This is a genomic window from Nitrospirillum pindoramense (genome assembly GCF_007827955.1).
Lineage (GTDB): Bacteria > Pseudomonadota > Alphaproteobacteria > Azospirillales > Azospirillaceae > Nitrospirillum > Nitrospirillum amazonense_B.
In genome coordinates, this window is sequence record NZ_VITR01000013.1 from 1 (window position 1) to 55,819 (window position 55,819).

Below are 55,819 nucleotides of genomic sequence, written 5' to 3' on the forward strand. Positions count from 1 at the left end.
TCCTTGACCTTGGAAATGCAGCCGCCGAAGCTGGGCTTTGTCGGTAAGCTGACCGTGGAGCGGACGGCTTTCCTGCCCTACTGGCCGCAGAAGACCCTCATTATCGACCTGGCGGACCGCGCGGAACTTTGGCGCACGTGGTCAGATGGCGGCCGTGCGCGTGCGGAAGCCGCTCGCCGTGAAGCTGCGGCTGAACAGCAGATGTACGGCCTGATGACGCAGGCCGCCGTGCCGGCGGCGATGAGGACGAACCTGCGGCGCCTCCTGCAAGCCCGGGAGCGGCCGTGCGATGATCGCGTGCTGGACCTGACATACGAGATGGGACAGCGGTTGGGGCCCATGGCCAGGGGCATCTTCGCCCGCCGGATGGCAAGGGAATGCGGGCTGACGGACATGGCGACGGTCGAAAACTCCATCGATACTCTGTTAGCCACTAACTGGCTGCGCTGCCTTGATCTTTCGGTTCCCCTGGGGCCGAGTTCCCTGTTGGTGGCGTGGGGGTGCCCGTTTCCGGGTGAACCGGACCCCTCTCCATTTGCCAAACGTCCACCAAGGTTGCGATCACGCGCTCGCGGTAATTCGATGCCGTGGTTAGGTTGTGGGCGAAGGAAGTGAACACCGGCAACGGCCCGACCAACGCGTCCATCGCGTCCTGGATCTTTTCCACGACGGTATCGCTCGACCACAGGCGATTAAATTTGCGCGCCACGCGCGCTACATCCGCAAGGTACGCGGACTCGATGCGTTGACCGTCGGGCAAATGGATCAGGACCATGGCCGTGGATTTCGTCTCTCTTTCACGTGGCTCGATATCCATGATGTAGGCGGTCTGCCCACTCCGCATGACGACTTCGGCGCAAAACAGGAGGCGCGAGCGCTTCGCGTTATACAGGTGCCAAGTTGCATTGGGCGGGTCGCGTGGAAGCGGGGGAACCAGCCCATAAGGGCGGAACTCCGTGAAGCCGACGCCCCAGTCCCCCACCACCAGGCTCTCCGCCTGCGCCACCAGCGGCTCCACCTGCAGTTCGTCGATCAGCAAGTCGAACGTCTGGCCGGAGGCGCTCATGCACGGCGTGCGCTGATGATCCGGGGCAGCGGCCGCGTTCGCCTCATCCTCGTCATGGGAGGCGTGGACTCTGTGGGCGTCGGTTCCTTCCGCGCCCAGTTGACCGCTGTTGCCCTGGACCACGTCCCCAGGCTTTGCTGAACCCGAATCCACGAGCGACGCTGTCGCCTGCGCCGGATTGTCCTGAACTACGGTGATCACTTCCGGCTTCAGTTTGTCGAGGAAGGTGAACCGCCCGGCAAGCGACGGCAGCTTCACTTCGTAAGCCTGCTTGTCGCGGTCGAATGGCACTTCATGAGTCATCTGGATTTCGGCCGGTTGCGGCGCCCTCTTGATCGGAATGCAGGGCAGGTTGGCATCCTTTTCCGCCCGTGCCGTTGCATCGATGAGAATGCGAAGGTCCGTGTAGGGGAAAGCGCCACTGCATCGTTGAATCTGCAAAGCCAGCAACCGCTGCTTCCGAACGCCGTTGGGGAGGTCGACGATGAAGGGGGTTCCCCAAACTCTCAGCTCGGTCCAGCCGACAAAGGGGAATTGCGCTGAAATCGTGGAAGCCGTGGTTCTGCCGAGCTTCCGATTGTGGTTGGCCACCTGCAGGCTCTGAAATGGCCGCCGATAAGCCCGCCGCTCGGGGCCGTGGTCCGCGCCGGCGGCAAACCGGGCCATGCTGGGGCAATCGGTGACGTCCACGCCCTTTAGCGGCGCGATCTGGAAGTGCCCCGGCTCCGCCAGCCAGTGAGTCCGGCTCCGGTCCAACATCTCGCCTTCATTTTGGACGAAGTCACCATTGAATGCCCTCTGGCCCATGTCGGGCGACGTGCACAAATAGAACTGTGCAAGGGCATATGTCGGGATGATCAACCCCGCCGGGTCGGTGCCAACCTTCACCGCCAAGAACCTGAGGGAAGGACGTAGGCTATTCCACACTCGGAGGGCGCGCGGTGGAACGAGCATCTCGGTGAGCTCTTCTGTCGCACCGATCGCCTTCTGGTATCCGTCGAAGTCGAACTCGTTCCCGTGAAATTCTGAAACGGTGTCGTCACCTATGCGGACGAGGAGAGAGCGGGGCTTGTAACGATCTTCTGCGATCTCCGCGATGCGGTACTTCCCTCGCCAGAGGCTTCCGAGAGGAGACCAAACGCACCAGCTCGCGGGAATGTCGCGCGGCACGAAATGGAGCCTATTTGATTCGCTGGTGGTCCGTTCAAACCATGCTTCAATGAGCGGGTCGAAGGGATCGATGGGGTTCGGCTTCACCTCCCCCATTGCAACGAGTATCCAGTCCCCTTCTGGCAGTTCATTGAACGCCAGTGGCTTGTCGTGAGGAGCCGCATGCTTCCGTGACAAAATCACCTCCAGGGACTGTGTCCTGAAAGCTCAGCACGGCTCTTGTTAGAGTCAAAGATGTTTTGGAATCTTGTACAACACTCGGCCATCCGAATCGATTCGCAGCCTTGATTGTTTGTCGATATCGCGAACTTATGCGCTTATAGGTGACACTTTCCGAGAGGTGGAAGGTAGCAACTTGCCCGACTCGGTATTTCCAGCGCGTTAACAGCTACCATCAAGACTCCTCAACTGGTGTAGGGAGAACCACACCACCGTGTTCTTCAGTAAGTCGAAGTTCGCGTCGGAGCCAGGGTGCCGGATGAACCGCAGAAAGCGCCGGTCCGCCTCGCTCATGGGGGTAATGTCGTACAGCGCGCCATCTGGCCCGCCCACCACCCAATGGGAGACCACTCTTATCCATGAGCCGGACGCATCGGCGGTGCCGGCGGATCCCCATCCCCTGACTGCACTGCATTCAGGATGGTCGGCGACCCAGGTCTTCACGTTCTCCTCGCAGGCCGCTTCCCGCGGTTCCCGCTCACCCAACATCACCTGGTGGAAAGGGACCCGCTCAGCCTGGGGCCACAGCTTCGTCAGCGCCAACTGCAGGGCAGACAGGGGATCATCGGCGTCATAAATCATCACTGCCACCACCTCTCGTCGTTGTCGGCCGTTGCACCGCAGATGCTCGCCCCAATCCTGCTTCCTCCCTTCGGAGGCCGATTTCCGAAACCCCTAGTCCGTTTTTTTGGTGTTTCAGTCCGATAATTTGGTGGTTAGTCGGAAAATTTGGTGTTCTTCACAACCACCCCCCACCAGGGCGGGCAGGCTGGCGCTGTGGTGCGGGTCGCGGAAGGGGCGGCGGCGCATCAGCCGTCCGCCTTCCAGCTTGCCGGCCACGGAGTGGATCATGGACAGGTCCAGCGCCTCCGCCGGCTCCAGGGGCGGCAGCAATCCGGGCAGGCGGGCGGCCAGCATGGACTTGCCCGACCCCGGCGGCCCCACCATCAGCAGGTTGTGCGCGCCGCTGGCCGCGACCTCCAGCGCGCGCTTCGCCGTCTCCCGGTATGGTGGCGCAAACGCACCCAACTTTTTCTGACCCCCTGAGGTAGGTTTGCCCAGGTAGTCCATAGGAAGGCCCCACGCCTGGCGCGGCGGGCTCCCCACAAGCCGACGCAGCGTCAGGCGTGGGAGGTACCTGTGGGCCCACCTGGACAAACCGGAGCGCTGCGAGGGAATTTCCTTGGCCACGATCGATGGCGCGACAGCCGCTCTTTCTGAATTTTCCCCACTGGCCGATGGCGCCATGCCTCCCATGCCTCAGGTCGACGTTCTGGCCGCTCTCCATCAGAAGCTGTTGCGCGACCTCGAAGCTGCGGTCCTGATCGTCCGCCAAAAGGAAGCGGAAATCGAGTCGGTTGAGCGCGCCCTCCAGGTCATCGCTCCGGGCACTGATCGTGCCGCATTATACCCTCGCCGGACCTTTGTTCCTGGCCACGAGATTCTGACGCCTGGCGAGGCGAGGGCCAATGTGCTTCGGGTGCTTCAGGAAAGCCGCTGCCGGCTCACCACCGTCGAAATCCTGGAGACGTTGCTGCGGGAGCGGGGCGCATTGACCCTTACGCCCGAGCGCAGGGCCCGGACCCTCCGAAATGTCCACGGCATCCTCGCTGAGGCCGCGCGCAAGGGGATCATCCAGCGCCGCGGTAAGACGCAGCATCGGGGGCCAGGATACACCCCCACCGTCTATTGGATCTGGGTGGGGCCTGCAGCACGGGGCTGAGTGAAGAACGTCTTACGGCATGATCATCACGATGACCGAAGCGAACGTCTTGGGGACCTGGCTTGCTCGGGCGGAAGGAGCAGTCGAGGCCGGAGCATGTGGGTGATGGGTGGGGGGAGGACGCTATTTCAGGGTGCTCTCGGCCAATTCCGCCTGCTTGTCGAGGAAGCTCAACGTTTCGCCGACTAACTCCTTGCGGTTGACGGAGCCGGTATTGATGATTTCTTCAATGCGTTTTTGATCGAACCCTATGGCGCGGAGATGTTCCTTCATCTGGTAATCGCAGTATGTTCCCTTTGGCTGATATTCGTAATCATTCAGTTGATTATGGCATCCAAAATTGTCCGACAAGGCGCTGATGACGTTAACGCCGGTCAATATAAGATGGTTAGCTGCAATATCCTGTATCGTATTCAGACTTTTGCTATCTTCCGCAACCTTGATAAGGGTCTTGATGTTGCTAAGTTTTTCCGTCAGCTTGACGATGGAAATGCCGACCGAGAAGTCGCTGCGTAGGCTTGTGACGGCCAGCTTCAACGCATCGCGGTCTTTGCTTCCCCCACAGCCTGCAACGATGAGCATGGCTCCTACTACAGCATTCCTAATCAATTTGGTCATGCCCCGCCCTCCGCGCCTCAACCATAAATGGATAGTCTAGCGCAGCACAGTTCGCCAATAGGATTCAGGGGCCGCCAGATAAGAGCGCCGGGGATCAGCCACCGGACACGTCCTTCGGAAAAGCACGCTTCAGCGCCTCAACAAACTCTGCTGGCTCCACGACCTCCAGCAGCATATCGACGGCCGCCATCATCACCGCGCGCGTGGCATCTTCGCCTCGAAGGTTGTTGGCCAGCAGCTTGCCTTGGATGAGATGCGCGAGGACCCCGCCGACGACGCGTTTAGTAACGCTGGTCACGGCGGCGTGGCGGCCAGCGGCCGTCAGATACTCAGGGTGCCGGTCAAAGGCATCACGGACGGCGATGTCGATCACCTGCCAGAGTTGCTGATACGCGGCGTCGCCTTTCGGTGGAAACGTCGGACGAAGAGGTTGAGGCATTTTCCCCACTGGTCCTCACAATTCAGAAACTGAGTGGCGTATTCCTTTGGGACAGCCCCTTCATCCTACCAATTCCGGGGATTGGTAAAGCGCTCACTCGAACGGCAAAACCAAAGGACAAGGGAAGGCTGACAACAGCCGAACCGGTCCCACCGAATTCCTTGGCCGGCGCCAGCCCACAGGCACGACCACCTCCCCAGGTGACACATCCCCTTGTCGACTCGCTAAATCCGCCTACCTCGCTTCCGTCACCACCGGGAGAAGGCCTGTCCCGACATGAGTGCGACCGCGGACAATCAGGCAATGGAAGCCGAGCTTGACCGGCAACTTGTGCAAGGTGCCCAGCGCATCGTCACGGATGCCGTGGGTCAACGAGTAGACCAGCGCACCATGCCCGTGGGTCGAGTCCCGGCCGGCATGAGTCTGGTGCAGTTCTGGCGCCTGGATACCCCGCTAGATGGTGTCTCCACGCGGTACAACGATCCACTGGTGCAGCACCTTCTTCAGGACATGCTCTCGGTGCGGCGTCTGGATCCGGGCGCGCTCTATGCGCTCCTGACCAGGATCAAGACCCAGCTGGTGGCGGCGTACGGCCCAGCCCAAGGTGGTTGGATGGCGGCCATGTTGATGTCGCGCTGCCGCCAGGCCATCGAAAGCCCTGAGGACTTCCCGCCGCTGCTCACCGACGACGAGTTGCGGGAGGCTTTCAAGACTTATGACCGTCTGGCCAAGGTGTTCCATTATGGCGACTCCCTAAGACAGGGGGCGCTGGGGGAGGGCACGCGCCGAAAAGTCATGCAATACGGCAGGAGCCCGGTAATCCTCAAAGACATGTACACCGAGTTGACCAAGGGGCCGGCCATACCCATTGCCGCGATGTATTACTTTATCGGCTATATCCTGAGTACGGGCGAGAAGTACAATGCCGCTCGGAATCTCAGCTATCGAGATGAGCTGAACCGGCGGAACCTGGCGCTCCCATGACCTCCACGATTGAACCCCAGCAACGCAATCCGAGGGTCCGCCGCACCTACCTGGTGCTCTGGGGGCTGGGCCTGGCCATCTATCTCTCCAGCCTGTTCGTAGATCATCCTACGCCATTGTCCGGGGGCGCCCAGTTGCTGGGCAGCGCGATCTTGCCGATCGGGTTCCTGCTGTCCGTGGTCACCGCGCGCCGGCCATTGTTGAGCGGCGGGCTGTGGGTGGCCTCGGCGCTCGGCCAACTGGCGTTCGCCCTGGCCTGCCGCTGAAGCAATCCCTAGCACCCAGGCCCGGTGGATGCGCATGGTGCGCGGTGCCGGGCAGCATCGAGGCTTGGAGGGTTTCCGTAAAGCGTAGCCGGCCTGGGCTTCGCCGCGGTTCTGGCCCCGTGGTGGCCATGAAGGCATGGGCCATCAATCGCCCGCTGCGCGCCAGGCCGACGCGAGCTTCAGGGGTTGGTTAATTCAGGCGATAGCAGCGACTGGCGCCGGTTCGATCGTCGACGCGGGGTTCGTTCACCACGAGTTCGCACATCGCCCACCGCCGGTCGTTCCTTAAGATCATACCGATAGCCGGGGAGCCTGACGTTACCACCCACCCGCTGGATAACAGCTTCTCCAAAGACTCCGTCATCGGCTCAGCCATGGTTGGTAGTCTTTTGGGCATCGGTTCGGCTCGAACGATAATAGGAAATAAAATATAGATCAGTAATAGCGATACAATGATAAATAGTGACTTCATATTCAAACCTATCGCGCGAAATTTCCACATTTATCGTTCTTTCACGTTCTCTATGTATGCATCAACCTCTTGCATTAGTTTCCTGAGCATGCTTGTCTCCTGCTTCTGGCTGGAAATTCTTGCATCTACAGCAGCGTTAATTCTCCGAAACATAACGTCTCTTTGCTTCTTGGCAACTTCGAGAGCTTCGGATTCGGATAGTATATTCTCATCAGTTGCTATTTTTAAGACAGCAGCAATTGAAAAATGAGGCGTTCCAGTGGATTTTGCCCTCATCCAATTCGTGTCATGCAGACGGTACCTGTCCATAATCTTGCGTGTGAATTCCTTATTTTTCACATAATGGTCTAGGGATTTTTCCCTTGCCTCGGCAATCTCACTATCATTTATTGATATAGTGTTATCATCCTCCAAAGAAGCAATAATGGGTGCGCTTTCATCTACGGTGCACTCGTAATTTCCCCTTCCAGGCCCCGTCGTTTTCTTCCAAGCGTCGAACATGGAACTGTTCGGATTTGTATACATTGGTATAGGAAATATTTTACAGGCTAGTGGTCTGTCTTGATGAATTGAGCAGAGATTGTCTTTCAATGCTTGGCATTTCCCATTAACACTGGGAAAAGTTCTAATGAATAAGCGCAATCCAATCTCATGGAACCCTTGTCGCACCACAAAAAATGTCTTCTCAAATATTGAGCGGGCTGATTTGACGGCAGCAGCAATATCCTCTAGCGTCGCATCGTCCCCGAGTGTGGTGCGAGCGTGTTCCTCCCATTCGCGCGTGGACGGGATTGTTGGAAATTCAAATGCCATTACGATGGGGAAGATTGAGGAAAACTTAATTGATTCCGAAAAAGTGAGGGCTAGGTTGTAATCACCAGGAAAATCACAACACTTCCCACACTGTGTACACGCAAAATGTATCTTTCTCACGTCACCCACAATTATATCTCCGATATTGTCATGAATAAATCTATCAACACTAAGTATTTATGGAAAAATCCCCATAAGTGCAGCCTCAGCTGCTTTTTCCAGGCTGCTTCCTCGAGAGATCAACAGTTTGATGGTATTGCTATCATGCTCAGTTAGCGCACCGGCCCGGACCGCGGCATCAAGATATTCATTGAAATTAAGTCCGTCGCCCAACATGTATTGGATGCGGTCAACCGCGATTTGGCTGACTCCGAAGGGGACGCCGGCCTTTATCCAATGAACATACGAATCGCCATTGTCCATGCCTCGTGGGCGACCTTTCATCATGGCCGTCAAAACAGCACCGCGCGCCGAATCCAAAGCCTGACTAGCGGCAGCTGTAGAAATTATGCCGGCGGCGACATTTTCAAGAGTTCGCCCCGTCCTAGCGCTCAGCACTCTAAGATATTCAAGGGCATTAGGATCGACATCGATCTTCAAGCTAGCCATGGAATACATCCGTAGTCATCAAATGAATCGCCCGGATCGGCGATTATCGAAGTCTACAGGGGACCAAATTCCATCTGCAATGTTTTCAAATTTACCTTTATTTTTTCTTTTATGGTGGGAGCTAAGGCACATCCCAGACGCCCTAGCTAGGAGGCAGCAGCCCTAATAAGAGCAGGTAGCGGAGGGTGAGCAATGTCGTCCCCCTAAACCTAGCGGTAGTTCGCACGAGCCCCTATCGGTGTATTTTTCCTTCTTCAGGAACCTTGAGCCAGTTGAACTGGCTCAGGAACGCCCCCGGCTCACACCGCAGAGCGACGCAGTAGCGCACGAAATCCAGGACATCCAAGAGGACGTCCAAGCGCTCATACCGGGAGATCAGCGACTGCGTTGCACCCATGCGGTCGGCGACGTCAACCTGGGTAAGACCCCGGCGCTTTCGCTCAGCGACCAGCGCTTTAACGACAGCTGCATATTCCGGATCAAAACGGTCCTTGTTCGCCAAGCCAAACTCCCCTGGGGCCTGGACAGGGGGTAGCTCACCCAACGCAAAATGCATGATGTACATAGACAGATTGTGTCTTATTCTGGTGCGGCCGCTCTCTGCATCGGGGATGTCTTATCCCCCAAACGCCAGGGCGAGGAACTTCTTAGCCGCGCCGGGGACCGTCCCCGGGCCTCTCCATCGGAGCCGGGCATGTCCTTCACCTCTCCTCACCCTGAAGACCGGCTGGCCAGCTTGGGCAGCAACCCGCTGACGACTTGCGGCTGGATGTTGGGCGGGTCGATCCTCGCCATGCTGGCCGGACCTTCGCTGGGAGGTCTCGGCGGCTTCCTCTTCCTCGGTGGCCTGTTCATGGTGGCGGCGTCGCTCTGGTGCGGTCTCCGTGCGATGTTCGGCACCCAGTTCTATAAAGCCGCCCACCAGCTGGTCGCGACGGGTCAGTTCACCCCCACCTGGATCTACCGATCGTTCATGTGCGCCGGCGGCGGCATTCTCATGGTGGATGAGCCTGGACAGCGCGTTCACCTGGGAGGCGACACATTCGGATTCGCTGATATCAAACAGGTCACCTACACCTCGGCGATCGGCCCCGGTGCTCCATCGGAGGGGGAAGTCTCGATCATCCGGAACAGCGGCATGAGCCCCGTCCGGGTGTTGCGCATTCCGCGGGCCGACGTGGCGCAGGTCGCCCATCGGCTGGCCAATTGCATCGGCGCCGGCGAGGCCACCATCGTTCCGCATCACAGGCAAGCCTGACACCCTCGACACCTCGCCAGGTTCCGTCTTGTCGGCTCAGGCGGTGGGGCTGACACTGCCGGGGATTTTTGGATTGCGGTGAACCTCTCAGCTAGTGGCGCCGGTCATGATCGCCTTTCTTGATTTCGAGGCGTCCAGCCTCGACCGGGGCAGCTACCCCATTGAGGTTGGCTGGGCGACGCCGAGCCAGCAGGACGGTGAGAGCTACCTGATCCTCCCCCACCCCGATTGGACGGATTGGGACCCGGCGGCGCAGGCCGTGCACGGGATTTCCAGGCAAGCGCTGTTCACGCACGGTATGGCGGGACCGGCAGTGCTGGCACGGCTGTCGCGCAGCCTGGCTGGCCTGACGGTCTACAGCGATGCGCCAGCGGAGGATGGGTATTGGCTGGAACGGCTTTGCCAGGCGTGTGGGCACCCCCAGCCATTCCTCCTGCACGATGTGGGGCCTCTCCTTCAGGAGATGGCCAAAGCCACAGGCCAGGATCTGGACGCGGCCCGGCTGGAAGTGGGGCGCCAGTTTCCGACCCGTCATCGGGCCGCGCCGGACGCCACCTTTCTGAGGGCTCTATGGACTAGGTTAGGCGGCGAAAATAACTTATTAGTTGAGATATAGCCGAATTGCCGGCGTAATAGAAGGTGGTCGAAGCGCCGGTATTTTAGGTGCTTCACGAGAATATGACCTGAATGGAGATAAAAAGTGAAAACGGTATATAAATCTGAAGAAATGCTGAAGATGGTTGCGGCAAAGCGCAATCTCTTTGCACCGCTTAAGATATTTTATGATGAGAGTGAGAATTTTCGTAAGGTTCGTCTTACAGAAAATGGATTTAATGTCGATATAAGCAAAGCTTTTGTATTGGCAGGAATAGCGCTTCAGCCTGGTCAGGCCGTGCCCGACGAAGCTACCGTGCGCTCTAAATTAATGATGCAAAGCAACATGGCAGAAATTAAGTTCGAATATGTTGCTAATGGGACATATGAAAACATCCTAAAATCACGAAAACTTGAAGCATTTCTCAGACACCTCGTTGATCATAAGATCATTATTCATTACTCAGTTGTTGACATGCTGCACTGGACCTTAGTCGATATTATCGACAATACGGTAGGGCCGCACTGGGAACTGAAGAATGAGCTATTCAGAGCGGCAATACAAAGCAACGGAAAGATTATTGATTTGCTTTATCGTTACGAATTTCCGGTGATACTGGAGGGGAAGACACGCACATTTCTGTCAGAACTAAGAGAAATATTGTCGGGATTGCAGCAGTATCCTCAAAACTCCGATGCATTTCTTCTTCTAAGTACGCTTGACATGATAATCGAGAATCCAGATGTCGAGGATTGCTTGTACTCAACGGGTACAAAATACGAGGTGGTGGGAGGTCTTTCTTCTCATTACTTCCATTGCGTATACAAATTTCCCAAAGCTACACATTTATTCGACCGGGAGGTGGAGGTGGAGGATGCTTTATCAGGTGTTGAGGTGCAGGAAAGTGGAAATCCGGTTCAATTTTCTTTTCATGATTCGACATCAGAATTTGGTATTCAGATCGCGGACGTTATAGCTGGTCTATTCTCAAAGCATTTTACTTACCTTCGATCTCTGCCTATTTCTGAGATTAGGCGGAGAAAGTTGAAGTTTTTTTCAACACAGAATCGAAACCTCGCACTTATGAAGAAATTGATAGATTATTCTGACGCCATCAGTGACGGTACTTGCCACGCAATTCTTCCACTTGATACCGTCAGAAAGAATAATTTATTCTTGCATGATATTGATCCGCCAGAAATGTATGATGAATTTGTTTACGCAAAAGGACCCTAATCTATTGATGCTTAGGTTCTTCTAATGCGCGCCGCCCATCGCTTGATGGGCGGCTTTTTTATGCTGCCAAATCCATACCAGGCGGCCTCGTCTTGGCAGCACGTGGAGAAGTCATGCGCCTGATGGAGTCGAGATACCGATCAAGCCGCCTCAACGTGCAGGCCGCAATCTGGACGGGGTGTGCTGTGAGCTTCACCGCTGCAGCCGCGTTTGCCGGCTTGTTCTAGGGCGGCGGCCTCGCTTTCTCGTGGTAGCTCAAGTCGAGGCAGTATTGCTTTGAGGTGAGTGCCATTCGACTATTGCGACGCCAATGACCCAATGAAACCAGGTCGCTAACACATCCAATAAAATTGAATTGAGGGCTTTTGAGCTTTCTGGAAGTACGCCGATCCCGTGGTAGCAATTCTCAGCTACCTCGAGTTTTTTGCGGACAGTAGGTGAGCGAGAATAGGGCGCGCCTTTGCCTATCGACCCGCAATCAGAAACTTGGTTGCGCTTAGACGGTGAGTCTGTTTCTATTGAGCCGTGCGGCCGGCCGGCCGCGTCCCCACCAAATGGTGCGCGATGATCTAGCGTTTACATGAGCGCCGATAGCATGATGCCCCGCCGCAGAGCGGCAGGGCATCAAGGATAAGCGGGTGCACCAACACCCCTCATCCGGGCAAAGCGGCAATGTCGTAACCCACAAACCCACAATGCTGGCAGAGAATGCCACAACGCTGCCCTATTGTCTAGGGCGCGCCAATCCTCTCCCAGTCATTGTGGACTAAACCCAAGGGAAACCAGATGGGAACGGTCCTCCATGACGTGCGAGACCGCACGCAACTACTTAATCCAATCTCGCCTTTATTGCTTTGCGGCTGCCGCGCGGGTAGGTCGCTATGACGCTCTTCGCGCTCCCTTACAAACGCATAGCCGCTGAATGGCGGGCTGCGGCGGCTCACCTGTCCGCGGCCGCTGCCCGGTTCGAAGCCCTTGCTCGACTGGGCGCCCCATCTCCTGAACTAACCTCCCTCACGGTACCCGTGCGTTATCGACGGACGCGGCAGAAATGCCAGGGGCCCATCCTGCAGCTGCTCGCCTCGGCGCCAGAGCCAATGTACCTGGAGGAGATCATGGCCGGGCTTCACCGGCAGGGGCTCACATCCCTGCCGAAGTCCGTGAAGGCCGCGTTGCGCCGACTCGAACTTCGTCATGCGGTTCAGGTGGTGGACGGAGATCGCTACCAGCTGGGCCCGACCTCCGAAGAGGGGGGGACACCGTGATCAACGTGCCTTTGATCCAACGGAAATTGGGGGAAGTCCGCACGAGCCTCGCTCATGAGACTGGATTCGCGGCCGCCTTAGCCTGGGTGCTGGAGGAAGCCGGTGTGTCGCCACAGGGCGAAGCAGCGGCCGAACCAGCCCCCACGGTACCGCCACCCCCACCCCAGCCAAAGAAATTGCCCCGGCCGAAAACGCCCCTCACGAAGTACGTGTTGGCCATGATTGATAAAGCCCCAGGCCCCCTCACCCCCCTCGAGATATGCAACGAGCTGAAGGCCCGGGGAGTGACGATTTCTGAGGAGGAATGCCTTCAGATCCTGCGGCGCCTGGTTAGCGCCGGCCTGATCAAAGATGAGGGGCCAGGATTTGAGAATTCTCCGGAGGGCGAAACGCCGGGCGGTACCGGAAGCTGATGCCATGGCAATGATCGAACCAAAGGCGGGCGATGCCCACCAGGCGGCGGAAGATGCCGCCTGGTGGGAGGATGTTACGGCCGGTGCCCAGTATGCCGCTGGCATGGCTGCGGGACTGGCTTGGGTGGCGCGTTACGCCCGCGCGCCTACAGCCGGGGAGTCTGCGCCACCTCCCTATGATGCGCTACGGCCGGCGCCGGCGCGCTATCGCGACCCGACACCGACACAGCGGCCTATCATCGACATCATGCGGCGTGAGGCCAAGCCGCTATCGATCAAGACCCTCATGGCCCTGGCGCGCGCCGAAGGCCACGACCTCATCCGGCCGACCGTCAAAGACGTGCTGAGGCGCCTGCACAGCCGCGGCGACGTTACGCTCCTACCCAATGGCAGATGGCTCCTGGTCCATCTCTAGGGAGGGAATGCCATGCCTGGATCAACTGTCCCCAGCTTTGGTTTCGGCAGCTTCCTTCGGGAGAAACTGAGCCACCTCCTCAAGCGTGACCCCGGGAAGGCCGATCGCCGCCAGCAAGGCGAGGAAGAAGCCGGGATCGTACATGCTCCGTCGGACCTTGTTCCCCAGCGCCACGCGTTCCTTGGGCTCGCCGGCGAAGCTGGGAGGCTGGGCGATGTCGGAATAATCCACCCGCCGCTGGGCCATAGCGTGGCGCAGAAAGCGGAAGAGTGCTTCCCGCCATTGGTCTTCGGTGACGTGTCGCAGATCGGTCAAGAGGGACTCCGGCTGAATTCGTCGCCATCGTATATGATGGCATTTCCCGTTGCAACGCGTCCGGCGGAGGAGTATAACGCCATCATATACGATGGCGATGGCCCGGAAATGCGCAAGCAGGGAACCCACTTTCTGAAGTCAGCGAGGCGCGCGACCTGGTCGCTGTGGCGCGTCGCTGAGATGACGGAAGAAGAGGCCTACGAGCGCTTCCTGAAGCATCGGTGGCCACGGACGGCAGGCCAGCCAGTTTGCCGGTTCTGCAAGTGTGAGAGGTGCTACACCATCACCACGAGGCGGATATTCAAGTGCTCCGCCTGCCGCCGGACTTTCTCGGTGACCGCCGGCACGCAGTTCAATTCAAGGAAGATCACCTTCAAGAGGATCATAGCGGAGATCACGACGTTCGTGCTCAACGCCAAGGGGATCAGCGCCATCCATGCGTCCCGCACCGTGGGTCTAAACACCAAGACGTCCTTCATCTTCAACCACAAAATCCGCGAGACCATCGCGATCAAACGCGGCGACCTGGTCTTGTCAGGTGAGGTGGAACAGGACGCCGCGTATTACGGCGGGCACGTCCGCCCTGGGAATACCGGCCGGGAGGGGCTGCGGCCCGACAAGAAGCAACCCAAGAAGCTGCCCAAGAAGAGGGCGGTCTTCGTGATGCGGGAACGGGGCGGAAACACCGTAACGCGGGTGATAGAAAGCGAAACCACTGAGGAAATCCTGGCGGCGAATGCCAAGCACGTCGCCCCGGGTAGCGTGATCTATACCGACGAGCACAAGGCTTATGGCGCGCTGCACGCCCGGTACAAGACCTATCACGTTAACCATCGCCTCGAGTACGTCAACGGCAGGATCCACACCAACGGCGCGGAGGGCTTCCACTCCCGCATGCGCCGCGCCGAAATTGGCGTTTACCACCGGATCAGTTCGCATCTGCTGGGGCTGTACAGCGCGGAGATGGCCTACCGCGAAGATCGGCGCCGCGTGGATGATGCCAGCCAAGTCTGGGAAGTCATCGAGATGATGCTTGCCACCCCCGTCAGTCGCGTGTGGACGGGCCGGTGGCAGAAGACGGCGTGGTGCTGATGATGGAGCGGACTGGGCGAGAACGGCCGCCGGCGCTGCGCGAGGCTTTCGTCATGGTGACCGATCTGACGGGCCGCCGGCACGCCTTGGCCCCCAGTTTCATCGCCGGCATCTCTGATGCCGATGACACCGCCATGAACGCCTGCATCACCTTGCGGACAGGCGCCATGCTGCTGGTCACGGAGTCGCTGGATCAGTTGATGGCCCGACTCATCAGTTAGGCATTGCGTGGGTCAATCCCCAAAAATGTGGGAGGGCCAATCTCCAGGAGTTTTACTCTTTCTATCGTCTTAACCAACGGCATCGCTTCAAGCTCACTCGCGCCTAACCGGAAGAATTTTGGCGTTTTGGCGCTCTGCGCGAAAGCAATATCCGTCAATTTAGTAATACGATCTGCATTATCGTTAACAATATTAACCGCATCTATGAATGTTCTGTTGCACATCCATTTAAGCTCACGCTCCACGGAATTTTGGTCATTCGGTTCTGTGTCTGGGTAGTAGAAATTTCTCATAAGATGGAAATATTCTTGCGCCTTTGCATTATCTTCTTTTGCACCACGATCTACGGCGTCAATGATTTTGCATGCTTCGCTTTGATCCACGAGATTTTGCTCGGCCGTTAAGCCAGGTAACGCTTCCGCCACTGCGCCAGCGAATAAGACGATCGCGCGACGCCGAACGTACGCAAGAAGGTCATCAGTAGAATTAAAAGACTCTGAAAGAGTTATACTAGATGTTCCATGATAGCCGCCGCTGTCTTCAATCAAAACAGAAATACCAGTGGTCTTGAACCCAAGTGCACGCGCCATGACATAGTGACCAAATTCATGTTGAGCGACCTTACGAAAGCGATATCCAGGAACTTCCGGTGTAAATACATTCATTTTTCACCAATCCGCTATAAGATTTGCTGACAATTGTGCTAATGCTGCGCCCTATCTTTTAGCTAACCCCAAACATCTTCCTAACGATTTCAGCTTGCGGCTCTGCCATCCAAAGCGTGGACGCCAATGGGCCAATTGCAATCAGTGCGAATCCAGCAGCCAATTTGTTAAACCAAGCAGATGTTTCGCCCGTCGTAATCGACGAAAGAAGCCAGAAGGAGGCCGAGAGGAGGCCAGTGAACGCGACGATATGGATCAACTTAAGGTGAGACATAGCCGCGAGGGCGGTCGCGATATTGATGCACGTGCCAACGGCGGCCACGAACTTTACCGCGGTCATAACGACCGATCCGATGAATTCCTTCAAAGTTTCCCCGCATCAAAAGTAAGTACGCCAAGGTTTCTCGCCCTCAACGGGTATATGGGCGATCTTAAGTTTAGCACAAGGCCAGGAGATCAAAGGATATTAGCGTGGTGAGATTGAACTAACGCCAACACGAAGGCTGGTGTCACACATCATGTAGACCCTTTCTCTATATTAGATACCAAATCACAGCGCGATTGGCGCCATGGCCACCGTTCCGGCCCGCTTTGCGAACCAGCCCCTTCCGGAACTGGCCGTTGAGGCCGGCGTTGATCTTCCGCAGCAAGACTTGGAATTGCCGGGGTGTCAGCCCAGGGCTGCCCTTCTTCTCAAGCATCACCTTCAGGATATCCGTCGTCGAGAGGGCCGTATTCGCTTCCCTGAGGGCGTCAAGCGCCATCAATGGCGCTTCGCCTGGACGAAAAATCTCATCAAAGGTAACGTGCTTTTTCGGCGTCACGGCCGCGAGGTCCACCGTGGGGTCCAGCAGATGTATCACCGCGTCCAGATGGTGAACGGCCTTCTCGCACTCGGTCATCTCATCCCGAAGTATCGCCATATCCCGGAGGATGTCTCGGCGCTGGTCAAGCAGCGCCGTTATTGTAGGGGACGTCATGTTGGCTCCTGCTATTGCAGGGCCAGTCTATCGGCCCGCCATCGGCCGGGCGATTTCGATTTGGGTGTTTTTGCGCCACCATACCGCCGTCTCCTGCCCCTTGATGTCGGCCAGGTCCGGTAGGGCGCCGGGCTCATCCTCTTCCATCTTGGGCTGGGGGCGCGACAGCACCTGGGTGCCCTTGAAGTGGTTGATCAGCTCCAGCAGGGTGCGGGGCGCCAGCACCTCCAGCTCCCCGGCCCAGGCGGCCTCCCCACCGCAGGCCGCCGGGCAGATCAGGCCCCGGTCGGTGGCGACCGCATGGATGGCGGCGGGCAGGGTGCCGGCCACGGCGGTCAGGGCGCCGTCCAGCGCCAGTTCGCCCAGGGCGCAGAAACCCTTGATGTCCTCATCCGGCAGGATGCCCATGACGGTCAGCAGGGCGATGGCGATGGGCAGGTCATAATGGCTGCCCTCCTTCTGCACATCGGCCGGTGCCAGGTTCACGGTGATGCGCTTGGGCGGCAGGGCCAGGCCCAGGGCGTGCAGGGCGGCCCGCACCCGTTCCCGGCTTTCGGCCACCGCCTTGTCCGGCAGGCCCACCACGGTGAAGGCCACCTGCCCGCCCGACATCTGCACCTGGACGTCGATGTCCAGGACATCCACCCCCTGGAAGGCCACCGTCGAAACCCGCGCTACCACCGGCCCCACCCCATCCCGCTTCTGCACGCCCGGGTAGTGTAGGCGGACGCGGGCCCCGGCGCCAGCGATGGCGGGAAGGGGGGTGCGACATTCGGGCGCCCGGGGTGCGACATCGGGGCGCCTGCAACCTTGCGACGGAAAACCATAACGCTTGCGCTTTATTGGTTAAGCAAGGACGACTTTTATGCGCAAATTGGGTGTGATGGGTGGGGCCGCCGCGATGGCGATGGCGTTGCTGTCCGGGGCCGCGTCGGCGCAGGAGGGGGCGTCGTGGGGCGGCCTGTATGTGCAGGGCTTCATCGGCGACGCCGCCGGCCAGGCGCGGCAGGACCTGACCAATGGCCGCACGACCGGCGAGCATTCGGAAAACCAGGTTTCCGGTGGCGCCGGCCTGGGCTATGGCCTGCAGGTGGGCCGCCTGCTGGTGGGGGTGGAGGGCGACATCGCCAGCGGCAGCGGCGACATCACGGCGCACACCCCCACGCCCGATTACAACTACACCACCCACAATGGCTGGCTGGCCACGGGCGTGGTCCGCGCCGGCTATGATTTGGGCCTGGGCTTCCTGCCCTATGCCCTGGGTGGGGTGGCGGCGGGCGACGTGCGGCTGCACACCTACCGCACCGATGGGCCGGGATCGTCGATCGACTTCAGCCACACCCAGGTGGGCTGGACCCTGGGTGCCGGGGCGGAGGTGCCGCTGCCCCTGGACGCCTTCCGTCTGAAGGTGGAATACCGCTATGTCGACCTGGACAAGGCGGACGGGAGCGGCAGCCTGGGCAATGCCGTCAGCGGCACCCTGCGCCAGAACCTGGTGCGGCTGGCGCTGGCTTTCCGGATCTGAGGCGCGGGGGCGGCCTGTGGGGGCGATCACTGTGGGGGTGATCACTGTCGCCGGCCACCCCTTTGCCATCCTGTGGCGTGTTTCACGCTACGGATACAATTCCTGACGAATACCGATGAGGGAGGGGACAGGATGGGAATGAGGGGAAGGCCGCGAAAGGAACGCATCGCCGGCGGCACCGCCGCCGTCTGGGCCGTACTGGTGTGCGGCGCCGCGCAGGCGCAGGATTTCATGCCGCCGCAATCCACCGGGGATGTCTATCTCCAGGGCTTCATCGGCGGCGCGTTGGTCCAGCAGCGCCAGGGGTATTATCGGCGTTCGGACGGGAACGACGACGTGGGCCGCTCGGTCTATGGCGGCGGCGGGCTGGGATACGCCCAGCGCTTTGACCATTGGCTGGTGGGGGGCGAGGCCGAAATCGGCAACGGCACCGGCGATGTCACCACCCATGGCGGCGCGTTCGATTATGTGACCCATATGGATTGGCTGGCCACGGCCACCGGGCGCCTGGGCTATGACCTGGGCGCCAACGTGGTGCCCTACATCACCGCTGGCCTAGCGGTGGGCGATGTCGGTGCCAGCACGCGCGGCGGTGCCAGCGCCCAGAATACCAGCGAGACCAAGGCCGGCTGGACGGCCGGCGCCGGGATGGAGGCGCCGCTTCCCCTCTCCCTGTTGAAAATGCGGTTGGAGTACCGCTACGTGGACTTTGGCCAGGTCAATGGGCCCGATGGCCAGGGCGGCACTATCCCCCTGTCCATCCACCAACACCTGCTGCGCCTGGGCCTGTCGCTGCGGCTCTGATCACAGGTGGGGATTGCGGGCGCTGCGTCACGCGATCAGCGCCGCTTCCCTCCGCGCGATGGGCGGGCGTGAGGGGTGCAGCACGATGCCGTCGTCGGCGATCTCGACCTTGGCCTCGGGATAGACGGCGGTGGCCAGGGCCAGGGCGTCCAGGAACACCGGCTTGAAATGGCTGAGCTTGGCGTAATGCTCGCCAAACTGGCGGCGCAGGGCGGCCCAGCGCACCGGCGTCGCCTGGTTCAACACGTGCAGGCGATAGGCCAGCCAGATGTAGACGTCGATGGCGGTGCTGCTGGCGCTGATGTGGCGCAATGCCGCCTCGGAAACCGGCACGGCGTGCTGCTTCAGGCTGTCGTAGAAACTCTCGTTTAGCTCGATCACGTCCTGGAACAGGGCCACCTGGCGCTGGTCGGGGCTGGCCTTGAACAGGATGGAATTATTGACGAACCCGGCGTTCTGCCGCGTCACCGCCGCGTCCGTCTCCCACAGGAATTGCAGGCTGCAGGCGGTGATGCGCTGCGCCTGCTCCATGACCAGGCGATAGGTCTTGCCGCCGGGGCTCTCGCCCATGGCCTTCAGCCAGGAATGCCAGCTCTTGCCCAGCTCCACCTGGCGGGAGTTGGTCTTCAGCGCCTCCGTCTGCAGGTACAGCAGGATCATGCGGGCCTTGGCGCCATAGGGCACGCCCACCAGGCTGCCGTCGGCATGCCGGCCGCTCTGCACGATCAGGGTGCAGCGCCCCGTTTCCTTGCGGTGGTATTCCGGCTCCGCCGCCTTGTCGATGGATCGGTGGGGCAGGCTGGTCAGGGCGAAGCCGGCATGGGTGATGCCCATGCTGTCCTCTTCCTGGGCCAGCATGGCGGCGGCCACGTCCACCAGGTTGCGCCCGCTCTTGCTGGTCGCCATCTCTCGGGCCCGGTCGATGCCATGTTCCAGGATGAGACGGTGAATGTCGGCCATGGCGCCCTTTGCTCCCTGCCAGTCGGTTCGGTCGATGTGAGGTGATGGGCCGAAGTGTTCCAAAGCCAAATCACTAAATCTAGGTCGGACTTTACCGGCCCCCGCTATTTGTGGGGTATTTGGAGTCTGTTATTTGAGGTGCCGGTTAAGTCCGGGAAATAATCCCGAGTCGGGCCGGTAGAGTCCGGCCCCGGGCCGGCAAGGTCCTGTGGAAAACTCTTCTTCGCATGTGGCCGGTGTGGACCGGCGCATCTTATGGCCGGTAGAGTCCGGGGGATCGGCCGCCGAGTCTGTGGATAACTCCCGCCGGGCCGGTAAAGTCCGAGCCGAATCGTGACGAATCAGTGTGCGCGGGATCCCAGGATCGACTCCGGTGGCCTCGAATGGCCGGCCGACTCGCCCCCGGACACGGACTTTACCGGCCTTGCCGATGGGAGTCCGGGCCTTTCCGGCGGCGGCGGCCTTGGCGCCGGGCCGCGACGCCGCCCGCGCAGGCCGCTCAAATCCGGGGCCGCCGGATCCACTCGGACTTTACCGGCCCCGCTGCCGGCGAAGGGCTGCTCCGCTCCACCCTTTTCCTTGGACTCGGACTTTACCGGCCTCTGCCGGTGCGTCCCTTCTGCCCGGTGCGTCCCTGTCGATGCCCTTCCCGGGGGACTCGGACTTTACCGGCCGCCGCGCCGCCGGCGGGGCGGGTGCCAATACTCTTGGGAGAAAACTATTATATGCAAAGCCTTTAAGTAAATTCGTAACAAGAATATCCCCTTAAGGTTTATGGATTCTGCGTATCTTCTATTAAAAGGTAAGCCGTGACATTGTCCCGCCTGCCGGATGAGGGCAGGCCCCTCCCCAATTGGAAGGCCCTACCGGTGTCAGACCCCTCAGTCCGGTTGAAGGACCAGGCGTCGGCGCCGCTGACGCCCGTCCCTGTCGCGGCTCCGTGAGAGCCGTTGATAGCCATGGAAAACGGGAGAAAACGACATGAGCACCTCAGGCAGCCTTGTCATCCAGTCCGGCATGTTGGCCGATTTGGTCGTCTCCAATGATCCCAATCAGCCGGGCCAGGTGATCTTGCGATGGCTCGACGGCAATGACACCAACCAGCAATGGCTGGAGGAGCCGGCGACCAACGGCTTTTATTTGAGGAACGTCGCAACCGGCACGTACCTCGCCTATAGCGGCGACAACGCGCGTGTAACCCTGGACAGCCATGGGTCCATTTGGCAGAAGACCGGCGCCGACGACCGGTTGAGCGCCATTCGGCTGACCCTTCGGCCGGACCAGAACCTGAATGCCTTGGGCGCGCACGCTCGCGTGGGCACGGCCGTCGGCACCTGGGGGTGGAGCGGCGGCGATGGCAATGAAACATGGCTTGTCAGCCCGGTAAGCAGCGTTTGGCCGCGCCCCACCAAGCTGGTTTCCTTCGTTTCCGGCATGGCCGCCTATCTGCAACTGGCCGTCGACCCGTCAAATCCCGCGGGCGCCTTGGTGGTGAACGACAATTTCGCGTCCCAGGCGGCCAGCAGCTTCGCCTTCATCGCCACGCAGTGGTTCGGCGGCTTCAGCATTGTGAACAAAGCCAGCAACCTGCTGGCCTATGTCAGTGGCAACGGCAACGGCTCCAAGTTGTTGCAACGCCAGCCTAATCAGCTGGATTCAGACGCGATCTGGACCTATGGCCGCAGCAGCACCTTCCAGGCCATTCGCCCCTGGATCAACTCGGACCAGAACTGGAATGTCTTCGGCAACCCGCATCCAATTCCGAAGGGGCCGTTGCCCATGGGCACCTGGAACTGGGGCGGTGGTCAGGAAAACGAACTGTGGCAGACAACCGCGGCTGTGCTCCAGCCCGCGGCGACAGGGGATCTCCGGGCCGAGACGGCCGCGGCGCTGGTGACCCCCCAGCCGGCCCCCGTGGCCGAGGTCTGGGCCCGGATCGTCGATGCATCGCCCAACGCGAACGGGGCGTTGGCGCACGGTCCGCATTAAGCTCGGCCACCCATTTCTGAAAGGCTGGCGGCGGGGTGGTCGGAAACGGCCGCCCCGCTTGTTTTGCGCCAGGTGCGCGTGGGTCGGATCGTCAAAAGAAACGGGCGCCCTCACGCTCCAGAAAGGGCGCCCGTCTGTGGGCGGTACAACGGTGGATGATGGGAAACCGGCATCCCGCCCGAACCCAGACCCTCAGTGCCAGCAGGCCGCCGGCACCGCCTTGCGCACCAGGGCGACAAAGTCCTCCACCGTGCAGCGATCACCGCCGCAGGCGGGCAAGGGCAAATCAACCTTACCCGCCGGATGGGCCGCCGTCAGGGCGGCGGCTTGCCGCAGGTCGTCCAGGGTCTGGTAGTACAGGGCGACATGCACATACCGCTGGCCCGTGACGGTATCGCGGCTGACCTCGAACGCCAGCGTGGTGTCGGGGGCGGTCTTGTCCGGCTGACCGGGCAGGGTCCAGTCCAGGCCCAGCAGGCCCGCCACGTTGGACAGGTTGGTGTCATGCCCCAGGATGGAGACCAGCTTGGCCCCCGCCGGTACCGGCGCCAAGGGGGCGGTCGCCGTTCCGCCCGTCACCCCGGCCACGATCTGCCGGGCCAGCAGCGCGCCGTTGTGGCTGGCGATGTAGGGGGTGCGGCGGGTCAGGTCGGCCTGATAGTCGTGCACCGGCAGGATGGCGGCCAGGGCCTGCGGCGTGCCGGCGCGGCCCCAGCCCACCTGGTCGGCCGGCATGCCCTGCACATATTCCAGGAAGATGCTTTCGGCCAGCATGGCGCCCCGCGCCAGCGGGCCGTCCACCTTCACCTCCCCGCCCTTGTCCACCACCTTGGCGGGGCCGGTGGCGAAGCAGGCCTGGCCGGTGGGGGAACCTGAGGTGGCGCCGGACGCGCAGGCCTTGGGCGCCACCACCTGCACCAGGGCGGCCAGGGCCGGGGCGATGCTGGCCGGCACGGTGGCGATGTCGCCGCCGTTGGCCGCGACCACCGCCTTGGTGGCCTCGGCGGCATCCATGGGACAGGCGCCGCCGGACGCGGCATCGAACAGCACATCGGGGCTGTCCGGCGCCAGGCCCTGGGCCTTCAGCCCGCAGCCGGGGGCCAGCCCCTCGGCCAGGGCCTGGGCGCTGGCGCGGGTGCGCTGGTCGCCGCTGTCGCCCCAGACGAAGATTTGATCGCCCGCCGGACCGCCCGCTGGACCACCCGCTGGGCAGCGGTCGGGTCCCAACAGGCCGCGCTGCCGGTACTGGGCGCCCAGGTACAGGCCCAGCTGGCGGATGGCGTCGGCGCCGTGGGGGGTCAGGATGCCACGATCCACGGGCCAGGCCGGCCAGTCCTGGTCCGACAGGCGGCGCAGCTCGGCCAGGCCCTTGGTGGGGCTGCGCACGCCGTGGCGGGACAGCAGGACCACCCGTTCCAGGACTTCATGCGAGGCAGGAGTGGCGGAGTTGGCGGTGGGGGCGGCCCAGGCGGAGCCGGCCACCAGGCCGACCGCCAGGCCAAGAATCAGGCCTTTTCTCATCACCACCCCGTGACCGACAGGTTGAAGAACACGCTGCGGCCCGGCGTCGTCCAGTACAGCGCCTGGCCGGTGGCGGATTGCGTGCCGGCGAAGCCGTTGATGCGGTGGGTGTCGAACACGTTGCCGATCTTCAGGCTGGGGGTGACGTCCACCAGGTGATAGCCCAGGTCCTTCAGGCGCCAGCCCACGGACACGTCGGCGGTGAACACCGGGTGGATGCGGTAGGCGTTGGCGAAGTCCGGCTGGCCGGTCTTGGCGTCGGTGGTGTTGTCCTGGCCGTAGAACGGCCCCACCACCTTGCCGATGGCGGAGAAGTAGAGGCCTTCGGGGCTGTCGTACATGACGCCGGTGGTGGCCATCCATTGCGGGGTGTCCGCCACCCAGACGTAATTGTCCTTGTACTGGGCGTGGTTCAGGCTGGCGTTGGCATACAGCGACAGGGCGTCGGTCAGGGCGTACTGAGTCTCCAGCTCCAGGCCCTTGTAGATGGCGCCGGATCCGTTGACGAAGGTGGTCTCGGTGGTGCCGGGCACCTGGCTGGTGGAGATGTAGTTGCTGAAGTCGATGTAATAAGCGTCGGCGCCCACCATCCACCGGCCACGTTGCACGGCGGTGCCGACCTGGTAGTTCATGGTCTCTTCCGGCTTGATCGAGGCGATCTTGGCCACCTGGAAGACATCGATGGGCGGCGCCAGGAAGCCCTTCGCCACCTGGGCGTAGGCGGTCCAGCCCTCCTCGATGGTGTAGTGGGCGGCGATGGACGGCTGGGGCTCGGTATAGGTTTCGCTGTAGTTCAGCGGCGCCGGCGGCTTGGTCTTGTTGTACAGCGCGTCGACATCGCGGGTGAAGCTGGTGACCTTCACGCCCGGGATCAGGGTCAGGTCCGGCGTGACCTTCCAGTCGAACTCGACATAGGGCTGCCAGGTGGTGTTCAGGTCGCGGTACTTGTAGGTGTAGGGCGTGCCGTACTTGCCCGTGACCAGGACGCCCTGGGTCCAGTCGTAGGATTCGGAATGGCGGTGATCCAGCTGGCGGTCGTACCAGACACCGGCCTTGATGTCGCCGAAGGACAGGCTGTCGGTCAGGCGCAGGGTGTCGCCGAAGGTGCGGTAGTTGGCGTTGGCCTCCTTGCCCGGGATGTCGCTGGCATATGTCGCCACCTTCTTGCCCGCGGCATTGTAGAACGTGACGCCCACATCCTTGGGGTTGCTGTCGCTGGCGTCCGACGATTCCTTGTAATGGTGACCGAAGCCGTTGGTGTAGGCGGTGTTGTCCAGCTTGACGCTGTCCGTCAGTTCCGACTGCACCCGGATATAGTCGAAGTCCGAGCTGTAGCGGCTGGGCTGGTACTTGTAATAGGACTGGGCGGCGGGATTGTTGCCCAGGCCCCAATTGTCGCCGTACTTGGCCAGGTCGGCCAGGGTGACGCCCTGGGTGGTGTATTCGAACGAATGGTTCTTGCTGGCCACCAGCGTCACCGTCGTGCGCTCACCGATGTCCAGCACATCCTTGAAGAAATAGTTGGTGCGCTGTTCCTCCGCCCCGGTCAGGTACCCGTCGGACGTGGTGCGCTGCACGTCGAAGAACATGCGGCCCAGCACGGTGCGGCCGGTATCGACCTCGCCACCGATGCCCTTGGTGTTCCAGCTGCCATAGGTGCCGTAGGCGGTGACGCCCGGGTCTTCCGATGGGGTCTTGGACAGGAAGCCCAGGGTGCCGCCGAAGGTGGCCTTGCCGATGGTGGAGGCCGTGCCGGGCCCGCGATCCACCTCCGCCTGGCCCATGTCATGGGCCACGAACAGGGCGGAGCTGGTGTGGTGCAGGTCGGTGGCGTCGCCGAAGGGGATGCCATCGAAGGTGATGTTGAACTGGCTGTCCTGGAAGCCGCGCAGGCTCAGCGTCTCCGCCTTGCCCAGGCCGGGGCCGTTGGGGCTCTGGGCATAAACGCTGGGCTGGAACTTCACCATGTCGTCGAAGCTGGACAGCGGGACGATGTTGTCGCGCAGGAAGCCCTCGGGGACGATGGAGGTGGGCTCCGTCGCCTCCAGCGGCACGTTGGAGGGCGAGACGCGCATGACCTTGGCCACCACGGCGATCTCGGCGATTTCCGCGTCCGCCGCCGGGGCGTCCGCCGCGCGGGCGGGTGGGGCGAGGGCGGCCAGCGCCAGGGCCACGGCGGCGGCGCCCATCATCAGTCTGGCCCGGTTCGGGCGGGTCTCCGGCTTCGTCGTCATCATCGTCCCCCTTCGTTGATCGCGGCACCTTGGACGGCGCTTTGCAAAATCGCGTGCCGCGCTGGTACAGTCGGGACCGGATGCGAATCTTGACGGAAGCCTGACGGAAAGTTCAGGTATCGACAATTTCTCTGTGATCGCAGGGTCTTAAGACGCGCCCTGTTTCTTGTGAATTTCATTTGACCATTGCATGACGGGATGATGACGGGACGTCTTGCCTTCACGGCGCTGGACTGGAATGCCGAGGCGCTGCTGGCGGACCTGGCGGCGCTGGGGTGGGAGGCCGTCGCCGATGCCTCACCCGACGTCTGGCTGCTGGTGGCCGCCCGCGCCGACGCCCTTCTGGCCCATCTTCCCGATCCGTCCGGGCCGGTGGACGCGCCCGTCCTGTGCCTGGCGGACGCGGCGGTCGAGTCCGCCCTGCTGCGGGCCGGGGCGCACATGGTGCTGCCGCTGTCCTCGGGCACCGCGGCGGTGGCGGCGGCCTTGTCCCTGCTGGCGCGGTTGGCGGCGCCGGCGGACCGGGCGCTGCGTGTGGGCGACCTCACGCTGCATGTCGACCGGCGGGTGGCGCTGTGGCGGGGGCGGCCCCTGGCCCTGGCGCCGCTGGATTTCGACCTGCTGCTGCTGTTGGCGGAGCGCGGGGGCCAGGTGGTGCCGGCGGCCGACCTGCGGGTCCGGTTGTGGCCCACCCTCGCGCCGGACGCGCCCGGCGTCGCCGACCGGCTGGCCGCCCACATCCGCAGCCTGCGCCGGGCGCTGGGCACGGCCGTGCCCCTGCACACGCGCGGGCACCGGGGCTATCAGCTGGGCGTTAGGTAATATACCGGATATCTCCGCTGGTGGGCCCCGCCTAGGGTGGCGACCATGGTTTCCACCAGCGGGTGATCCCCATGCGCGCCCTTCTCATCGGCAAGGCCATGCCCAGCGTCGCCCGGCTGTCGCGGGTGCTGCGGGAACGGGGATGGCAGGTGGAGACCCTGGCCGCCCTGCCGCCGACGCCGCGTCCCGCCGACGTGGTGGTGGTGGGTGAGGACGGCCGCCCCTTGCGCGATCGCCTGGCCCGCGCCCGACGGACCTTTCCCGGCGCCCTGGTGGTGACATTGCTGGCCAACCCCGATAGGGCCGCACAGGCGGACCGGGCCGGCGCGCTGGCGATGGGGGCGGACGACCAGGTGGACGCCGGCCTGCCCGGCGATTTGGTGGTGGACCGGCTGCTGGCGCTGTTACGCCTGAAGCGGCAGGGGCCGCGCCTGGCCTACGCCCTGGACGACCTGACGGTGGACGTGCGCCAGCGCCGGGTGCGCCGCGCCGGCCGCGACATCCTGCTGTCGTCGCGTGAGTTCCAGCTGCTGGTCCTGCTGCTGCAGGCGGACGGGGCCGTGGTGCCGCGCACCGCTATCCTGGACCGGCTGTGGGCCGGCGACATGGATGTGGCCGACAACGCCGTGGACGCCCTGGCCTCCCGCCTGCGCCGCCGGCTGGACGGCCCCGGCCAGTCCCGCCTGCTGCACACCCTGCGGGGGGTGGGGTACTGCCTGGTCTCCAGCGCGGGCACGGACCAGGCCCTGGCCGCGTAAGCCCTTTACCTAACCCGCCGCCTCCAAGCTCAGGTGTATCAGGGCGGGGACGTTGTCGCAGCCCGTCTTTTCCATGACCTTGGCGCGGTGGTTCTCCACCGTGCGGGCGCTGATGCCCAGCTTCCAGGCGATGACCTTGTTGGGGTGGCCGGCCACCAGCAGGTCCATGACCTCCCGTTCCCGGACGCTCAGGGAGTCCAGCCGGCCGCGCGCCGCCTCCGCCCGCGCCTGGTGGCGCAGGGCATGGCCGCTGCGGTCCATGGCGGTTTCCACCGCCCGCACCAGGGCATCGACGGTGAAGGGCTTTTCGATGAAATCCACCGCCCCGGCCTTCAGCGCCGTCACCGCCTTGGGCACGTCGCCCTGGCCGGTCAGGATGATCATGGGCAGGGGACAGCCGCGGCGCGCCAGGTCGGCCTGAAGTTCCAGCCCGGTCATGCCAGGCATGTTGATGTCGGCGATGACGCAGCCGGGAATGGCGTCGGCGCCGGCCGCCAGGAAGGCGATGGCCGACGGGTACGTCGCCACCGGATAGCCCTCCGCCTCGAACAGGGCGCTCAGCGCGTCGCGCACCGCCTCGTCGTCATCGACGATGGCCAGCGTCAGCTCAGGCCGCGGCATGGGGCGCCTCGCCGGCAGGGGGTGCGGGAACCAGCTCGCGTTTGGCCAGGGTGCCCGGGGGCAGGGTGGCCAGGGGCAGGGTGAAGGAAAAGGCGGCCCCGCCCAGCGCGTCGCCACCGGCCTGCAACCGGCCGCCATGGGCCTCGACGATGCCGCGGCTGATGCTAAGCCCCAGCCCCATGCCGGTGCGCCGGGTGGTGGTGAAGGGGGCGAACAGCCGGCCGGCGACCTCGGCGGCGATGCCGGGGCCAGTGTCGGCCACCCGCACCTCCGCGCGGGCGCCGTCCCCCGTCCCGTCTGGCGCCGCCAGTGCCGGCCTCACCTCGATCAGGATGCGGCGGTCGGTGGCGTCGCCCTCGGCCAGCGCGTCCAGGGCGTTGCGCACCAGGTTGATCAGCACCTGTTCCACCTGCACCCGGTCGATGGCCAGGGTCAGGGTGGCGTCCACCGCCAGGTCCAGCCGGGCGCCGGCATTGGCCACCTCATCCGCCAGCAGGCGGGCCACGCCGGCCACCAGGTCACTGGCGGGCACCGGCGCGCTGGCCACCTGGCCGGTGCGGTAGAACTCGCGCAGATGACGGATGATGGCGCCGGCCCGCTCCGCCTGGGCGGCGGCCTTGCCCATCAGGTCCAGGGCCTTGGCGCCGTGCTCGGCCCCCTCCCTCGCCGCCTCCAGGACGCGGCGACAGGCGCCGGTGTAGCTGACGATGGCCGACAGGGGCTGGTTCAGTTCATGCGCCAGGGCCGCCGCCAGCTCCTCCGTCAGGTGGCTGCGGCTGGCCTGCTCGGCCGCGGCGCGGTGCTGGCCCAGCGCGGCGGCGGCGCGCTTGCGGGCGGAGATGTCGCGGATGGTCAGCACGCCCATGCGCGCGCCGGCCTCATCCGTCACCGACACCGGCACCATGGCCAGGGACGATTCCACCGGCAGGGGTTCGCCATCGGCCGCCACCAGCCATTCCTCGCCCCCCTCTCGGCGCAGCAGATCGGCCAGGGGCCGACCGCGCAGGCTGTCCGCCGCCCGTCCGGTCAGGTCGGCGACCACGCGGTTGACCTCCTCCACCCGGCCATCGGTGTCCAGGATGACGATGCCGTCCGGCGCCAGCTCGATCAGGGTTTTCAGCCGTGCCTCGCCCTTGGCCGCTGCCGCCCGCACCCGCTCGCGTTCCGAGATCACCGCCCCCAGCAGCAGGCCGGTCATGGCCAGCGACAGCATCAGGATTTGCAGCTTCAGCGCCTGATAAGGCTGGATGTCGCAGATGGCGATGCCCAGGCTCAGGCCGGTTTCCAGGGCGGCCAGGGCCAGCACCGCGCCGGGCAGGCCGCTGCCCGCCGCCACCCAGACCAGGGGGATGAACACCGGATAGAAGCGTGACCCCACCACGCGGGGGAAGATCACCGCCACCGACAGGCAGATGCCGGCGATCTGGCCCAGGGTTTGCGCCCGCCACAGATGGGCCGGCCGCAGCCGCCGGGCCAGGCGTGGCGCCATCAGGGCCAGGGTGGCGGCCACCGTCACCCCGGCCATGTCGCCCACCCAATGCTGCAGGGCGGCGGTCAGCGGGTCGGCCGCCATCGCCCTGCCGTCCCAGCCGGTCATGGTGCCCCCGGCCAGGGGCCAGCCCGGCAGGAACCGGGCCAGGGCCAGCAGCAACAGGCTCTGCCCCAGCGCCCCGGCCATGGCCAGAACCAGAAGGCGCGTGACGCCGTCCGCATCCTCCAGCACATAGCTGTCGCCATCGCGGCGCAGGCGCCGGGCCAGCAGCAGGCCGGGGACGGCGAAGACCAGCGGCTCCGCCAGGGTCGGGATGGCCAGGGCGGGGGCGAAGGGCATGCTGGATGGAAGCACAATGGCGCGCAACGCCAGACCGGCCACGGCCGCCACCATGACCATGGGCATGGCCAGGGTCAGGCGCCCAGGCCCCCACAGCATCACCAGCGCCAGGCCGATGCCGGCGCGCACGTTCCAGGGCGCCCAGCCGGGCACGGCCGACACCAGCAGCGGGTCCAGCAGCCCCGCCAGCGGATACAGGGCCAGCAAGACCCAGGGCCAGCGGCCGGGCGGGAAAGGGCCGGGCGGGGAAGGGCCGGGCGGGGAAGGGAGGGTGGCGGACAGCAAAAGACCCCATCACGGGTGGGACGAAGACACATTCTTCGTCCGCCTGTGATAGGGCCCTTGCGTTACGGTCTTGTGACGGCACCCCCGTGCAGCACGCGGGGCCGCCTTCGACAATGTCTTCGGCGCGACGCCGTCTTCGCCGGACTCTTTACTTGGACGCCGTCTTCGCCGGCTTGGCCCACTTGGCCAGCCAGTCGACCACGGCCTGCGGCTCCATGTGGCGGGCGTCGGTCAGGTCGAAGGACGCGTCGCCGTTCACCAGGGTGCCGTCAGCCTCCACCACCAGCACGGTGGGCACGCCCTTGAACTTCGGCACGCCAAAGCGGGCGGGCACGTCCATGTTCTTGGTGTAACGGCCGACATCCACCGTCACCATGACGAAGTTCTTGTCCAGGAAGCTGTGCACCTCCGGCAGTTCCACCAGGCCGGCCAGCACGCGGCAGTCACCGCACCAGTTGCCGCCGAAGTCCAGCAGCACGCGCTTGTGCTCCTTTTTCGCCTTGGCCAGGGCGGCGTCCACCTGGGCGTTCACGGCGGCGTTGTCGATGGTCTCGTCATAGGGATAGGGCAGCGGCTGCTTCAATTCCACAGCGCCCACCTGCGGGGCGGCGACCTGGGCCGCGGCGCCAACGGGCAACAGCACGGGAAGGGTCATCAGGGCGGCGACGCCCAGGGCGGAGAAGGTGGCGCGGACGGTCATCGCAGGCTCCTGGATCGTGGGCGGGGTCGCGCCATTCCCAGCGCGAATTCAGATCATTATGCCTGATATGGGTTTAAGGGAAAGCCCCGCCAGGGTCATATCCCCACCCTTCGTCGCATGACCGTCCAGCATTTGACGAATAATGTGATGCAATGGCGAATAATTAAACACTAACAATTTGTTATTGTGGGGCGTTGAATTGGCGCTGGTGCCAGGAGGCCTGGCGACCGGCTGAGTCAAAGAACGGCGACGGGAGATGGCGCCAGACGCGTGCCAAACGGAAAAAGCGAATATGAAGGTAGGAGCTGTCTGAAGTGGAAATGACCGGATTTACTCAACGGTCTGAGATCATCATTCGCTGGCTATTGAAGCGAATGGCGCGCCCGGAAGGACTCGAACCTCCAACCCCCAGATTCGTAGTCTGGTGCTCTATCCAATTGAGCTACGGGCGCTTTTTCGTCTCGCCGGTGTCGGCCGGTGAGGTGGGTGCTTGTAGAGGATGATCGGGGGGGACGCAACAGCTTTTTTCGCTCCCGATGCATTTTCTTCACGAGGCCCGGTGGAGCGCCCCTGGGGCGCCTGCGGGACGCGCATGGGGAGCGGGACGCCGGTGCGTCGCCGTGCATTGTCGAGGCGATGGGGATGGGCTATCTACCCGATCTTGCACTTGCGTTAAATTTTTGACCGTCTCGCGGAGCGCCGCCCCCATGTCGTCCCATCACGCCGATACCGCCAAGAACTTCCCCGTCACTTGGGAAGAGCTGCACCGTCATGCCAAGGCGCTGGCCTGGCGCATCAGCGACAAGGGGCCGTGGAAGGGCATCGTCGCCATTACCCGCGGCGGCCTGGTGCCGGCGGCCATCCTGGCGCGCGAACTGAACATCCGCCTGATCGACACCATCTGCATCAGCAGCTACGACCACCAGAACCAGCGCACCGCCCAGAACCTGAAGGCGCCGGTGGCGGTCGAGGGCGAGGGTGAGGGCTGGCTGATCGTCGACGATCTGGTCGACACCGGCAAGACCGCCGCCATCGTGCGCAACATGATGCCCAAGGCGCATTTCGCCACCATCTATGCCAAGCCGGCCGGCCGCCCGCTGGTCGACACCTTCATCACCGAGGTGTCGCAGGATACCTGGATTCATTTCCCCTGGGATCTGAACCCCATCGCCTACATGCAGATCCGCAACGACTGACCCGTCGGCGTCCTGCACTGCGCTTCAGCGGCCCGCCCGGTGTTCCGGCGGGCCGTTCGCGTTTCAGGGGGAAGGCAATCGCGCGGCATTTGATCGTGGCCGCTCAAATGCCCCCTCAAGCGCCGGGCGTCAGCATCCGCCGGCTTGGCTCTCCTCGATTTCCAGGTCGCCTTCGGCTCCCCAGAACTCTCCGGCGCCCGCAGTCGCGCCCTTATTTCGACTCGGGCGACAGCACCTGGATCAGGTGCGGGGTGTCCGGGTCGGCGATGATGGCGCGCAGGGCGGACCGGTCCTGCGGCAACTTGCCCTGGGGCACGTCCATCAAGGTGCCCACCCGGGTGTTCAGCGGCACCGGCTTGCCGTAGATGGCGTTCAGCCGCTCATACTCCGCCTGGTGAAAGGCGTCGTTCTCGTCCGGGTTGGGGAAGTCGCGCGGGGTGATGATGATGTCGGCCGGCGGGGTAGCCGACTGTGTCACCGGTTCGGCCACGCGGGGGCCTGGCGCCACCTGCGACGCCGCGGCGGGTTGGGCGGCCTGCTGCGCCCCGACGGGGGCCGCCAGCAACATGCCGGCCATCAGGGCGCCAGCCGCGACGGCCACGGTCATAAAGGGTGTCGGATGATGATTCCGGCGGAACGGCATGGCGTCGGTCTCCTCTGATGCCGGCCGCGCGCGGGCCGGGCGGTGAAGGACTCCGCGACCGCGAAAAGGCGCGCCCCTTGGGCAGGGTGGGCGGCGGCGGGCAGGCCACTCATGACAGACCATGGATATGGGAACGGCGGACGCGGTTTCCCAGGCGTCCGCCCTTGATACAAAGGGTTTATTCCCAGCCGCCCAGCAGGGGGCGCATGCGCTTGCTGTCCACGTTGCGGATCTTCTGCCGGCCGTGGACATGGGTGGGGGCGGGCGCCACCGGGCCGCCGGCGCGCACGGGCCGCTCGGCGAAACGGCCCAGGGAGATCATGCGGTCGTACATGACGATGGCGGCGGCCACGGCCACGTTGACGCAGAACTTGATGGGGATCTTGATGACGTGGTCGCAGCGTGCCTGCATGGCCGGCGACAAACTGCCGCGCTCCGGCCCCAGGACATAGGCGGCCCGCAGCGGGTGGCGGAAGCTGGGCAGGTCCACCGCGTCATCCGTCAGTTCCACACCCACCAGGGTGCAGCCCTCCGGCAGGGTCATGGCCGAGACGCTGGGATAGGTGTAGAGCGGGACATGGTCCTGCCCACCGGACGTGTCGACCCGGTTCACCTCGTCCAGGTCCAGGGCGGCGTTCACGGTGAACACAAAGCTCGCCCCGAACGCGTGGCCGGAGCGCATGATGGTCCCGATGTTGCCCGACTTGCTGATCCCCTCGGCGCCCAGGGCGAAATATCCGCGCATGTCGCGCACCTTGCACAAGGCAAGCCGCTTGGGCAAGGTTCCAGCCCCCCGGGAAACAGGATTGCAGTCATGCCGCGGCCGGGGGAGAACGCGGGCGTACTGATCCTCCAGCCAGGGCGGCCGGCCACATGCACGACGACCACGATCATTCCCACGGCGACGGCTGCTGCGGCGGCCATGACCATCAACCTGCCGCCCATGACCCGGCGACGGTGCGCCAGGTGGACATCCCCGACCGCTCCGACGCCCCCATCCTGGTGGAGGTGACGCGCGGGGCCATGGTGGAATCCCGCCACCGCGGCCGCGTGGTCGTGGTCGATGCCGGCGCCCGCGTGGTGGCCCACTGGGGTGACGTCGACGGCCTGGTCTACCCACGCTCCTCCAACAAGGCCTTGCAGGCCATCCCCCTGATCGAAAGCGGGGCGGCCGACGCCTATGCCGTGACGGATGAGGAATTGGCGCTGGCCTGCGCCTCCCACCAGGGGGAGGCCATGCACACCGAACGCGTGGCCGCCTGGCTGGATCGGCTGGGCCTGTCGGTGGACGACCTGGAGTGCGGCGCCCACCTGCCGACGCATGAGCCAACAGCGGCGGCCCTGCTGGCGGCCGGGCAAAAGCCCACCGCCCTGCACAACAACTGCTCCGGCAAGCACACCGGCTTCCTGGCCGTGGCCAAGCACAAGGGGGAGAAGCTGGCGGGCTATGTCCGGTATCAGCACCCGGTGCAGCAGCGCATCCTGGGCGTCATCGAGCAGGTGACGGGCCATGACCTCAGCCGCGCCCCCTGGGGCGTCGACGGCTGCTCCATCCCCACCATCGGCCTGCCCCTGGGCGCCCTGGCCCTGGGCATGGCCCGCCTGGCCGACCCCGACAGCCTGCCCGACCGGCGGGCGGCGGCGGTGCTGCGCCTGCGCCGGGCCTGGGGCAAACACCCCGAGCTGGTGGGCGGTACGGGCAATTTCGATACCGACGTCATGCGCGCCGCCAACTCCGCCGTGCTGCTGAAGTCGGGGGCGGAGGGCGTGTGCTGCGCCGTCCTGCCGGAACACGGGCTGGGCATCGCCCTGAAGATCGAGGACGGAGCGCCCCGCGCCGCCGGCCCGGCCATGGCGGCGGTGCTGAAGCGCCTGGGCGTGCTGCCCGACACGGTGTGGGACGGCGTCGCCCACCTGGCCGTCGCCCCGGTCACCAGCCGCCGGGGCGATACCGTCGGCGAAATCCGTCCCACCGCGGCGGCGGCGGGGTGACCGTCGCTTACCACAGGCCCAAATGAAAACCGCCGCCGAGGTCGTGCCCGGCGGCGGTTTCCGTTGGGGCTGTCCCGCCCTTCTAGTGGATGGACTCGCCGTGCAGGGCGATGTCCAGGCCGTCGCGCTCGATGTCCTCATCGACGCGCAGGCCGATCACCAGGTCGATGATCTTCAGCAGGATGAAGGTGATGACGCCGCACCACACGACGGTGAAGGCCACACCCTCCAGCTGGGTCAGCACCTGGCCCACATTGCCCTCGATCAGGCCCAGCTTGGCGGCGGGATCGTCCTTCAGGGCGGCGGCGAAGGCGCCTTCGCTGTTGCCGATGGACATCTTGGCGAACACGCCCGTCAGGATGGCGCCGACGATGCCGCCGATGCCGTGCACGCCGAAGGCGTCCAGGCTGTCGTCATAACCCAGGGCCTTCTTCAGCGAGGTGGCGGTGAAGAAGCAGATGACGCCGGCGGCGATGCCGATGGCGAAGGCGCCAACGGTGTCGACGAAGCCGGCGGCCGGGGTGATGGCCACCAGGCCGGCCACGGCCCCCGAGATGATGCCCAGGACCGAGGGCTTGCCCTTCAGGGCCCATTCCACGAACACCCAGGCCAGGGCCGCGGCGCCCGTGGCCACCTGGGTCACGGTCATGGCCATGCCGGCGCGGGGGCCGGCGGTCAGGGCGGAGCCGGCGTTGAAGCCGAACCAGCCCACCCACAGGAGGGAGGCGCCGATGAGGCTCAGCACCAGGTTATGGGGGCTGAAGTCGGCGTTGGGGTAGCCCTTGCGCTTGCCGATGACCAGGCAGGCCACCAGGCCGGCGATGCCGGCGTTGATATGCACGACGGTGCCGCCGGCGAAGTCCAGCACGCCCAGCTTGGCCATGAAGCCGTTGGGGTGCCAGACGGTGTGGGCCACCGGGGCGTAGACCAGCAGCGACCACAAGGTGATGAACACCAGCATGGAGGAGAACTTCATGCGATCGGCGAAGGCGCCGGTGATCAGGGCCGGCGTGATGATCGCGAAGGTCATCTGGTACATCATGAACACCGGCTCCGGGATCGTCGGGGCCAGGGCGTGGGTGCCGGTGGGGTCCATGCCCGCCAGCAGCACGCGGCTGAAGCCGCCGATGAATTCCTTGGCGTCGGTGGCATCGCTGGCGGCGGTGAAGGACAGGCTGTAGCCCACCACCGCCCAGATGACCGTGACCAGGCAGGTGATGGTGAAGCTCTGCATCACCATGGCCAGCACGTTGAACTTGCGCACCATGCCGCCGTAGAACAGCGCCAGGCCGGGGATGGTCATCATCAGCACCAGGGCCGTGGACATCAGCATCCACGCCGTGTCGCCGCCGCTGATCGTGGGGGCCGCCGGGGCCGCCGCGTCTTGCGCCGCCGCCAGGGCGGGCAGGCCCGCCGCCAGCGCCATGGCGCCCAATCCCAGGAAACGCTTACCCAAACCGCTCATCCCACACCCCATTCCCAGTCACCGCGTAGTCCGTCACCGGCCCGGTCCGCCAGCCGTCCGCGAACCCGCGCCTCAAAAAAGCGCGTCGCCCCTTCTTTCAAACTTCGTGCCGCGATACATCCGGGCGCTGTGCCGGGCCTTGGGTGCGCGCCGGTGTGTCGCCGGGTGATTAAATTGTAGGCTGTATTGGTGCGGCAGGGGCGGTATGGTGGGCTTCATGCCCAAAGGGTGGGCGAAATTATCTCAAAATCTTCGTCCGCGTGTCAGGTAAATCAACGTATTAGCATCGCGGCTTATCAAATATCAGTGCCTATGACGGCAAACTGTGCGTGAACTGCCTAAAATTTATGCATAATAAGGCCGCTATCCGGGTGGGGTGCCCCAAAAGCAGCAACGCCGGCGCCACCCCATGCCGCCCTGGGACCAGGACGGGAAGGGGCGGGCGCCGGCGCCGCCGGAAAACGTTCAATCGGCCGTGAGGAGGCGACGATTATTCCTCTTCCTCGTCGGCGTCCTGCTCGATCTGGTTGGCCAGGTCGTGCAGCATGTCGACCACGTCCTGGTGGGTGGTTTCCTCCACCGCCTGGTTGACGGCCACTTCGATCATGGCGACCGCGACATAGGCGGCCAGGGGGCCCGCCTCCTTGAGCGCCGCCTCAAGATGCTTTTCCGCGACGCTCAGCGCCTTCTCGAACAGGGCTTCCGCGGTGGAGTTGTTGGTGTCGCTCATGGCAGACCTTCACTGTGATAATAGGGTGTATGGATCAGCTCGTGGGCCAGCTATAGCATCCTTGCCCGGTGCCGTCACGCCGCCCGGCTGGCCAAAAGTCACCCCGCACCCCTAATCCCCGGGGCAAATCATGCCCCGTCACAGGAACTTAACGCCCGTGTCCGTCCCGCCGTCATTTTCACAGGCCCCGCTTCCTCCCGGACCCGGCGCCGCCGATCCGCCTTTCGACCTGGCGGAGGCCGCCAGCTACGGCTTCTGGACGGACGAGCATGTGCGTTTCAACGACCTGGACCCGGTGGGCCACGTCAACAACAACGCCTTTGGCGTCTATTTCGAATCAGGCCGGGTGGCCTTGCATCACGCGTTGCGGGCGCGGGTGGACATGCGCGGCCACGCCATCGTGATGCGCAAGATCACCATCGACTACCTGGCGGAGATCACCTACCCCAACGCTGTGCGCGTCGGCACGCGGGTGGCGCGCCTGGGCCGCACGTCCTGGACCACAGGCAGCGGCCTGTTCGTTGGCGACCGCTGCCATGCCACCGCCCTGTCCGTCTCGGTCCTGGTGGACGCCGCCAGCCACCGGCCCACGCCCATTCCCGATGACCTGCGTTCCGCCTTGGAGGGTTTCCTGTGAGCCGCCGTCCCGCCCCCAGCCGTGGCAAGACCCCCGGTAGCAAGTCCTTTGGTGGCAAGTCCTCCGGCGGCCGTCCCCAGCCCCGCCGTCCCGCCGCCCGCCCGCCCGTGGAACCGCCCACCACGGGCCCGGTCGAGATCACCGTGGAAACCGTGGGCGCCCTGGGTGACGGCGTCGCCCACTGGCAGGAGCCGTACGGGCCGAACCACCGCCTGTTCGTGCCCCAGACCCTGGTGGGCGACCGGCTGATGGTGCGCTTCGCGCAGGAGCGGGGCGAAGGCTGGCTGGTGGAACCGGTGTCGCTGTTGGCTGAGGGGCCGGGCCGGGCCGAACCCGCCTGCCGGCATTTCGGCACCTGCGGCGGCTGCACCCTGCAGCATATGGACCCCGACACCTACGGCGCCTGGAAGGTGGAGCAGTTGCGCCACGCGCTGAGCCGCGCCGGCATCACCGACCTTCCCATGGCTCCTCTGGTGCGGACGCCGCCCCATGCCCGCCGGCGGGCCGTGCTGGCCGCCGCGCGCCGGGGGCGCCGCTTGTGGCTGGGCTTTAACGAGCGCGCCAGCCACCGCCTGGTGGATATCGAGGAATGCACGGTGCTGGCGCCGCGCCTGATGGCGCTGATCGCCCCCTTGCGCGCCCTGCTGCTGGACCTGCTGCCGGATGAGCACACGCTGGACGTCGCCCTGACCCTGCTGGATGACGGGCCCGACGTTGTGCTGGTGGGCCTGCCGCAGCCGGACCTGGGCGCGCTGGAGATGTTGGGGGCCTTCGCCGAGGCGCATGACCTGGCCCGCCTCACCTGGTCCAAGCGGCCGGGCGCGCCCGTGGAACCCATCGCGCTGCGCCGCACGGGCGTGGTGCGCTTCGGCCCGGTGACGGTGTCGCCGCCCGCCGGTTCTTTCCTGCAGGCCAGCGCCGAAGGGGAGGCCGCCCTGGTGGCCGAGGCCCTGGCTGGCGCCAGCGCGGCCCTTGCGCAGGAAAAAGGGGCACAAGGGGCCCGTGTGGCCGACCTGTTCGCCGGCAGCGGCACCCTGACCTTCCCCCTTGCCACGCTGGCGCCCGTCCACGCGGTGGAGGGGGATGGGCCGGCCCTGACGGCGTTGGAGGCGGCGGCCCGCCAGGCCGCCGGCACCCATTCCGTGACGGTCGAACGGCGCGACCTGTTCAAGGAGCCGCTGTCGCCCTCGGAACTGTCGGCCTACCAGGCGGTGGTGTTCGATCCGCCGCGCGCGGGTGCCGCGTCCCAGGCGGCGGCGCTGGCGGCATCCAATGTGCCGGTGGTGGTCGCCATTTCCTGCAATCCGGTCAGTTTCGCCCGCGATGCCGCCCTGCTGCTGGGCGGCGGCTATGTCCTGGAACGCCTGGTGCCGGTGGACCAGTTCCTGTGGTCCCCCCACCTGGAGGTCGCGGCCCGCTTCCGCCGGGGGTGATGTGCCCATGCCACGCCGGCACCAAACGTTTGGTGCCGGCGTGGCTGCGGCGATGCGGGGGCGGGCGGGGCGTGTTATAAACCCTGCCCCCATAGTCGCAATGTAGAAGCGAGTCCGGCAGTCCCATGAGCAAGGCGCTTGAGATCCTGAAGTCCTACGCCCCGGCCACGGTGGCGGAGGAGAACGTTCTGAACGACATCCTGGACCGGCTGGGCCGTCGGGCGCTGGACGCCGACGCCGCCGTCGAGCAGATCATCGACCGGCTGGACTGGCCGCTGGACCGCGCCGCCGCCGAGGTGGATGCGTATTTGGAGTAAAACCCATCACTCCGTGATGCGAATGGTCGGCAGACCCACGCCCGCAGCGGCGCGTTCCCGCAGGATTTCGCGGCGGAAGCGGTAGAGTTCCGCCGGCCGGCCGCCCGTGCGCACTTCCAAGGCGCCCGTGGGCTCCACCAGGCCGCCGGCGATCAGCAGGCGGCGGAAATTCTGCTTGTGCAGGCGCACGCCCGACAGCGCCTCCACCAGGCGCTGCAGCTGGAACAGCGTGAACTGCGGCGGCAGCAGGTCGAACACCACCGGGCGGTATTTCAGCTTTCCCCGCACCCGGCCCAAGGCCGCCGCCAGGATGCGGCGGTTGTCCTGCGCCATGGGGATGCCGGTGGCAGCCAGGGCGTCGGGCTGCGCCGGGCCGGACCACAGGCCGGCCACGTCGGCCGGCAGCGTGCCGTTCTGTGCCAGTTTGGCCAGCACGGCGCGGTCGCGCGGCGCCTCCGCCACCAACCCGGCCTCGTACAGCAGCTCGTACCGCTCCAGCACCCGTTCATAATCCCAGGCGTCGTCGTCGGGACTGAAGGTGGTGTGCACCCGGTCGCGGCGCTGCGCCGCCAAATCGGGGTCGCGGTCCGCGTCGTGGGCCGCCCAGCGTTCCAGCGCCGGCAACAGGATGCGGCCGATCATGGACGGGCGACCGTCGCGCCAGTCCTCCCACGGGAAATAGCTGTACCAGTCGTGCCACTCGGCGGCGCCCGAGCCCGACAGCGGCGCCTCGCGCGTCAGGGCGATGTAGCCGACGGAAACGACGCGCGGCTCCCCGTCCACCTCGCGCAGGTCGCGGTAGCGGTCGCCGAAGGTGTAGAGCTGCTCCACATAGCCCAGGGGCAGGCCCGTCAGCTCGGTCACCCAGCGGCGCAATCCCTGTTCCAGGGTACGATGGCGCTCGGGCGCGAAGGGGCCGAAGGGCAGGGCGTCCCAATCGCCGCTGGCCTGCTGCTGCGGCGTGGCCAGGTCATGCGTCAGCCGGCGCACCACCAGCACGCGCGGCACCTCGCGCGTCACCGCCACGATGACGGCGGTCAGGCCGATGGAGGCGCGGTCGGCTGCCGGCTGACTGTTCGGTTGTGCGGTTTGGGGCTGCCGGTCGCTGGTCACGAGTCTCCCGCCAAATCTGTTGCGTGGGCGAATTTACCCGCCAAGGGGCGGTGGGCCGTCCCGGCGCGCGACAGAATGTGTTGTCCGAGACGCTTTTGACAGCAAGAGAAAGTTCACCGGCCCCTGTTAAAAGACGACAATCTGCTTATTGTCCTGTGGGGCAGGATGCCGCTTCGTTTCGATGCCGTGATTTGCCTATGGTAGGCCCCGCGAATTAACGGGCCGCCCGCATGAGAGACGGCCCGACTTCGGGAGAGAAGACCCATGGCGCTCAAAGCAGAACAGCGCAAATCCGAACTGACCGAACAGATCGCCGCCAAGGTGCGGGACCGCCTGGCCCGGGAAAAGGCCGGCCCGGCGGAACGCTTCGTCCGGCAGTTCTACGCCAACGTGCCCCCGGACGACATCCTGCGCAGCAGCAGCGACGAGCTGTACGGCGCCGCCATCGCCATGTGGCAGTTCGGCGCGGTGCGCAAGCCCGAGACCGCCCAGGTGCGCGTCTGCAATCCCAAGGTGGAGCAGGACGGCTGGCACGCCCCCCACACGGTGGTGGAGATCGTCAATGACGACATGCCCTTCCTGGTGGACAGCGTCTCGGCGGAGCTGAACCGCCATGGCCTGACGGTGCACCTGGTGATCCACCCGGTGGTCAAGGTGAAGCGCGACGCGGACGGCCGTCTGGTTGAGCTGTATGAGCCGCACGCCGCCCCCGCCGACGCCAAGGCCGAAAGCTTCATGCATGTGGAGGTGGACCAGCAGACCTCCCCCGAGCTTCTGGAAAAGGTCCGCGCCGGCCTGGTGCGCGTCCTGGCCGACGTGCGCGCCGCCGTGGAGGATTTCGAGGCCATGCGCAGCCGCGTGGCCGAAACCATCGCCGACTCGCAGAAGGCCAACCAGCCCCTGGACGCCGCCGAGGTGGCGGAGGGCCTGGACTTCCTGCGCTGGGTCGACGACGACCATTTCATCTTCTTAGGAGTCCGCGAGTACCGCTTCGGCAAGGAGGATGGCCAGGACACGCTGGATATCCTCAGCGGCGCCGGCCTGGGCATCCTGCGCGATGACGAGGTCTCGGTCTTCGACGGCCTGCGCTATTTCTCCCAGCTGCCGCCGGACGTGCGCGCCTTCGTGCGCCAGCCGCGCGCCATCATGGTGACCAAGGCCAACAAGGATTCCACCGTCCACCGCCCGGCGCCGCTGGACGCCGTGATGGTGAAGCTGTTCGACGACAATGGCGTGGAGATCGGCGAGCGGCTGTTCGTCGGCCTGTTCACCTCGGTCGCCTACAACCGCGCGGCCCGCGAAATCCCCTATCTGCGCCAGAAGGTGAACCGGGCGCTGGAGCGGGCGGGCTTCGACAAGTCCAGCCACGATGGCAAGGCGCTGCTGCACATCCTGGAGACCTATCCCCGGGATGAGTTGTTCCAAATCGGCGACGACGAACTGTTCGACATCGCCATGGGCGTGCTGCACCTGCAGGACCGCCAGCGCGTGGCCCTATTCGTGCGCAAGGACCCGTTCGAACGCTTCGTCAGCGCGCTGATCTACGTCCCCCGCGACCGCTACGACACCGACCTGCGCCTGAAGCTGCAGGGCATCCTGGAAACGGCGTTCGAGGGCAAGACCACGCAGTATCATGTGATGCTGTCGGAAAGTGTGCTGGCCCGCGCCCACATCATCATCCAGACCACCCCCGGCAAGGTGCCCGACTACGACGTCCGCGATGTCGAGGAGACGCTGATCGAAGCGGCGCGCGGTTGGGGTGAACGGCTGCAGCAGGCCCTGGTGGATGCCAAGGGCGAGGAGGTCGGCCTGCGCCTGGCCCGGCGCTATCGTCGCGGCACCCTGGCCGAGGGTTATCGCGAGATCTACAGCCCCGAAGCCGCCGTGATGGATATCGAGCGGCTGGAGGCGGTGGCGGCCACGGGCCGGATCGCGCTGAACCTGCACCGCCCGGTGGAGGCGGAGCCGCACGAGCTGTTCTTCAAGGTCTACCACGACGACACGCCGGTGCAGCTGTCCCAGGCCCTGCCCATGCTGGAGGATCTGGGCCTGAAGATCCTGGCGGAAGGGGGCCCGCACGAGGTGCGCATCCCCGGCCGCGAAAAGTCCATCTGGATTCAGGACTTCGAGATGAAGATGGCCAACGGCCAGGCCGTCGAGCTGGACGCGGTGAAGGAGGCGTTCGAGGACGCCTTCATGCGCGTCTGGACCGGCGAGGCCCAGACCGACGGCTTCAACAAGCTGGTGCTGGGGGCCGGTTTGGCCTGGCGCGACGTCACCATGGTGCGCGCCTACGCCAAGTATCTGCGCCAGGCCCGCTTCGACTTCTCCCAGTCCTATATCGAGGACACGCTGGCGGCCCATGTGGGCATCACCAAGCTGCTGGTGCGCCTGTTCCACCTGGCCCATGACCCGGCCATCCTGGCCAAGCTGGGCCGGGAAGAGGTGGACAGCCAGCGCATGGGTCTGGTGGTGGAGATCGACCACGCCCTGGACCAGGTCACCAACCTGGATGAGGACCGCATCCTGCGCCGGATGCTGAACCTCATCCGCGCCACCCTGCGCACCAACTTCTTCCAGAAGGGCGCCGACGGCCAGCCCAAGAGCTATCTGTCGTTCAAGCTGGACAGCCGATCCATCGACGACCTGCCGCTGCCCCGGCCCATGGTGGAAATCTGGGTCTACAGCCCCCGGGTCGAGGCCGTGCACCTGCGCGGCGGCAAGGTGGCGCGCGGCGGCATCCGCTGGTCCGACCGCAAGGAGGATTTCCGCACCGAGATTCTGGGCCTGATCAAGGCGCAGATGGTGAAGAACGCCGTCATCGTGCCCATGGGGTCCAAGGGCGGCTTCGTGGTGAAGAACCCGCCGCCGCCCTCCGCCGGCCGCGAGGCGGCGCTGGCCGAAGGCATCGAGTGCTACAAGACCATGATGCGCGGCCTGCTGGACATCACCGACAACCTGGTGAAGGGCCAGGTGGTGCCGCCCCGGGACGTGGTGCGCCTGGACGGCGACGACCCCTATCTGGTGGTCGCGGCCGACAAGGGCACGGCCACCTTCTCCGACATCGCCAACGGCGTCAGCCGCGACTATGGTTTCTGGCTGGACGACGCCTTCGCCTCCGGCGGGTCGGCCGGCTATGACCACAAGAAGATGGGCATCACCGCGCGCGGCGCGTGGGAGGCGGTGAAGCGCCACTTCCGTGAACTGGGCCGCGATTGCCAGACCCAGGATTTCACCGTCGTGGGCGTGGGCGACATGTCGGGCGACGTGTTCGGCAACGGCATGCTGCTGTCCCGGCATATCCGCCTGGTGGCGGCCTTCGACCACCGCCATATCTTCCTGGACCCCAACCCGGACGCGGCCAGCAGCTGGGAAGAGCGCAAGCGCATGTTCGACCTGCCGCGCTCGTCCTGGGGGGACTATGACAAGTCCAAGCTGTCCCCGGGCGGCGGCATCTTCGAGCGTGGCGCCAAGTCCATTCCGCTGTCGCCCGAGATCCGGGCGGTTCTGGGCATCACGGCCGAGCGCCTGACCCCGGCGGAGCTGATGCAGGCCATCCTGAAGGCGGAGGTCGACCTGCTGTGGCTGGGCGGCATCGGCACCTATGTCAAGGCCGGGGGCGAGAGCAACGCCGAGGTGGGCGACAAGGCCAACGACGCCCTGCGCATCGACGGCCGCCAGGTCCGTGCCAAGGTGGTGGGCGAGGGCGCCAACCTGGGCTTTACCCAGCGCGGCCGCATCGAGGCGGCGCAGGCGGGCGTGCGGCTCAACACCGACGCCATCGACAACTCCGCCGGCGTCGACACCTCGGACCATGAGGTCAACATCAAGATCCTGCTGCGCGACGTGATGGACAGGGGCAGCATGACCCTGCCCCAGCGCGACGCCCTGCTGGCCACCATGACCGACGACGTGGCGGACCTGGTGCTGGCCGACAACTACCAGCAGACCCAGGCCCTTTCCATCGATGAGGCGGTGGCGCCCGACACGCTGGACGACCTGGCCCGCTTCATCCGCCTCATGGAAAAGGCGGGCAAGCTGAACCGCGCCATCGAGTTCCTGCCGACGGATGAGGAGGTGGCGCTGCGCGCCCAGGCCCGCCGGGGCCTGACGCGGCCGGAGACGGCGGTGCTGCTGGCCTATGCCAAGATCGACCTTTACGACAAGCTGCTGAACTCCGACCTGCCGGACGATGCCAAGATGGCGGCCGACCTGGTGGAGTATTTCCCGGAAAGCCTGCAGCGGCAGTACCCGCAGGCGGTGGCCGGCCATCAGCTGCGGCGGGAGATCATCGCCACCGTGGCCACCAACAGCATGGTGAACCGCGTCGGTCCCAGCTTTGTGGCCGAGATGGTGGAACAGACCGGCATGGGTGAGGCCGACGTGGCCCGCGCCTATCACATCGTCCGCGACGCCTATGGCCTGCCGGCGGTGTGGAAGGCCATCGACGCCCTGGACAACCAGGTGCCGGCGGCGGTCCAGACCGACATGGGCCTAGCCACCCGCCGCCTGCTGCGCCGCGCGGTGCCCTGGACGCTGCTGAACAACAGCCATCCGCTGGACATGGCGGCGGGCATCGCCCGCCTGGCGCCGGCGGTGAAGGTGCTGTCCAAGGCGCTGGCCGACATCCTGTCGCCCGACGCCGCCGCCGACTTGGGGGCCAAGAAGGACGCGCTGGAACAGGCGGGCGTGCCGGCGGAGCTGGCCCACCACGTCGCGGCGCTCTCCGCCCTGGGGGCCGCCACCGACATCAGCCAGATCGCGGTGGAAACCAACCGCGGGGTGGACAAGGTCGCGGCCGTCCACTTCGCGCTGGGCGAGCGGCTGGGCTTCGACTGGCTGCGCGGCCGGGCGGAGGCGGTGAAGACCACCACGCATTGGCAGCGCCAGGCGCTGGGCGCCATCATCGACGACCTCTACAGCCTGCAGGGCCGCCTGGCGGCCCGGGTGCTGGCGGGCGAGGGCGACGATGCGGCCGCCCTGATCGACAGTTGGCTGGCGGCCAAGGCCGGACCGGTGGACCGCATCCAGTCCCTGCTGGCGGAACTGCGCGGCGTGGCGCACCTGGACGTGGCCATGCTGGCGGTGGCCACCCGCCAGTTGCGGGGCTTGACGGCGGGCTGATTTACCCCCGGGGCGTGACCGGCGGCATGGGGCTCGTCCCCATGCCGCTGTGGCCCCGTGCCCCTCGACGGCCGCCACCCGTCAATCAGCCGCCCGTTAATCAGGGGCGGTGCCACGCGATTCTTCACGTGAATTTCAACCCTGATTCTCCGACCTCTGCGCTGTGGGCGCAGTGGCGAACTGTCGCTTGCGCAAAGGCCGGCGACTCCATATTTATTGATTTCACAACGCCTCTCCGTGCATTGCCAAGATTGTCCGGTGGGTGATGTCGTTTCCCCGATATCCTTTGGGGAAACCGGTTCCGAAGGTGCCCTCTTGTCCGCGACCCCGGATTACAGCGTTCTGGATGGCAAGCGTCTGCTGCTGATCATTTCCGGCGGCATCGCGGCCTATAAATGCCTGGAGCTGATCCGCCGGTTGAGGGAGCGGGGCGTGCGCGTGCGCGCCGTCCTGACGCAGGCGGCGCAGCAGTTCGTCACCCCCCTGTCCGTGGCCGCCCTTTCGGAGGAGAAGGTCTACACCGACCTCTTCTCCCTGACCGACGAATCAGAAATGGGCCACATCCGCCTGTCGCGCGAAGCCGACCTGGTGGTGGTGGCGCCGGCCAGCGCCGACATCCTGGCGCGCATGGCCGCCGGCATGGCCAATGACCTGGCGACGACGGCGCTGCTGGCCACCGACAAGCCGGTGCTGGTGGTGCCGGCCATGAATGTCATGATGTGGACCAATCCGGCCACCCAGGCCAACGTCCGCATCCTGGAACAGCGCGGCATCCGGCGCCTGGGGCCCGCCGCCGGCGACATGGCCTGCGGTGAGGTCGGCTCCGGCCGCATGGTGGAGCCGATGGAGATCGTGGCCGCCATCGCCGCCTTTTTCGCCGGGCAGAGCGCGTCCAAACCCCTGGCCGGCCGCCGCGCCGTGGTGACCAGCGGCCCCACCCATGAACCTATCGACCCCGTGCGCTACATCGCCAACCGGTCATCCGGCAAGCAGGGCCATGCCGTGGCGGCGGCCCTGGCGGCGTTGGGTGCCGACGTGACCCTGGTCAGCGGCCCCGTCACCCTGGCCGACCCAATGGGCGTGCGCGTGGTGCGGGTGGAGACGGCGGCCGAGATGCTGGCCGCCAGTCAGGGCGCGCTTCCGGCCGACATCGCCGTCTGCGCCGCCGCCGTGGCCGATTGGCGCGTGGCGGCCGCCGCAGGCGACAAGGTGAAGAAGGGCCCAGACGGCCCGCCCACCCTGACCCTGGCGGAGAACCCCGACATCCTGGCCACCCTGGCCCAGGCCGGCCCGGCGCGGCCCCGCCTGGTGGTGGGCTTCGCCGCCGAGACGCGCGACGTGCTGGCCTACGCCGCCGCCAAGCTGGCCAAGAAGGGCTGCGACTGGATCGTCGCCAACGACGTGGCGACCGGCACCGGCACCTTCGGCGGCGACGACAATCAGGTGCATCTGCTGCGCCGGGGGGCCGCGCCTGAGGCCCCTCTGATCGAAACTTGGCCGCGCCTGAGCAAGACCGAGGTCGCGGCGCGCCTGGCCCAGGCCATCGCCGACACCCTGTCACCCCCCATCGCCCTTTCAACAAGCAACAACAACCCGGAACCCGTTTGATGACCGAAGCCATTACCGTCGCCGTCACCCGCCTGCCCCATGGCAAGGATCTGGATCTGCCCGCCTATGCCACCGCCCAGGCCGCCGGCCTGGACCTGATGGCGGCCGTGTCGGCCCCGGTGGTCATCCCGCCGCTGGGCCGCGCGCTGGTGCCCACGGGCCTGGCCATTTCCCTGCCGGTGGGTTTCGAGGCACAGGTGCGTCCGCGCTCCGGCCTCGCCCTGAAGAACGGTGTCACGGTGCTGAACGCTCCCGGCACGGTGGACGCCGATTACCGGGGCGAGGTGGGCGTGATCCTGGTGAACCTGGGGGACCAGCCCTTCACCATCGAGCGCGGCATGCGCATCGCGCAGATGGTGATCGCCCGCCACGAACGCATCCAATGGAACGAGGTGGAAAGCCTGGATGAGACCGCCCGCGGCGCCGGCGGCTTCGGGTCCACCGGTACCGCCGCCACCGGTCGCGCGGGTTGAAGAAATGGGGGAAGGGATGCTGCGGATTTCCAAGAAGCTGATGTTCGCCATCGAGGTGGTGCTGGACATCGCCTACAACGCCGGTTCCGAACCCGTGCAGTCGGGGGAGATCACGGCGCGGCAGGGCATCCCCAAGCGTTACCTGGAACAGGTGCTGCAGGCCCTGGTGCGGGCGGGTATCCTGGCGGGGGTGCGCGGGCCCCGGGGCGGCTATCGCCTGGCGCGGGAACGCCGCCGCATCACAGTGGGCGAGATCGTGCGCATCGTCCGCGCCCTGGAACAGGCCACCGACCCCATGGAGGAGCCGGTGGGGGCCGAGCTGGGCCGCCAGGTGGTGCGGCCGCTGTGGGCCGAACTGCAGGATGACTGCATGCGCCGCCTGGATCAGACCACCATTGAGGATCTGTGCCTGCGCGCCCATCGCGCCGGCATCGAAAGCGAAGCGACCCACAAGCTGGACTTCAGCATCTAAGGAAACGGAGCACCATCATGGCTGACACTCCCAACCCGTCGACGGGCGCCGCCTTCCGTGGCCGCGTTTACGACAGCATCCTGGACACCGTGGGCGCCACCCCGCTGGTGCGTCTGCAGCGCCTGGCCGCCGCCCATGGCGTCAAGGCCGACATCATCGGCAAGTGCGAGTTCTTCAACCCGCTGTCCAGCGTGAAGGACCGCATCGGTCTGGCTATGATCCAGGCGGCGGAGGCCGATGGCCGCATCTCCCCCGACCGTACCCTGCTGATCGAGCCCACCTCGGGCAACACCGGCATCGCGCTCGCCTTCGTCGCCGCGGCCAAGGGCTACCGCCTGATCCTGACCATGCCGGAAAGCATGTCGGTGGAACGCCGCCGCATGCTGAAGCTGCTGGGCGCGGAGATCGTGCTGACCCCGCCGGCCCAGGGCATGAAGGGCGCCATCGCCAAGGCGGAGGAACTGGCGGCCGAGGCGGGCGACGCCTACATCCTGCAGCAGTTCAAGAACCCGGCGAACCCGGAGATCCACCGCCGCACCACGGCCGAGGAAATCTGGACCGACACCGCCGGCGGCGTGGACTTCCTGATTTCCGGCGTGGGCACCGGCGGCACGCTGACCGGCGTGGCCAGCGTGATCAAGGAGCGCAAGCCCAGCTTCAAGGCGGTGGCGGTGGAGCCGGAGGACAGCCCCGTCCTGTCCGGTGGACTGCCCGGCCCGCACAAGATCCAGGGCATCGGCGCCGGCTTCGTGCCGGACATCCTGGACACCCACCTGATTGACGAGGTGCTGCGCATCTCCAACCAGCGGGCGTTCGAGACGGCGCGTCAGGTGGCCCGGCTGGAGGGGGTCGCCGTCGGCATCAGTTCCGGCGCCGCCTTGGCTGCGGCCCTGGAACTGGGCGCCCGGCCGGAGAACGAGGGCAAGCAGATCGTCGTGATCCTGCCCAGCTTCGCTGAACGCTACCTGTCCACCGGCCTGTTCGACGGCCTGGATTGACCGGCCTGGATCGACGCTGAGGGGGGCCGGCCACAGCGCCGGCCCCTTTTTCCCGCACATCCTGTCCCACGGTTTTAGTTTTACCTAGGCCGCGACTGCGGCCGCCGGAGATTTTCGGGGAGCCGAAGGCGGACTGAAAATCGAGGACAAGCCAAGGGGCGGATGCCCCGCCGGCGCCTGAGGCAACCGTACATGGACTTCACCGATTCACAGATCGAGCGCTACTCCCGCCACATCATCCTGAAGGAGGTGGGCGGGGAGGGGCAGGCCAGGCTGCTGGCCAGTTCCGTCCTGGTGGTGGGCGCCGGCGGCCTGGGCGCGCCCTTGCTGCTGTACCTGGCGGCGGCTGGCGTGGGGCGCATCGGCATCGTCGACGACGACACCGTCGACCTGTCCAACCTGCAGCGGCAGGTGGTGCATGACATGGCCTCGCTGGGCCAAGCCAAGGTCGACAGCGCCGCGGCCCGCCTGCGCGCCATCAACCCCGACGTGGTGGTGGAGACGCACCGCATGCGCCTGGGTCCCGGCAACGTCCGCGATCTGGTGCGGGCCTATGACATCGTGGCCGACGGGTCGGACAATTTCGCCACCCGCTTCCTGCTGAACGACGCCTGCTATTTCGAGCGCCGGCCCCTGGTGTCGGCCGCCATGCTGCGCTTCGACGGGCAGATTTCGACGTTCAAAGCTTATTTGGGCAAGGCCCACGAGGGGGCGTCCCACCCCTGCTACCGCTGCGTCTTTCCCGAGCCGCCGCCGCCCGGCCTGGTGCCGTCCTGTTCCGAGGCGGGGGTGCTGGGGGCGCTGGCCGGCACGGTGGGGTCCTTGCAGGCGCTGGAGGTGCTGAAGGAACTGCTGGGCATCGGCGACAGCCTGTCCGGACGCCTGATGCTCTATGACAGCCTGGGCGCCAGCTTCCGCACCGTGCGGGTGAAGCCTGACCCGGATTGCCCCCTGTGCGGCAGCCATCCGACCATCACCGCCCTGCCCGGTGAAGAAGGGCCGGGGGAAGAGACGACATGACGACCGCTCAACCTGGCCTCTGCCCCCCTGGCCTGTCCATCGTCCTGCAATCGGGCGGTTTCGACCGGGTGCATTACGCCCTGGTCATGGCCACGGCGGCGGCGGCCATCGGCCGGCCCACCCTGCTGTTCGTCACCGGCCGGGCGCTGCGTTTCCTGCTGACCGATGATGGCTGGGCCTATCTGGACCCCGCCGACGATGGGTCCACGGCCGTTGAGCGGGAACAACAGTACGCGGAAACCAACGTCGCCACCCTGGCGGAATTGGCCGAGTCGCTCACCCCCCTGGGCGTGCGCGTCATCGCGTGCGAGATGGGGTGGCGGGTGCTGGGGCTGGACCGGCCGGCCCTGCGCCCCGACGTGACGGTGGAAACGGCGGGCGTGGTCACCCTGTTGCAGGCGACCCCGCCGGGCGCCCATCTTATCCACCTGTGACCCCCTTCCCGAAAGCGTGCCGCCATGCCTGAATTGCCCGAGGTCGAGACCGTGGCCCGGGGCCTGGCCCTGAAGATGCTGGGGCGGACCCTGGTGCGGGTGGCCCAGCACCGCCCCAACCTGCGCACGCCCTTCCCCCCCCGCTTCGTCCAGCGCCTGACCGGCCGCCGCGTGGCCAGCATCGGCCGCCGGGCCAAGTACGTGCTGATGCGCCTCGACCCCGGGGCGGAGGGGGGCGAGGACATCTTGCTCATCCATCTCGGCATGTCGGGCAGCATGGTGGTCAGCCGGGGGCCGGCCGGCGTGCCGGGCGCCCATGACCATGTCGTCATGGAAACGGACGACGGCGCTGTCGTCACCTTCAACGACCCCCGGCGCTTCGGCCTCATGGACCTGATCGCGGAGGGGCAGGTGGACAGCCACCCCCTGCTGGCCAAGCTGGGACCGGAACCGCTGGGCAACGAGTTCGACGCGGACACCCTGTCGGCCCGGCTGGCGGGCAAGATGACGCCCATCAAGGCGGCGCTGCTGGACCAGCGGGTGGTGGCCGGCCTCGGCAACATCTACGTCTGCGAGGCGCTGTTCCGCTCAGGCATCAGCCCCGAGCGCTCGGCGGCCAGCGTGGCGGGCAAGGACGCCCAGCGCCTGGTGCCCGCCATCCGCGACGTGCTGACCGAGGCCATCGCCGCCGGCGGCTCCTCCCTGCGCGACTACGTCCAGTCCGATGGCGAACTGGGCTACTTCCAGCACTCCTTCGCCGTCTATGGGCGCGAGGGGCAGGCCTGCCCCGGTTGCGACTGCGACGTGGCCCGCACGGGCGGCGTGCGGCGGCTGGTCCAGGCTGGGCGGTCCAGCTTCTTCTGCGCACGGCGGCAGCGCTGATCCATGCGGCCTTGCCCGTTGCCGGGCGGGCCGTCCTGCGTCACCATCATGCGCGGGGCGGGTAATTTCCGTTATGCCCCGCCTCTGGAGATCTCGGCCCTCGTGAGCCCCCGAATGCGCTTAGCCTTTGTCGCCGCCCTGTCCCTTCCCTTGCTGCTGGCCGGGGGCCCGGGCCTCGCGCGGCCGGTGGAGCCGGGATACGTGCCGGGGGTGGAGGATTTGCCCCTGATGCCCGGCTTGACCGCGCCGACCAACGGCGCCGTGGTTTTCGACCAGCCGGAGGGGCGCATTGTCGAGTCGGCTGCCCAGGGCGACGTCAGCGCCGACGCCATCAACGCCTTCTATTCCCAGACCCTGCCGCAGCTGGGATGGCGTGCCGCCGGTGCCGGCCGCTGGGCACGCGATGGCGAGCGGCTGGAGATCACCGCCACCCGGGATGGCACCGGCAGCCGGGCGGAAACGATGGTGCGCTTCGTCCTGCGGCCACAGTAGGGGCACCGAAGCGCGCTCGCGGCCACGGCATCAAGAAGCGGTAGGTTTTTAAAGTAAAAGACCCACGATATTGGGGCTCGATGACAGAATCGCCCATATCTGGTTTTAGACTCGTTGAATCCGGGGGGCGGGAATGTCCAAAGCAGGGACGTGCGTCCCGTGTTTTGGTCTAGTCTGGCGCGGTTTTTAGGGCCGTGCCGCTTGACGGTTTCGTGGGGAGGGGGTATAAGCCCGGCCTTCCACGGCAAGGGTCGTGTTCGAAAAGGGTTTGTCATGGCTAATCATAAGTCCGCTGAAAAGCGTATCCGTCAGACGGAAGTCCGTACCGAAGTCAACCGGGCCCGCGTGTCCCGTATCCGTACCTTCGTGAAGAAGGTTGAGCTGGCCCTGGAAGCCGGCGACAAGAGCGCCGCCGCCGAGGCCTTCAAGCTGGCCCAGCCGGAAATGATGCGCGGCGTGTCCAAGGGCGTGCTGCACCGGAACACCGTGTCGCGCAAGCTCTCCCGTCTGTCTCTCCGCATCAACGCTCTGGGCTGATAGCCGGCCCCGGCCAGTGCGCGCGGGTCGCTGACCCGCGCCGTCGAAGTCGGGGTCTCAGCTCTTGACCGTGGAAGCAAGGAGGCCGCGTCCTGCCGGACAACGGCGGGGGCGCGGCCTTTTCCTTGTTGGCCCCTCGTTACTGCGTTTACCTAACCCTATTCTTCCAGAATAGTCCGAAGGGCCGGTATCGACCGGCGCGCACGAGCATCATTCGGTCTTTTTTGCTTGTTCCCTTTTCGAGCCTATTGCGACTCCCGAACGGCCCGACTAGCATCTTCCGATGTGCGGGATCGTTCTCCACGATGAAGTAATCAAGCGGCGGGAACGCCTGCGCAAACCGATGACAGATGCATCTTGATGATGACGCGTGTCGTTCTACATCATTCTGGCATTGGTGGATTTCTGAATCTTTGAAGAAGATCATGCGTCTGCGGCAGATTCTTTAAAATGAATCCCGCAAGGTGCGCGGTTTTGTTTGCGTGGTTAGGTTTTAGTCTGCCTGGTGTTTACACCGGAATGGCGCCGGATGGGGCAGGGGGCATGCCCCGTGTCCTGGTGCCGGTAAAGTCCGGTGTGGGAAAGGGTGGTCACGGAACCAGCCGGGACAGGGCCGACAACAGGGGCTGACGAAGCGGGGTTGGGACGATGTTGGAAGGGTGGGATCCCCCGGGATCGCGCGCCCTTGCGCCAGCGTCGTCTGTTATGCCGGCCTGTCCGGCCCCGATATCTTCGATCCGCCCCTGACGTCGACCCCAGACCTCCACAGTCTCGAGCGGGGCGTCCAGCCCCGCATGGGACCAAAGGGGGCGACCCGGCGCATGGTTCCGGTCCGAATTGATCCGGTTTGGGATGGCCCATCGTCGGCCGTCCGTCGTTGGCCCCGGTCCTCATGGCCGGTGCCGTCCAGTGTGGTTGTCCGGGTCCGGAAGGCGTTGGGGCAGGAGCGAAGCGGGAATGTCGGTTCAGGCATCTCTGGATCAGCAATGGGCGCGCATCAGCGGGCGGCTCAAGGACGAGGTGGGTGAAACCGCGTATCGCAGCTGGCTGAAGCCGCTGACCGTGGAGGATTTCATCGGCGGCCAGGTGCGCATCGTCGTGCCCACGCGCTTCATGCGCGACTGGATCCGCACCCATTACGCTGACCGCATCCGTGCCCTGTGGACGGGGGAGAATCCCGGCGTCCAGTCCGTGGAGATCGTTGTGGCGCCGCCGCGGGGCGACGCTTCTCTGGGCGGTGCCCTCAGCACGCTGCCGCGCGGGGCCGCCAATGGCGCCGACGCGGGGCCGCTGGCCGATGGCGCGGCCGCCCCCCTGCCGGCCTATGATAGCGGTGAGGCCGTGGCGTCCCTGAACGGGGCGGCCGAGGCGCCAGCCCTGCCCGCCTTCATCGCCGGCAACGGCATGGGGGAGGAGCGCGACGACGTGTCGGCGCTACTGGACCCCCGCTTCACCTTCGAGAATTTCGTGGTGGGCAAGCCCAACGAACTGGCCTTTGCCGCCGCCCGCCGCGTGGCCGACGCCAGCGCCGTGACCTTCAACCCGCTGTTCCTGTACGGCGGCGTGGGCCTGGGCAAGACCCACCTGATGCATGCCATCGCCTGGCACATCCGCAAGAAGGACCCCGCCCGCCGGGTGATCTACCTGTCGGCGGAAAAGTTCATGTACCAGTTCATCCGGGCCCTTCGGTACAAGGACACCATGGCGTTCAAGGAGCAGTTCCGCTCCGTCGACGTGCTGATGATCGACGATGTGCAGTTCATCAGCGGCAAGGACAGCACTCAGGAAGAGTTCTTCCACACCTTCAACGCGCTGGTGGACCAGAACCGCCAGGTCATCATCTCCGCCGACAAGAGCCCGTCCGACCTGGAAGGCATGGAGGAGCGCCTGCGCTCCCGCCTCGGCTGGGGGCTGGTGGCCGACATCCACCCCACCACCTATGAACTGCGCCTGGGCATCCTGCAGTCCAAGGCGGAACAGATGCGGGTGCAGATCCCCTCGAAGGTGCTGGAGTTCCTGGCTCACAAGATCACGTCCAACGTGCGTGAGCTGGAAGGCGCCCTGAACCGCATCGTGGCCCATGCCGAGCTGGTGGGCCGTGCCATCACCCTGGAAAGCAGCCAGGAAGTGCTGCACGACCTGCTGCGCGCCAGCAACCGCCGGGTGACCATCGAGGAAATCCAGAAGAAGGTGGCGGAGCACTACAACATCCGCCTGGCGGACATGAGTTCCGCCCGCCGTGCCCGTGCCGTGGCCCGCCCCCGCCAGGTGGCGATGTACCTGTCCAAGCAGCTGACAGCCCGGTCCCTGCCCGAGATCGGCCGCAAGTTCGGCGACCGCGACCACACCACCGTGATGCACGCCGTGCGCAAGGTGGAGGAGCTGTGCGCCACCGACCCGACCTTCTTCGAGGACGTGGAACTGCTGCGCCGCATGCTGGAAGGCTGACGCCGTTCCGCGTCCCCCGTGCCCCCCTTTCGGACAGGGGGCGACTCGGCCATCCGACAGCCCCTGGAACCGGTCGAAAACGCTGTCGCCCGGCGGGGCTTGTGCTATGGTGTGCACCCCTTTTTCCGGGCCCTGTGGGGGGGCTTTGGGGAATTCAAGGCAAACACTCAGCCGCGCCCAAGGGGGCGACGGGTCAGCACAAGCGGAACGGCATGAAGATCACCATCGAACGCGCGGCTTTGCTCCGGTCTCTCGGTCATGTTCAGAGCGTGGTGGAGCGTCGGAACACCATTCCGATCCTGTCCAACGTGCTGCTGAAGGCGGAAAACGGCGAACTGGCGCTGACCGCCACCGACATGGATCTGGAGATCGTGGAATCCGTGCCGGCCGACATCGCGCGCCCCGGTTCCGCCACCGCCCCCGCCCACACCCTGTATGACATCGCCCGCAAGCTGCCGGACGGCAGCCAGGTGGAACTGGACTTCACCGCCGACACGCTGACCCTGCGGTCCGGCCGGTCGCAGTTCCGCCTGGGCGCCCTGCCGGTGGAAGACTTCCCCGTCATGGCCGGCGGCGACACCGGCCACCGCTTCACCCTGTCGGCCAACGACCTGAAGATGCTGGTGGACCGCACCAAGTTCGCCATCTCCACGGAGGAGACGCGCTACTACCTGAACGGCATCTACCTGCATGCCTCCAAGGCCAAGACCGGCGCCGCCGAGATCCCGGTGCTGCGCGCCGTGGCCACCGACGGCCACCGCCTGGCCCGGGTGGAGATGGCCCTGCCGGACGGCGCCAGCGGCATCCCCGGCGTCATCATCCCGCGCAAGACCGTGATCGAGGTGCGCAAGCTGCTGGACGAGGCGGCGGACCGCATCGAGGTCCAGCTGTCCGACACCAAGGTGCGCTTCGCCTTCGACA

The 55,819-nt window shown here is 65.2% G+C and carries 53 protein-coding genes, 1 tRNA gene and 4 pseudogenes (1 of these 58 cut by a window edge); 32 read left to right on the top strand and 26 right to left on the bottom strand.

Annotated elements, in window-relative coordinates:
* Window positions 1-433: 433 nt before the first annotated feature.
* From FBZ90_RS20025 to FBZ90_RS20035, 3 genes and pseudogenes are all read right to left on the bottom strand, one after another.
* Window positions 434-2,413, bottom strand: a complete 1,980-nt coding sequence (locus FBZ90_RS20025) for a hypothetical protein (RefSeq protein ID WP_145734769.1) — start codon at window positions 2,411-2,413, stop codon at window positions 434-436.
* A 204-nt stretch (window positions 2,414-2,617) separates the two neighbouring features.
* Window positions 2,618-3,037: a hypothetical protein gene (locus FBZ90_RS20030; protein ID WP_145734770.1), complete on the bottom strand. Its 420-nt coding sequence runs from the start codon at window positions 3,035-3,037 to the stop codon at window positions 2,618-2,620.
* Between the two features lie 162 nt (window positions 3,038-3,199).
* Window positions 3,200-3,460: pseudogene (locus FBZ90_RS20035) on the bottom strand (ATP-binding protein); the annotation flags it as partial.
* Window positions 3,461-3,638: 178 nt separating this feature from the next.
* Between FBZ90_RS20035 and FBZ90_RS20040 the strand changes: the two are divergent.
* Window positions 3,639-4,178 carry a hypothetical protein gene (locus tag FBZ90_RS20040; protein ID WP_145734771.1) on the top strand — a complete coding sequence of 180 codons (540 nt, stop codon included), beginning with the start codon at window positions 3,639-3,641 and terminating at the stop codon, window positions 4,176-4,178.
* Between the two features lie 123 nt (window positions 4,179-4,301).
* Here the strand turns inward: FBZ90_RS20040 and FBZ90_RS20045 are convergent, their stop codons facing one another.
* Complete coding sequence (locus FBZ90_RS20045) at window positions 4,302-4,796, bottom strand: hypothetical protein (protein WP_145734772.1); 495 nt, start codon at window positions 4,794-4,796, stop codon at window positions 4,302-4,304.
* Between the two features lie 94 nt (window positions 4,797-4,890).
* Window positions 4,891-5,235, bottom strand: coding sequence for a hypothetical protein (locus FBZ90_RS20050; RefSeq protein ID WP_145734773.1), 345 nt, complete (start codon window positions 5,233-5,235; stop codon window positions 4,891-4,893).
* Window positions 5,236-5,511: 276 nt separating this feature from the next.
* Here FBZ90_RS20050 and FBZ90_RS20055 point away from each other — a divergent pair, with 276 nt between their 5' ends.
* Window positions 5,512-6,219, top strand: coding sequence for a hypothetical protein (locus tag FBZ90_RS20055; RefSeq protein WP_145734774.1), 708 nt, complete (start codon window positions 5,512-5,514; stop codon window positions 6,217-6,219).
* Window positions 6,216-6,485, top strand: a complete 270-nt coding sequence (locus tag FBZ90_RS20060) for a hypothetical protein (protein WP_145734775.1) — start codon at window positions 6,216-6,218, stop codon at window positions 6,483-6,485. The genes FBZ90_RS20055 and FBZ90_RS20060 overlap by 4 nt, the downstream gene beginning before the upstream one ends.
* Before the next feature lie 502 nt (window positions 6,486-6,987).
* On the opposite strand, the gene FBZ90_RS28475 is transcribed toward FBZ90_RS20060, so the two are convergent.
* The 4 genes and pseudogenes from FBZ90_RS28475 to FBZ90_RS20075 form a co-directional block, all read right to left on the bottom strand.
* The gene (locus FBZ90_RS28475; RefSeq protein ID WP_246130573.1) at window positions 6,988-7,458 is read right to left on the bottom strand and encodes a hypothetical protein; all 471 of its coding nucleotides are present in this window, start codon (window positions 7,456-7,458) and stop codon (window positions 6,988-6,990) included.
* 39 nt (window positions 7,459-7,497) lie between these two features.
* A pseudogene (locus FBZ90_RS28860) lies at window positions 7,498-7,899 on the bottom strand (YkgJ family cysteine cluster protein); the annotation flags it as partial.
* 48 nt (window positions 7,900-7,947) lie between these two features.
* Window positions 7,948-8,379 (bottom strand): hypothetical protein, encoded by a 432-nt coding sequence (locus tag FBZ90_RS20070; protein ID WP_145734777.1) that lies wholly within the window; start codon window positions 8,377-8,379, stop codon window positions 7,948-7,950.
* A gap of 232 nt (window positions 8,380-8,611) precedes the next feature.
* Window positions 8,612-8,881: a helix-turn-helix domain-containing protein gene (locus tag FBZ90_RS20075; RefSeq protein ID WP_186455951.1), complete on the bottom strand. Its 270-nt coding sequence runs from the start codon at window positions 8,879-8,881 to the stop codon at window positions 8,612-8,614.
* A gap of 192 nt (window positions 8,882-9,073) precedes the next feature.
* Between FBZ90_RS20075 and FBZ90_RS20080 the strand changes: the two genes are divergently transcribed.
* The 4 genes from FBZ90_RS20080 (at window position 9,074) to FBZ90_RS20095 (ending at window position 13,561) form a co-directional block, all read left to right on the top strand.
* Complete coding sequence (locus tag FBZ90_RS20080; protein ID WP_145734779.1) at window positions 9,074-9,637, top strand: hypothetical protein; 564 nt, start codon at window positions 9,074-9,076, stop codon at window positions 9,635-9,637.
* Between the two features lie 106 nt (window positions 9,638-9,743).
* Window positions 9,744-10,253: a transcriptional regulator gene (locus FBZ90_RS20085; protein WP_145734780.1), complete on the top strand. Its 510-nt coding sequence runs from the start codon at window positions 9,744-9,746 to the stop codon at window positions 10,251-10,253.
* A gap of 84 nt (window positions 10,254-10,337) precedes the next feature.
* Window positions 10,338-11,468 carry a DUF3800 domain-containing protein gene (locus tag FBZ90_RS20090; RefSeq protein ID WP_145734781.1) on the top strand — a complete coding sequence of 377 codons (1,131 nt, stop codon included), beginning with the start codon at window positions 10,338-10,340 and terminating at the stop codon, window positions 11,466-11,468.
* A 1,682-nt stretch (window positions 11,469-13,150) separates the two neighbouring features.
* Window positions 13,151-13,561, top strand: coding sequence for a hypothetical protein (locus FBZ90_RS20095; RefSeq protein ID WP_145734782.1), 411 nt, complete (start codon window positions 13,151-13,153; stop codon window positions 13,559-13,561).
* Window positions 13,562-13,582: 21 nt separating this feature from the next.
* On the opposite strand, the gene FBZ90_RS27945 is transcribed toward FBZ90_RS20095, so the two are convergent.
* Window positions 13,583-13,876, bottom strand: coding sequence for a DUF6471 domain-containing protein (locus FBZ90_RS27945; RefSeq protein WP_186455952.1), 294 nt, complete (start codon window positions 13,874-13,876; stop codon window positions 13,583-13,585).
* A gap of 180 nt (window positions 13,877-14,056) precedes the next feature.
* Between FBZ90_RS27945 and FBZ90_RS28865 the strand changes: the two are divergent.
* From FBZ90_RS28865 to FBZ90_RS20105, 3 genes and pseudogenes are all read left to right on the top strand, one after another.
* Window positions 14,057-14,191: pseudogene (locus tag FBZ90_RS28865) on the top strand (transposase); the annotation flags it as partial.
* 18 nt (window positions 14,192-14,209) lie between these two features.
* Window positions 14,210-14,968 carry an IS1595 family transposase gene (locus FBZ90_RS20100; RefSeq protein WP_246130574.1) on the top strand — a complete coding sequence of 253 codons (759 nt, stop codon included), beginning with the start codon at window positions 14,210-14,212 and terminating at the stop codon, window positions 14,966-14,968.
* On the top strand, window positions 14,944-15,189 hold the full coding sequence (locus tag FBZ90_RS20105; RefSeq protein WP_145734784.1) for a hypothetical protein: 246 nt from the start codon (window positions 14,944-14,946) through the stop codon (window positions 15,187-15,189). Before FBZ90_RS20100 ends, FBZ90_RS20105 begins: the two co-directional genes overlap by 25 nt.
* Here the strand turns inward: FBZ90_RS20105 and FBZ90_RS20110 are convergent.
* From FBZ90_RS20110 to FBZ90_RS20125, 4 genes and pseudogenes are all read right to left on the bottom strand, one after another.
* The gene (locus FBZ90_RS20110) at window positions 15,186-15,854 is read right to left on the bottom strand and encodes a zinc metalloprotease (protein WP_145734785.1); all 669 of its coding nucleotides are present in this window, start codon (window positions 15,852-15,854) and stop codon (window positions 15,186-15,188) included. The genes FBZ90_RS20105 and FBZ90_RS20110 overlap by 4 nt on opposite strands.
* Before the next feature lie 58 nt (window positions 15,855-15,912).
* A complete protein-coding gene (locus FBZ90_RS20115) occupies window positions 15,913-16,194 on the bottom strand; it encodes a hypothetical protein (RefSeq protein ID WP_145734786.1) in 282 nt (93 codons plus the stop codon).
* A gap of 193 nt (window positions 16,195-16,387) precedes the next feature.
* Window positions 16,388-16,834, bottom strand: coding sequence for a hypothetical protein (locus FBZ90_RS20120; RefSeq protein ID WP_145734787.1), 447 nt, complete (start codon window positions 16,832-16,834; stop codon window positions 16,388-16,390).
* An 84-nt stretch (window positions 16,835-16,918) separates the two neighbouring features.
* Window positions 16,919-17,515 (bottom strand): annotated as a pseudogene (locus FBZ90_RS20125) (magnesium chelatase domain-containing protein); the annotation flags it as partial.
* Between the two features lie 184 nt (window positions 17,516-17,699).
* Here FBZ90_RS20125 and FBZ90_RS20130 point away from each other — a divergent pair.
* Both FBZ90_RS20130 and FBZ90_RS20135 read left to right on the top strand, forming a co-directional pair.
* Window positions 17,700-18,359: an outer membrane protein gene (locus FBZ90_RS20130; RefSeq protein WP_145734789.1), complete on the top strand. Its 660-nt coding sequence runs from the start codon at window positions 17,700-17,702 to the stop codon at window positions 18,357-18,359.
* 138 nt (window positions 18,360-18,497) lie between these two features.
* Window positions 18,498-19,163 carry an outer membrane protein gene (locus FBZ90_RS20135; protein ID WP_186455954.1) on the top strand — a complete coding sequence of 222 codons (666 nt, stop codon included), beginning with the start codon at window positions 18,498-18,500 and terminating at the stop codon, window positions 19,161-19,163.
* Between the two features lie 27 nt (window positions 19,164-19,190).
* On the opposite strand, the gene FBZ90_RS20140 is transcribed toward FBZ90_RS20135, so the two are convergent.
* Complete coding sequence (locus FBZ90_RS20140) at window positions 19,191-20,123, bottom strand: replication protein RepA (protein WP_145734791.1); 933 nt, start codon at window positions 20,121-20,123, stop codon at window positions 19,191-19,193.
* Window positions 20,124-21,104: 981 nt separating this feature from the next.
* On the opposite strand from FBZ90_RS20140, the gene FBZ90_RS20145 reads away from it, so the two are divergent.
* Complete coding sequence (locus tag FBZ90_RS20145) at window positions 21,105-22,112, top strand: RICIN domain-containing protein (RefSeq protein ID WP_145734792.1); 1,008 nt, start codon at window positions 21,105-21,107, stop codon at window positions 22,110-22,112.
* Window positions 22,113-22,304: 192 nt separating this feature from the next.
* Here the strand turns inward: FBZ90_RS20145 and FBZ90_RS20150 are convergent, their stop codons facing one another.
* Together FBZ90_RS20150 and FBZ90_RS20155 are read right to left on the bottom strand one after the other, a co-directional pair.
* Window positions 22,305-23,633 carry a histidine-type phosphatase gene (locus tag FBZ90_RS20150; protein WP_145734793.1) on the bottom strand — a complete coding sequence of 443 codons (1,329 nt, stop codon included), beginning with the start codon at window positions 23,631-23,633 and terminating at the stop codon, window positions 22,305-22,307.
* Window positions 23,633-25,870: a TonB-dependent receptor gene (locus FBZ90_RS20155; protein ID WP_246130576.1), complete on the bottom strand. Its 2,238-nt coding sequence runs from the start codon at window positions 25,868-25,870 to the stop codon at window positions 23,633-23,635. Before FBZ90_RS20155 ends, FBZ90_RS20150 begins: the two co-directional genes overlap by 1 nt.
* A 195-nt stretch (window positions 25,871-26,065) precedes the next feature.
* Here FBZ90_RS20155 and FBZ90_RS20160 point away from each other — a divergent pair, with 195 nt between their 5' ends.
* Window positions 26,066-26,689, top strand: coding sequence for a winged helix-turn-helix domain-containing protein (locus FBZ90_RS20160; RefSeq protein WP_145734794.1), 624 nt, complete (start codon window positions 26,066-26,068; stop codon window positions 26,687-26,689).
* 71 nt (window positions 26,690-26,760) lie between these two features.
* Window positions 26,761-27,447, top strand: a complete 687-nt coding sequence (locus FBZ90_RS20165; protein WP_145734795.1) for a winged helix-turn-helix domain-containing protein — start codon at window positions 26,761-26,763, stop codon at window positions 27,445-27,447.
* Between the two features lie 9 nt (window positions 27,448-27,456).
* Here FBZ90_RS20165 and FBZ90_RS20170 read toward each other — a convergent pair whose 3' ends face one another.
* From FBZ90_RS20170 to FBZ90_RS20185, 4 genes are all read right to left on the bottom strand, one after another.
* Window positions 27,457-28,068, bottom strand: coding sequence for a response regulator transcription factor (locus tag FBZ90_RS20170; protein WP_145734796.1), 612 nt, complete (start codon window positions 28,066-28,068; stop codon window positions 27,457-27,459).
* Window positions 28,055-30,106, bottom strand: a complete 2,052-nt coding sequence (locus tag FBZ90_RS20175; protein ID WP_145734797.1) for an ATP-binding protein — start codon at window positions 30,104-30,106, stop codon at window positions 28,055-28,057. Before FBZ90_RS20175 ends, FBZ90_RS20170 begins: the two co-directional genes overlap by 14 nt.
* 226 nt (window positions 30,107-30,332) lie before the next feature.
* Window positions 30,333-30,884, bottom strand: coding sequence for a thioredoxin family protein (locus FBZ90_RS20180; RefSeq protein WP_145734798.1), 552 nt, complete (start codon window positions 30,882-30,884; stop codon window positions 30,333-30,335).
* Window positions 30,885-31,259: 375 nt separating this feature from the next.
* Window positions 31,260-31,336: transfer RNA gene (locus FBZ90_RS20185), tRNA-Arg, on the bottom strand.
* A 255-nt stretch (window positions 31,337-31,591) separates the two neighbouring features.
* Here FBZ90_RS20185 and gpt point away from each other — a divergent pair.
* Window positions 31,592-32,080, top strand: a complete 489-nt coding sequence (gpt, locus tag FBZ90_RS20190; RefSeq protein WP_040845989.1) for a xanthine phosphoribosyltransferase — start codon at window positions 31,592-31,594, stop codon at window positions 32,078-32,080.
* Between the two features lie 211 nt (window positions 32,081-32,291).
* Here the strand turns inward: gpt and FBZ90_RS20195 are convergent, their stop codons facing one another.
* Together FBZ90_RS20195 and FBZ90_RS20200 are read right to left on the bottom strand one after the other, a co-directional pair.
* Entirely contained in the window at window positions 32,292-32,687 is a 396-nt protein-coding gene (locus FBZ90_RS20195; RefSeq protein WP_145734799.1) for a hypothetical protein, read from the bottom strand.
* A gap of 214 nt (window positions 32,688-32,901) precedes the next feature.
* A complete protein-coding gene (locus tag FBZ90_RS20200) occupies window positions 32,902-33,504 on the bottom strand; it encodes a TrmH family RNA methyltransferase (RefSeq protein ID WP_416211059.1) in 603 nt (200 codons plus the stop codon).
* 92 nt (window positions 33,505-33,596) lie between these two features.
* Between FBZ90_RS20200 and FBZ90_RS20205 the strand changes: the two genes are divergently transcribed.
* A complete protein-coding gene (locus tag FBZ90_RS20205; protein WP_145734800.1) occupies window positions 33,597-34,715 on the top strand; it encodes an asparaginase in 1,119 nt (372 codons plus the stop codon).
* Between the two features lie 82 nt (window positions 34,716-34,797).
* On the opposite strand, the gene FBZ90_RS20210 is transcribed toward FBZ90_RS20205, so the two are convergent.
* Both FBZ90_RS20210 and FBZ90_RS20215 read right to left on the bottom strand, forming a co-directional pair.
* Window positions 34,798-36,180 (bottom strand): ammonium transporter, encoded by a 1,383-nt coding sequence (locus tag FBZ90_RS20210; protein ID WP_145734801.1) that lies wholly within the window; start codon window positions 36,178-36,180, stop codon window positions 34,798-34,800.
* Window positions 36,181-36,670: 490 nt separating this feature from the next.
* Window positions 36,671-36,910 (bottom strand): hypothetical protein, encoded by a 240-nt coding sequence (locus FBZ90_RS20215; protein WP_040843696.1) that lies wholly within the window; start codon window positions 36,908-36,910, stop codon window positions 36,671-36,673.
* A gap of 157 nt (window positions 36,911-37,067) precedes the next feature.
* Between FBZ90_RS20215 and FBZ90_RS20220 the strand changes: the two genes are divergently transcribed.
* From FBZ90_RS20220 to FBZ90_RS20230, 3 genes are all read left to right on the top strand, one after another.
* Entirely contained in the window at window positions 37,068-37,547 is a 480-nt protein-coding gene (locus tag FBZ90_RS20220) for an acyl-CoA thioesterase (protein ID WP_246130579.1), read from the top strand.
* Window positions 37,544-38,980 (top strand): class I SAM-dependent RNA methyltransferase, encoded by a 1,437-nt coding sequence (locus tag FBZ90_RS20225; protein WP_145734803.1) that lies wholly within the window; start codon window positions 37,544-37,546, stop codon window positions 38,978-38,980. The genes FBZ90_RS20220 and FBZ90_RS20225 overlap by 4 nt, the downstream gene beginning before the upstream one ends.
* 125 nt (window positions 38,981-39,105) lie before the next feature.
* Window positions 39,106-39,297: a hypothetical protein gene (locus FBZ90_RS20230; RefSeq protein ID WP_145734804.1), complete on the top strand. Its 192-nt coding sequence runs from the start codon at window positions 39,106-39,108 to the stop codon at window positions 39,295-39,297.
* 6 nt (window positions 39,298-39,303) lie between these two features.
* Here FBZ90_RS20230 and FBZ90_RS20235 read toward each other — a convergent pair whose 3' ends face one another.
* The gene (locus tag FBZ90_RS20235; protein WP_338121742.1) at window positions 39,304-40,410 is read right to left on the bottom strand and encodes an NUDIX hydrolase; all 1,107 of its coding nucleotides are present in this window, start codon (window positions 40,408-40,410) and stop codon (window positions 39,304-39,306) included.
* A gap of 264 nt (window positions 40,411-40,674) precedes the next feature.
* On the opposite strand from FBZ90_RS20235, the gene FBZ90_RS20240 reads away from it, so the two are divergent.
* The 12 genes from FBZ90_RS20240 to dnaN all read left to right on the top strand — a co-directional run.
* A complete protein-coding gene (locus FBZ90_RS20240; protein WP_145734805.1) occupies window positions 40,675-45,534 on the top strand; it encodes an NAD-glutamate dehydrogenase in 4,860 nt (1,619 codons plus the stop codon).
* A gap of 315 nt (window positions 45,535-45,849) precedes the next feature.
* Window positions 45,850-47,142 carry a bifunctional phosphopantothenoylcysteine decarboxylase/phosphopantothenate--cysteine ligase CoaBC gene (gene coaBC, locus FBZ90_RS20245; protein WP_145734806.1) on the top strand — a complete coding sequence of 431 codons (1,293 nt, stop codon included), beginning with the start codon at window positions 45,850-45,852 and terminating at the stop codon, window positions 47,140-47,142.
* Window positions 47,142-47,615 carry a dUTP diphosphatase gene (gene dut / locus FBZ90_RS20250; RefSeq protein WP_186455955.1) on the top strand — a complete coding sequence of 158 codons (474 nt, stop codon included), beginning with the start codon at window positions 47,142-47,144 and terminating at the stop codon, window positions 47,613-47,615. Before coaBC ends, dut begins: the two co-directional genes overlap by 1 nt.
* A gap of 16 nt (window positions 47,616-47,631) precedes the next feature.
* A complete protein-coding gene (locus FBZ90_RS20255; protein WP_145734808.1) occupies window positions 47,632-48,087 on the top strand; it encodes an RrF2 family transcriptional regulator in 456 nt (151 codons plus the stop codon).
* 17 nt (window positions 48,088-48,104) lie between these two features.
* Window positions 48,105-49,085, top strand: coding sequence for a cysteine synthase A (cysK, locus tag FBZ90_RS20260; protein WP_145734809.1), 981 nt, complete (start codon window positions 48,105-48,107; stop codon window positions 49,083-49,085).
* Between the two features lie 192 nt (window positions 49,086-49,277).
* Window positions 49,278-50,105, top strand: coding sequence for a HesA/MoeB/ThiF family protein (locus tag FBZ90_RS20265; protein WP_145734810.1), 828 nt, complete (start codon window positions 49,278-49,280; stop codon window positions 50,103-50,105).
* Window positions 50,102-50,539, top strand: coding sequence for a DsrE family protein (locus tag FBZ90_RS20270; RefSeq protein WP_145734811.1), 438 nt, complete (start codon window positions 50,102-50,104; stop codon window positions 50,537-50,539). Before FBZ90_RS20265 ends, FBZ90_RS20270 begins: the two co-directional genes overlap by 4 nt.
* Window positions 50,540-50,563: 24 nt before the next feature.
* Window positions 50,564-51,421 carry a bifunctional DNA-formamidopyrimidine glycosylase/DNA-(apurinic or apyrimidinic site) lyase gene (mutM, locus tag FBZ90_RS20275; protein WP_145734812.1) on the top strand — a complete coding sequence of 286 codons (858 nt, stop codon included), beginning with the start codon at window positions 50,564-50,566 and terminating at the stop codon, window positions 51,419-51,421.
* Window positions 51,422-51,535: 114 nt separating this feature from the next.
* A complete protein-coding gene (locus tag FBZ90_RS20280; protein WP_211102214.1) occupies window positions 51,536-51,913 on the top strand; it encodes a hypothetical protein in 378 nt (125 codons plus the stop codon).
* Between the two features lie 273 nt (window positions 51,914-52,186).
* Entirely contained in the window at window positions 52,187-52,450 is a 264-nt protein-coding gene (gene rpsT, locus FBZ90_RS20285; RefSeq protein WP_145734813.1) for a 30S ribosomal protein S20, read from the top strand.
* A 957-nt stretch (window positions 52,451-53,407) separates the two neighbouring features.
* The gene (gene dnaA, locus FBZ90_RS20290; RefSeq protein WP_145734814.1) at window positions 53,408-54,898 is read left to right on the top strand and encodes a chromosomal replication initiator protein DnaA; all 1,491 of its coding nucleotides are present in this window, start codon (window positions 53,408-53,410) and stop codon (window positions 54,896-54,898) included.
* Window positions 54,899-55,110: 212 nt separating this feature from the next.
* Window positions 55,111-55,819: the 5' portion of a DNA polymerase III subunit beta gene (gene dnaN, locus FBZ90_RS20295; protein ID WP_145734815.1), read on the top strand. The gene runs 416 nt beyond the window's last position; only the first 709 of its 1,125 coding nucleotides appear in the window; its start codon is at window positions 55,111-55,113; its stop codon lies off the right edge, out of view.

What these genes read in the sequence shown, in the direction of transcription:
- FBZ90_RS20030 (WP_145734770.1), bottom strand. Translation starts at nt 3,037, where the DNA reads ATGATTTATGACGCCGATGATCCCCTGTCTGCCCTGCAGTTGGCGCTG.
- FBZ90_RS20045 (WP_145734772.1), bottom strand. Translation starts at nt 4,796, where the DNA reads ATGACCAAATTGATTAGGAATGCTGTAGTAGGAGCCATGCTCATCGTT.
- FBZ90_RS20050 (WP_145734773.1), bottom strand. Translation starts at nt 5,235, where the DNA reads ATGCCTCAACCTCTTCGTCCGACGTTTCCACCGAAAGGCGACGCCGCG.
- FBZ90_RS20055 (WP_145734774.1), top strand. Translation starts at nt 5,512, where the DNA reads ATGAGTGCGACCGCGGACAATCAGGCAATGGAAGCCGAGCTTGACCGG.
- FBZ90_RS20060 (WP_145734775.1), top strand. Translation starts at nt 6,216, where the DNA reads ATGACCTCCACGATTGAACCCCAGCAACGCAATCCGAGGGTCCGCCGC.
- FBZ90_RS28475 (WP_246130573.1), bottom strand. Translation starts at nt 7,458, where the DNA reads ATGTTCGACGCTTGGAAGAAAACGACGGGGCCTGGAAGGGGAAATTAC.
- FBZ90_RS20070 (WP_145734777.1), bottom strand. Translation starts at nt 8,379, where the DNA reads ATGGCTAGCTTGAAGATCGATGTCGATCCTAATGCCCTTGAATATCTT.
- FBZ90_RS20080 (WP_145734779.1), top strand. Translation starts at nt 9,074, where the DNA reads ATGTCCTTCACCTCTCCTCACCCTGAAGACCGGCTGGCCAGCTTGGGC.
- FBZ90_RS20085 (WP_145734780.1), top strand. Translation starts at nt 9,744, where the DNA reads ATGATCGCCTTTCTTGATTTCGAGGCGTCCAGCCTCGACCGGGGCAGC.
- FBZ90_RS20095 (WP_145734782.1), top strand. Translation starts at nt 13,151, where the DNA reads ATGGCAATGATCGAACCAAAGGCGGGCGATGCCCACCAGGCGGCGGAA.
- FBZ90_RS20110 (WP_145734785.1), bottom strand. Translation starts at nt 15,854, where the DNA reads ATGAATGTATTTACACCGGAAGTTCCTGGATATCGCTTTCGTAAGGTC.
- FBZ90_RS20115 (WP_145734786.1), bottom strand. Translation starts at nt 16,194, where the DNA reads ATGACCGCGGTAAAGTTCGTGGCCGCCGTTGGCACGTGCATCAATATC.
- FBZ90_RS20120 (WP_145734787.1), bottom strand. Translation starts at nt 16,834, where the DNA reads ATGACGTCCCCTACAATAACGGCGCTGCTTGACCAGCGCCGAGACATC.
- FBZ90_RS20130 (WP_145734789.1), top strand. Translation starts at nt 17,700, where the DNA reads ATGCGCAAATTGGGTGTGATGGGTGGGGCCGCCGCGATGGCGATGGCG.
- FBZ90_RS20135 (WP_186455954.1), top strand. Translation starts at nt 18,498, where the DNA reads ATGAGGGGAAGGCCGCGAAAGGAACGCATCGCCGGCGGCACCGCCGCC.
- FBZ90_RS20140 (WP_145734791.1), bottom strand. Translation starts at nt 20,123, where the DNA reads ATGGCCGACATTCACCGTCTCATCCTGGAACATGGCATCGACCGGGCC.
- FBZ90_RS20145 (WP_145734792.1), top strand. Translation starts at nt 21,105, where the DNA reads ATGAGCACCTCAGGCAGCCTTGTCATCCAGTCCGGCATGTTGGCCGAT.
- FBZ90_RS20150 (WP_145734793.1), bottom strand. Translation starts at nt 23,633, where the DNA reads ATGAGAAAAGGCCTGATTCTTGGCCTGGCGGTCGGCCTGGTGGCCGGC.
- FBZ90_RS20155 (WP_246130576.1), bottom strand. Translation starts at nt 25,870, where the DNA reads ATGATGACGACGAAGCCGGAGACCCGCCCGAACCGGGCCAGACTGATG.
- FBZ90_RS20160 (WP_145734794.1), top strand. Translation starts at nt 26,066, where the DNA reads ATGATGACGGGACGTCTTGCCTTCACGGCGCTGGACTGGAATGCCGAG.
- FBZ90_RS20165 (WP_145734795.1), top strand. Translation starts at nt 26,761, where the DNA reads ATGCGCGCCCTTCTCATCGGCAAGGCCATGCCCAGCGTCGCCCGGCTG.
- FBZ90_RS20170 (WP_145734796.1), bottom strand. Translation starts at nt 28,068, where the DNA reads ATGCCGCGGCCTGAGCTGACGCTGGCCATCGTCGATGACGACGAGGCG.
- FBZ90_RS20180 (WP_145734798.1), bottom strand. Translation starts at nt 30,884, where the DNA reads ATGACCGTCCGCGCCACCTTCTCCGCCCTGGGCGTCGCCGCCCTGATG.
- gpt (WP_040845989.1), top strand. Translation starts at nt 31,592, where the DNA reads ATGTCGTCCCATCACGCCGATACCGCCAAGAACTTCCCCGTCACTTGG.
- FBZ90_RS20195 (WP_145734799.1), bottom strand. Translation starts at nt 32,687, where the DNA reads ATGACCGTGGCCGTCGCGGCTGGCGCCCTGATGGCCGGCATGTTGCTG.
- FBZ90_RS20205 (WP_145734800.1), top strand. Translation starts at nt 33,597, where the DNA reads ATGCACGACGACCACGATCATTCCCACGGCGACGGCTGCTGCGGCGGC.
- FBZ90_RS20210 (WP_145734801.1), bottom strand. Translation starts at nt 36,180, where the DNA reads ATGAGCGGTTTGGGTAAGCGTTTCCTGGGATTGGGCGCCATGGCGCTG.
- FBZ90_RS20215 (WP_040843696.1), bottom strand. Translation starts at nt 36,910, where the DNA reads ATGAGCGACACCAACAACTCCACCGCGGAAGCCCTGTTCGAGAAGGCG.
- FBZ90_RS20230 (WP_145734804.1), top strand. Translation starts at nt 39,106, where the DNA reads ATGAGCAAGGCGCTTGAGATCCTGAAGTCCTACGCCCCGGCCACGGTG.
- FBZ90_RS20240 (WP_145734805.1), top strand. Translation starts at nt 40,675, where the DNA reads ATGGCGCTCAAAGCAGAACAGCGCAAATCCGAACTGACCGAACAGATC.
- dut (WP_186455955.1), top strand. Translation starts at nt 47,142, where the DNA reads ATGACCGAAGCCATTACCGTCGCCGTCACCCGCCTGCCCCATGGCAAG.
- FBZ90_RS20255 (WP_145734808.1), top strand. Translation starts at nt 47,632, where the DNA reads ATGCTGCGGATTTCCAAGAAGCTGATGTTCGCCATCGAGGTGGTGCTG.
- cysK (WP_145734809.1), top strand. Translation starts at nt 48,105, where the DNA reads ATGGCTGACACTCCCAACCCGTCGACGGGCGCCGCCTTCCGTGGCCGC.
- FBZ90_RS20265 (WP_145734810.1), top strand. Translation starts at nt 49,278, where the DNA reads ATGGACTTCACCGATTCACAGATCGAGCGCTACTCCCGCCACATCATC.
- FBZ90_RS20270 (WP_145734811.1), top strand. Translation starts at nt 50,102, where the DNA reads ATGACGACCGCTCAACCTGGCCTCTGCCCCCCTGGCCTGTCCATCGTC.
- mutM (WP_145734812.1), top strand. Translation starts at nt 50,564, where the DNA reads ATGCCTGAATTGCCCGAGGTCGAGACCGTGGCCCGGGGCCTGGCCCTG.
- FBZ90_RS20280 (WP_211102214.1), top strand. Translation starts at nt 51,536, where the DNA reads ATGCGCTTAGCCTTTGTCGCCGCCCTGTCCCTTCCCTTGCTGCTGGCC.
- rpsT (WP_145734813.1), top strand. Translation starts at nt 52,187, where the DNA reads ATGGCTAATCATAAGTCCGCTGAAAAGCGTATCCGTCAGACGGAAGTC.
- dnaA (WP_145734814.1), top strand. Translation starts at nt 53,408, where the DNA reads ATGTCGGTTCAGGCATCTCTGGATCAGCAATGGGCGCGCATCAGCGGG.